Raw genomic sequence first — 56,498 nt, forward strand, 5'->3', positions numbered from 1 at the left:
ATGAGCGCGCGGTTCACCGTTCCGCTGGTCGGTGCCGAAGTTCAGACGTCGCGCATGGTGGTGAAGCTCGCCCAGACCCTGCTCCACTACGTTCCGGGGCTGCTCGTCGGCGCTTCGTCCGGTATCGCGCTCGGGACCGCCCTCGGCTGGAGCGGGCGGCTCGACGACGCGCTGACCCCGGTCGTGCGGCTCCTCCGACCGATCCCGCCGCTGGCGTGGGTCGTCTTCGCGATCGTGTGGTTCGGGATCGGGCACGCCGGGGCGGCGTTCATCGTCTTCATCGGCGCGTTCTGGCTCAACTTCTACGGGGCGTACAGCGGCGTCGAGGACACGCCGGGGCGGCTCACGGAGGTCGCGTCGAGCCTCGGGGTGCGGGCGGACCTCGAGATGATCCGTCACGTCGTTCTGCCGAGCGCCGCCCCGCAGATCCTGACGAGCTTCCGGACGAGCATCGGCCGGTGTCTGATGATCGTCGTCGGCGCGGAGCTCTTCGGGGCTCCCGGGGTCGGCTACGAGATACTCAACGCCTCGAACAATCTCGCGATGGACACCAGCGTCGCGTACATGCTGGTGATAAGCCTCGTCTATCTCGTGATGGACGGGGCGTTCCGCGGTTTCGAACGGCGGGTGCTCGCGTGGCGCGAGTGAGCGACGGCGAGCCATCCGAACGGACCGACGACCGCACGACCGCCGCCGAACGTGCCGACGACGGGGACGAGGCCGACGAAACGCCGGCGATCCTCGTCGACGGGGTGAGCAAGCGTTACGAGTCCGATCGTCAGTCGATTCAAGCCCTCGACGACGTCCGCTTCAGCGTCGGGACCGGCGAGTTCGTCTGTCTCGTCGGCCCCTCGGGGTGTGGAAAGACGACGCTCCTCCGGGCGATCGCGGGGCTCGAACCCTCGATAAACGGGGCGGTCGTGATCGACGGCGAGCGGATCGACGGCCCGGGAACCGACCGTGGGATGGTGTTTCAGGAGTACGGTCTGTTCCCGTGGCTCACCGTTCAGGAGAACGTCTGTTTCGGGCTCGAACGCCAGGGGATGGCGCGGGAGGCCTGTGACGACCGGTGTTACGAGATGCTCGACCTCGTCGGGCTCGACGGGTTCGCCGACGCCTACCCGAAGGAGCTGAGCGGCGGCATGAAACAGCGGGTCGCCGTCGCCCGCGCGCTCGCCGTCGACCCCGGAATCCTCCTGCTGGACGAACCGTTCGGGAGCGTCGACGCGCGGACCCGCGAGCGGCTCCAGAACGAACTCCTCGACATCTGGCGGGCGACCGAGAAGACGACGCTGTTCGTGACCCACGAGGTCGACGAGGCCGTCGTCCTCGGCGACCGGGTCCTCGTCATGGGTGCCGATCCCGGCCGGGTGGTGGAGGCGGTTGACATCGACCTCCCGCGGCCACGCTCCCGAACCGACGAGGCGTTCGTCGCGTACACCGAACGGGTCCGGTCGCTCATCGGTGACGGGGCGACCGGCCGACTTCGATGACCAAACGCCGAATATGCCGTGTAGAAGCCGCCAGCATCCTGACGACGTTCCTCTCGACCGGATCGACGGGTTCGGTCCCCATCCGGGTTCACCGATGAGCGGTCGGCCCACGCCGACCGAAGTCGTGAATCAACGATGATCGGCTTCAGACGGCCGCAGACACCCTTTTCCGACCGGCTCGACAAGAAAGCGCGATGGCACTCGATACCGACCAGATAGACGGTTCGACGGCGATCGTCACCGGTGCGTCCTCGGGGATCGGCGAAGCGACGGCCAGTGCGCTCGCCGACCACGGCGCGAACGTCGTGCTCGCCGCGCGCCGCGAGGACGAACTCGAATCGCTCGCCGAGGCGATCGAAGCCGACGGCGGCCGCGCGCTCGCCGTCCCCACCGACGTCACGAACGAGGCCGACCTCGACGCGCTCGTCGACACCACGCTCGACACCTTCGGGACGATCGACGTCCTCGTGAACAACGCCGGCGTGATGCTCCTCGAACCCGTCGAACGCGCCGACCGCGAGAACTTCCGGCAGATGGTCGAGGTCAACCTCCTCGGGTTGATGAACCTCACTCACGCCGTCCTGCCGGTGATGCAGGACCAGGGGAGCGGCCACATCGTCAACGTCTCCTCGACGGCCGGTCGACAGGCCAACGCGAACTCCTCGGGCTACAACGCGACGAAGTTCGGTGTCAACGGCTTCACCGAGGCACTCCGCCAGGAGGTCACGGGGGAGGGGATCCGCACCACGATAGTCGAACCCGGTGCGGTCGAGACCGAGCTTCCAGAGCACATCCCCGACGAGGAGGTCAAAGAGCAAATGGAGGAGGGCCTGTTCGATTCGATGACGCCGCTCCAGAGCGAGGACATCGCCCGAGCGGTCGCCTACGCCGTGACCCAGCCCCAGCACGTCAGCATCAACGAGATGCTGGTTCGACCGACCGACCAGGAGCGCTGACGGGAACCGTCCCAAATGGGTAGGAACGGCCGCGGATCGGGGCGCGGGCTTCCGCGAGACGCAACTACTTGTCCGCCGATCGCGAACGGCCCGGCATGGATTTCGAGGCGAGCGACGAGGGGAACGAGTCGTCGACCGGGAGGGGAACGTCATCGGCGAGATCACGGCCGTTCGGGACGGCAACGGCTACGTGAAGAAGACCGGTGAGGAGCGCGTCGTCGACGCGATCACGACGAGTCTCGGGTGGGACGACAGCGCAATTCAGGAGCTCGAAGGCGAACACGTGGACGCCATCGACGACACCGAAGTCCGACTCCGGGAGTTCTGAAGCGGTCCGAACGGCCGGCGAGGATTTATACCGACATCCATTATCCACCCACGATGGCCCGATCGTTCGAAACCGTTCGTCGGCGGGGCGGGATAGCGTGAACCTCGGTGTGAGCTCGGAGCACGTTCTGTCCGGTATGGAGCGTCTGGCGGCGCTCTGTATCGCCCTCGGGCTGATACTGGGGCTCATGCGGCGGTTGGTCTTCCAGCTCCCGTCCCGACTGGGGGTCTGGATGATGTTCTTCGGGTTGTTCCTGTTGATCCTCACCGTTGCGCTCGATCGAACGCTGTGAGACGCGTCTCCCCCGAACGACGTCACTGATGAGCGAGCTTTTACGGGACGGCGACGAACGACGGAGCGTCATGCGCCGACGAAAATATCTGATCACAGCCGGAGCGCTATCGGCCGGGCTCCTCGCGGGCTGTAGCAGCGGCGACGGCGGGAACAACAGTAGCGGCGGCGGAAGCGGCGGAAGCGGCGGTACCGAGGGCGACGACGGCGACAGCGACACGGCTGCCGGGTCGGGGAGCGAGAGCGATGCCGATTCGGGGACCGATTCCGACGACTCCGATTCGGACACCGATATGGGTTCGAACGGGAGCGACGAGGGTACTGACTCGGATTCCGACAACGAATCGGATAGCGACGACGACGCCGACAACGGGACGGATTCGAACGAGAGCGACGACACGGACACCGACGTCGACTCGGACGGCGGCAACGAGTCGGACGACGATTCGGACAGCGATACCGAGACGGCTTCGGATGGCGGCGACGGTTCGGACGAGAGCGACGACAGCGACACCGACGCCGATTCGAACGCCAGCGATTCGGACAACGACTCCGGCTGACGAAAGCGGGCGGAGGTCACACCGGCCGACGGCACGGACCGGCGCTCGAAAGCCGAATGGACAACCGGTGGACGGCGATACGACGACTCGGGGCGAAGGAGGATTCACCCCATTCCCCTTGCTGTCCTCCGATGGCCCCCTTCGCGCGCCAGTTCTCGACACCGAACGTCAGCGGCCAGGGAGCTGGACAGCCGGATCGACATGACCGTTTTTCACCCCGTCAATCGAGCGCCGCGAGGTCCGCTTCGAGCGCGTCGGCCGCGTCGAGTCGAAGCCGTTCGGCGGTCGTTTCGTCGAGACGGGCCGGTCCCGATATCGAGCCCGTGAGCGGTCGATAGTTCGCGGGATCGAAGCCCATCGTTTCGAGATAGTCACGGACGTCCGGCGCACCGATGCCGTCCTCGACGGCCGCGTCGGTCAGTTCGCGGAGTTCGGCGAAGGGCGGAACGCCGATCCGTTCGTCGCCGACCGCGGGGTCACCGACCTGCACTGGGGTGTCGTTCGTGCGCTCGACGAGGTCCGCGACCGTCCCGACGAGTTCGAGGACCTGACTCGGAAGCGCCGTGTCGGGTGCACGCCACTCGACCGTCGGCTGCGCCCCTCGAAGTCGGACCGGCGTCAGTACCGCGTTCTCGGGCTGGAAGTGTTCGTCGAACACCGCGTCGTCGATGCCCACCTCGTGTGCGATCGTTCGCAGCTCGCGGTAGCGGGCCTCGATGCGGCTCTCCCACTCCGCGACGTCGGTCGCGTACTCCCAGAGGTCACGATAGCGCTCGAATCGCGCGCCCGATTCGTGACGGTAGACGTGGGCCCGCGAGCAGTTCGCGACCCGCTCGCCACGGTAGTACGGCGACGAGCTCACCAGCGCGAGCGCGGGGTCGAGCGCGGTCAGGAGGTTGAGCTGTCGTGTCACGCGCTCGCGCTCGAAGTGGACGTGTGTGCCGGCACAGTTCTTCGCGGGCTCGATGCCGTCGCCGTAGATGCGTTCGAGGAGCTTCCCGCGGGCCGACCGGACCGCTCCGGTCTGTGACGAGAGCGGCGTTCCGAGCGGCACGAGCCGCCGTCCATCGGACGCGGCGGCCCCCATCACCGCTTCGAGCACCTCGACGAGCGTCTCGCGGAGCGCCGGGATCGAACCGACCGGCGGGGTCTCGACCTCGATCATCGCGTCGACGAACTCGGGCGAGACACGGTCGTGTGCCTCGACGAGGTCACGCCCGTCGCACAACCTCCCGTCCCCGTCGACCACCCAGTATTCGGCTTCCAGTCCTAATCGCATGACGTCCCTATCTGTATGGGGTATCTGTATCTGATGTTTTCCGTACTACCCGACGATGCGCGCCGTGGCGCGGAAATGAGCGATTCGAGCCGTTACGGGGCTGAAATCCCGGACGAACCGGTGGTCGCCCGTTCCGCTCCACGACGACGATCGTTCGGTCCACGACCGATTACGTGAGGGGTCGGGATGGGTCGATGGCTTGCGGGGGCCGGCACGTTATTCACGATAGAGAATAAAGAATACCCGTGCGCGGTCATCGAGACATCCTTGCCACTGGGCGAGTGCCCTCGCCGGCCGACCGAGACCTCGACCTCGAATAAAGAAGTCCGACTAGAGATCGGATCGAGATCCCCGTACAGAATCCGTGTTACGATGGTTTGTTGCAGCTCATCTCGAATCGGAACACGACACGTCAGTGATCCGGTGGGCATAGAGTAAAGTATTCGGAGCCGAATCGTCACCTAATGGATGGAACAGTGGCGGTGATCGGCGGTGGCTCCACGGGGACGGGTATCGCCCGGGACTTGGCGATGCGCGGGTTCGACGTGACGCTCGTCGAGAAGGGCAACCTCACCCACGGGACCACCGGCCGGATGCACGGCCTGCTTCACAGCGGGGGTCGCTATGCGGTCTCCGACCGGTCGAGCGCCCGTGAATGTATCGAGGAGAACCGGGTTCTCCGGGAGATCGCGACCCACTGTGTCGAGATGACCGGCGGGTTGTTCGTCCAGAAGGAGGGCGACGCCGACGAGTACTTCGAGGAGAAGCTCGAGGGCTGTCGGGAGTGTGACATCCCGGCCGAGGTGGTTTCGGGGAAGGAAGCCCGAGAGATCGAGCCCTACCTCGCGAAGGACGTCAAGCGCGCGATCCGGGTACCCGACGGCGCGATCGACCCCTTCCGGTTGTGTGTCGCGAACGCCGCGAGCGCGATCGAACACGGCGCACGTATCGAGACCCACGCCAAAGTCACCGACGTCCTCGTCGAGGACGGTGAAGTCGTGGGCGTCGAGGTCGAACACGAGAGCGGGCCGGGAAAGCGCGTTCACCGGAAACCTGGAACGACCGAGGAGATCCGCGCCGACTACGTCGTGAACGCCACGGGCGCGTGGGCGGGCCGCGTCGGCGCGATGGCGGGCGTCGACGTCGAAGTTCGGCCCTCGAAGGGTGTGATGGTCGTGATGAACACCCGACAGGTCGATACCGTCGTCAATCGGTGCCGACCGAAGGGCGACGCCGACATCATCGTGCCCCACGAGACCGCCGCGATCCTCGGCACGACGGACGAAGAGGTCGAGGACCCGGAGGACTACCCCGAGGAGGGCTGGGAGGTCGACCTGATGATCGACACGCTCTCCGAACTCGTGCCGATCCTGAAGGATGCGCGGACCATTCGCTCGTTCTGGGGCGTGCGGCCGCTCTACGAACCCCCAGGAACCGGGACGACCGATCCCACGGATATCACGCGGGACTTCTTCCTGCTCGACCACGAGGAGCGCGACGATTTGCCTGGGCTGACCAGCATCGTCGGCGGGAAGTTCACCACGTATCGATTGATGGCCGAGAAGATCTCGGACCACGTCTGCGAACAGTTCGGGGTCGAGGCCGAGTGTCGCACCGCCGACGAACCCCTGCCAGGCAGTGAGGACATCGGAAACCTCGAAGAGTACATGGACGAGTTCGGGCTTCGATCACCGATCGCGAAGCGGAGCACGAAACGTCTCGGAAGCTTCTCGCCGCAGGTGCTCGGCGGAAGCAACCCCAACCCCGTCGTGTGTACCTGCGAGGCCGTGACCAGCGCCGAGATCGACAAGGCGATCGACGAATCGGGGACCGACCTCAACGCGGTTCGGCTCCGCACCAGGGCGTCGATGGGGAACTGTCAGGGGGCGTTTTGCTGTCAGGGGATCGCGAGCCAGCTCCACCCGACCTACGACGAGCCGACGGTGCGCGACGCCTACGACGAACTCTACCAGGAACGCTGGAAAGGCGAGCGCCACGGGCTCTGGGGCGAACAGCTCTCACAGGCCGCGCTGAAGTACGCCCTCCACGCCACGACGCTGAACCGCGACCGCGACCCCGCCGCCCGCGAGTCCGACCTCGACTTCGCGGCGTTCGACGACGGTCGATCGACGGACGACGTCGAACCGGACACCTCGCGTGGCACGCGCGAGACCGCCGCCGACGGCGGCCGACTCCCACCGAACGAGGGGCCCGATGGCGATTCGTGAGGACGTCCTCGTCGTCGGCGGCGGTCTCGCCGGGATGAGCGCCGCGCTCTCGGCCGCCGAGACCGGAGCCACGGTCAGATTGCTCTCACACAAGAAGAGCACGCTCCGTCACGCCAGCGGCCTCGTGGACTGTCTGGGCTACACCGGCGACGACGGCCCGCTCGCGGACCCGTACACCGGGCTATCCGACCTCCCCAACGAGCATCCCTACCGGGTTGTCGGTGAATCGGCGATCCGCGAGGGATTCGACCGCTTCGATGGCGTGGTCGGCGACAGTTATCGGGGTGGTCACACCGACGCCAACGCGCTCGTCCCCACCCAGGCCGGCACGATCAAACCGACGGCGCGCTATCCGGCCTCGATGGCCGCGGGCCTCGCGAGCGACGCCCGCTCGACCTTGTTGGTTGGATTCGAGGGATTGAGCGACTTCGACGCGCCGCTCGCCGCCGACCGTCTCGCCGCGGCGGGCGTCCCGTTCGATGTCCGAGGTGTGACGCTCCGCTTCCCGAAGGAGTTCCGCGCCGACGCCAAACTCACGCGGTACGCGCGCGCGCTCGACCGCGACGAGGAACCCGACAGGGACCGCGCGCCGCGGTTCGACGGGGTTCGGCGGGCGCTGGCCGAACTCGTCAGACCGAAACTCGACGGGGCCGAGCGCGTCGGCTTTCCCTCGCTCGTCGGCGACGACGAGAACGACGTGGTGCGCGAGGACTTGGCGAATCGTCTCGACGTCCCCGTGTTCGAACTCGCCGCGTCGCCGCCGAGCCTTCCAGGGGTTCGCCTCGAATCCCTCTTCCTCGCGGCGCTCGACGAGGCGGGCGTCCGACGAACCACGGGCAACCCCGTCGTCGACTACGAATCGGAGGACGGGGCCCTCACGACGGTCTACACGGACAAGAACGGCCAGCGCGTGCCGTACGGTGCCGACCAGTTCGTGCTCGCGACGGGCGGGCTGGTAGGGAAGGGGATCGGGAGTTCGCGCGATGGCGTTCGCGAGCCGGTCTTCGACTGTCACATCCCCCACCCCGAGGACCGATACGACTGGTCCGCGACCGACGCCTTCGGCGACCAGCCGTTCGCCCGCTTCGGTGTCGTCCCCGACGACGACCTCCGGCCGCTCGACGCGGCCGGCGATGTCGAATTCTCGAACCTCCGTGCCGCCGGCAGCGTGCTCGGCGGTGCGGACTTCGCCGCCCAGAAGTGCGGGAGCGGCGTCTCGCTCGCGACCGGTCACGTGGCCGGCGAGCGTGCAGGAGCCCTGATCTGACTTTCCAATGAGCGACGCAGACACAACCCCGACCGACGCCAGCACCGACTCGTTCGAACCCGTCGACGTCTTCTCCGGGGAACCGATGGACCTCCGGCCCGGCGCGGACGACTGCTACAAGTGTACGACCTGCGATACGTCGTGCCCGGTGGCGGAGGTCGACGACGACTTCCCCGGCCCGAAGTTCCAGGGCCCCGAGCAGTGGCGGCTGAAACGCAAGGGCGACGACGACATCGACCCCTCGATCAACTCGTGTTCGAACTGCATGCGCTGTGACAACGCGTGTCCCTCGTCGGTGCCGCTCAGTCAGATGCACAACGAGGCACGCGGGGCGTTCGTCGAGCGCCAGATGGAGAAACTCTCGACCGAGTACGTCAGGAACCGTATCCTCGCCAACTACCGCACCTCGGCGTGGTTCGCCTCGAAAGTCCCACAGATCGCGAACTTCGCGATGAACTTCGGGCCGGCGCGGTGGGTGATGGAGAAGACCCTCGGCGTGACGGCCGAACGCGAGTTCCCCGCCTTCGCCCAGCAGACCTTCCGCGAGTGGTGGGCCGAGCGCGGCGGGGCCCACGTCGAGAACCCCGACAAACGGGTGGCCTACTTCCACGGCTGTTACTCGAATTATAACACTCCAGAGGTCGCGAAGGCGATGGTCCATGTCTACGAGCACTTCGACTACGAGATCCTGGTGCCGCCCCAGAAGTGCTCGGGCACCCCGATGTTCGCCAACGGGATGCTCACGGACGCCCGCCGGCACGCCCGGACCAACGTCGAGGAACTCGCGGCGGCGATCAACGACGGTGCCGACGTCATCGCCTCCTGCACCTCGTGTTCGATGGCGCTCCGCCAGGAGTACCCCGAACTCTTCGACATCACCGACATCGAGACGGTCGCACAACACACCTACGAGGGCCTCGAATACCTCCGGATCAACGAGGACCTCCGCGGGGCGGTCGAGGAGAGCGAGGTCGATATGCCCGATATGGCCTACCACGCGCCGTGTCACGCCCGGAATCAGGGGCTCGACCGACAGGCGGTCGAGCTCTTCCGCGACCTCGACGGGGTCGACGTCGAGGACGTCGGGCCGTCGTGTTCCGGGATCTCCGGGACCTACGGCTGGAAGGAGGAGAAGTACGACAAATCGATGCAGATCGGCGAGGAGATGTTCGAGCACATGGAGGCCGGCGCGGGCGAGGAGGGGATGACCGAGTGTCCGACGTGTGCGATGCAGATGGAACACGGCACCGGCTACGAGATCACCCATCCCCTCGAAGTGCTCCAAGAGGCCCTGACCGAGACCTCGGCAGCCTGAGACCGAGCGAACTCGTCGGGCCTTGACCCCAGCGATCGGGTGGATGTCGGGTGCGCAATCCGTAACTACCCGCGGTGACTATCGACGGGCATTGATCGAACCAACTGACCACGACGCCGTTCTCACCGGCGTCAGGGCGGCGCTCGAGGACAACGGGTTCGACGTCGAGTGGGTCGACTACGACGTCGACCACGAAGCGATAGTCGTCCAGTACGCGACCATCGTCGGCGGTGCCGACGAGATCAGGGACGTCCTCACGACGGACATCCCGAAGACGATGGGCGCGTTCCAGGGGCCCGTACTGGCGGCGACCGACCCGGACCCCTACACCGAACTGGTCGTGCTGGTCGTCAACTCACGAACGACCCCGGCCGAGCGGACCGGGAAACTCCGCTGGGAGATTGCCTGGGAGTGGGTCCCCGGCGAGGCGGGGGTCTCGCCCGAGGAGTACGAGGACCCCCTCCAACGGGTGCTCTCGACGGCCGTCGTGATAGACGACGAGGGGACCCACGACATCGACGCCGAGTTCGAGTTCACCGATACGGAGTGAGGCCAGGGGAACTCCGCGGCGTGACGCGCGGTCTCCGGCTCCGGTCTATCCGCTCTTCCCGTTCTTCCCATTTTTCCCGGTCTATCCGCTCTTCCCGTTCTTCCCATTTTTCCCGGTCTATCCGCTCTTCCCGTTCTTCCCATTTTTCCCGGTCTATCCGCTCTTCCCGTTCTTCCCATTTTTCCCATTCTTCCCGCTCTTCCCGTTCCTGTTGTTCCTGTTGTTCCTCCCGCTTTCGCCGGCCAGGTCGTCCGGTGCGGTCTTCGGCGCGTTCTTCGGGCGTTGCTTACGGTTGTCCCCGCGTCGTTCGCGCTGGAGCGGGATCGGGACGCCGCCGCCCGACTCGATCCAGTCGAAGAGCCGGTCGTGCATCGCCTTCCGGCGCTGTTCGTGGTTCCGGTCGTCGAACAGGTTGTTCGCCTCCGCGGGGTCGGCTTGGAGGTCGTAGAGCTCGTCCTGCATCGGCCCGTAGTACCAGATGTACTTGTACCGACCCCGCCGCGTGCTGAACATGGTCGGGTGCTTCGGGAAGCCGCCCCAGAACGATTCGTAGTACGGGTCCTGGCTTCGGGCGGTTCCCTCGCCGGCCAGCGCGGGGAGGAAGGACTCCCCGCTCATGTAGCCCGGTCGAGAAATGTCGGCGACCTCCAGAAACGTCGGTGCGAGGTCGACGTTCGAGACCGCCCGGTCGATGGTCGTGCCGGACTCGACGAGCCCCGGTGCCCACGCGAGCAACGGAACCCGCATCGAGGGTTCGTAGGCGGTCTGCTTGCCGATGAGACCGTGTTCGCCGAGCGAGAAGCCGTTGTCGGACATGTAGAGCGTCAACGTCGAGTCGGCGACGCCGGACGTATCGAGCTGGTCCATCACCGCGCCGATGCTCTCGTCGAGCGAGAGCAGCGTCTCACAGTACTTCCGGTAGAGGGTGTCGAACCCGGATGGGCCGCCGAACCCGAAGTTGCCGCCGAAGACGTAGTCCACCCCGCGGACGCTGTCGCGCTGTTCGCGCACCCAGTCCGGTTTGTCCCGGTAGTTCGCCGCGGAGTTGGCCATCGTCTCCGGGTACTCGATCGGCGCATCGGCGTATCGGCCCTGATGACGGGGCGCGGGGCGGAACCAGGCGTGTGGGGCCTTGTGGGAGAGATAGAGGAAGAACGGTTTGTCGCCGCTCCGGTTCCTGAGCCACCGGAGCGCGTACTTCGTCAGGATGTCGGTGATGTAGCCGTTGTGTTGTACCCAGTCGCCGTCGACGTTGAGCTGGGGGTCGATGTAGTTGCCCTGTTTCTCGAAGCTCACCCAGCGGTCGAACGCCGGCCGGGGTTCGGCGCTGTTGATCCGGAACGTGTCCCACTTCCCGATGAAGGCGGTCTCGTAGCCGGCGTCCTTGAGGTGGTCGACGAAGAACGGGTCGTGGTCGGACCGGGGATGCTGGTTGTCGATGACGCCGTGTTCGTGGGCGTACTGACCGGTGAGGATGGAGGCCCGGCTCGGCGCACACAGCGACGTGCTGACCGTCGTGTTCGGGAGGTGTGCGCCCCGGTTCGCCATCCGGTCCATGTTCGGCGTCTCCAGGAACTCGGGCGTTCCCGGTTCGTCCACGAAATCCATGAAATCGTACCGGTGGTCGTCGCTCAGAACGAAGACGATGTTGCGGGGCTGGGAGGTATCGGTGCTACCGAGAAGCGCAGCGTTGGACGAGCAGCCGCTGAGCAGCCCACCGACCCCGAGTCCACCGGCCGCCTTCATGGCCTTTCGCCGGTGAAGGTGACGGGGTCGCTCGGTGGTCCGGTCGGTCATTGGACCCCCTCGCCGCGTCGAACTGAAAGCCGTTTCTATCGGGTCATCGAGGGCGAGTGTAGCGTCCCGTCTCGCACCACCCCCTCGTGGAGCGTGAAGAGGAGCGCCGGGACGATGATCACCAGCCCGATCACGGAGACCGCACCGAGCAACAACAGTCCGGCGTAGACGAAGATCAGGGTCGTCGAGTGCGTCGGGTTGCCCACCACCCAGGTGTAGCTCGCCGAGAGCGAATCGACGAACGAGCGCTCCCGCGAGAGAACCGCGAACGTCGTCAGCACGACGAGTGCTAAGAAGATGAATAGATAGGTGCCGGCGATGGCGATGGCGAGGTACTGGAACGAGTCGGTCCGAACGTATGTCAGGAAGTAGGTAGCCGTGGCGAACCCTATGATGATTGGTACGTATATCAGGAGGGAGTCGTTCACGCCATGTCGCCGGATCGTCGCCGTTATTTCATCGAATCTCACCTCGTTGTTGGAACGAAGCGAACGGATCGCCGCGTACGCACCAAGAGTCGAAATTCCGCAAGTGACGACCGGGAGCGAACTAACAACCCAGCAGACACTTACGACGACGAGAACGAGGCTGTGTCGGTACGCGAAGCCGAGGGCGTCCCTGAGCGCCCCGCCGAACGATCCCTCGTCCCCGTCGTCCGCCCTCATCCGGTCGTACCCTGGAACTGCACCGCCTCGATGATCTGGTCCTGGAGGAGGAGGAACAGCACGAACAGCGGGAGGGACGCGATGATCCCGGAGGCCATGAAGAGACCCGGCCGGAACGTGAACGTATCACGGAGGATCACCAGCCCCAGCGGCAGGGTGAACGAGGCCTGGTTCTGGAGCACGACGACCGGCCAGACGAACTGGTTCCAGTTGTAGACGAACATGAAGATGGCGAGCGCCGAGAGGATCGGCCGCGAGATCGGCAGGATGATCCGGGAGTAGATCTGGAAGTTCGAGAAGCCGTCGAGCCGGGCGGCTTCACCGTACTCCTCCGGGATGTCCCGGAAGAACTGATAGAGCAGGAAGACCCCGAGCGGGTTCGCGACCGCAGGTAAGATCACGCCGAACAGGCTGCTGACGAGGCCCAGGTCAGAGACCGTGGTGAACAGCGGGACGAGGTTGACGTAGAAGGGGACCATAAAGCTCCCGATGATGATCGTGAGCAGTATCGACTGGCCGGGCCAGTTGAGCCGCGTGAGCGAGAACGCGATCATGGAGTCGACGATCAGAACGAGCACCGTCGCCGTCGTCGCGACGATGAACGTGTTGAGCACCCACTGGAGGATCAGGGTCCCCGAGAGCAGCTCGGTATAGTTCGCGAGCGTGAACTCCGGGGGGATGAGGTGCGGGACGGAGCTGATCGCGATCTCCTGGGGCTTTAGGGAGAGCGAGATCATGTAGAGGTAGGGGACCATGAAGAGTATCGCGACCGCGTACAGCCCGACGTGGACCGCGACCGTTCGTGTGGTGGCGTTGCTCAGGATACCTCGACGTCCGTTGGCGGTTGCTTCGCTCATGCTGAATCACTTCCGATGTACCGGTAGTTCACGTACGATACGACCACGAGGAGTCCGAAGAGGAGGTACCCCACCGCCGCGGCGTAGCCGAACCGCTGCTGGCTGAACGCCGCGTTGTAGAGGTAGTAGACGAGCGTCATCGTGGAGTTGTTCGGTCCGCCGTCGGTCATCACGTAGGGCTGGCCGAACACCTGGAACTGCTGGATGAACTGGACGATCACGACGAACGCGATCGCGTTCCGCATCTGCGGGAGGGTGATGTCCCGAAAGGCGCGCCAGGTGCCCGCCCCGTCGAGCCGTGCGGCCTCGTACAGCCGTTCCGGGACGTTCTGGCGGGCGGCTAGCAGGATGACGAAGTTGAACCCGAGCAGCCACCAGTTGGTGACGACGGCGAGCACGGGCATCGCGAGGGCCGACGAACCCAACCAGTTCGGCGGCGTGTCCATGATGAACCCCAGGTAGTAGTTGATCGGCCCGAACCCGGACGAGAGGAAGAGGCTCCAGACGATACCCACGATGGAGACCGTCAGGATGTACGGGCTGAAGTAGATCGTCCGCAGGTAGCGCCGGCCGATCACCTTCTTGTTGACACCCAGCGCGAGCGCCAACCCGAAGATCACCATCGCCGGCACGGTCAACACGACGAAGTAGACCGTGTTCACCAGTGCGTTCCAGAACGCGGGGTCCTGGAGCATCGAGGCGTAGTTCTGGATCCCGAGGAACTCCGACTGGGCGGGGAACAGCGGGTTCCACTCGAAGAGGCTCATGTAGAGCCCCTGCAACAGCGGATAGAGGAGGAACACACAGAAGAAGATCATGTAGGGGATCGCAAAGAGGACCCCGTCGACCGTCTCCCGCCGTTGGAGGCTCCCCTCGGTCGCTTCCGTGCGACTGAATCGGTCCCTAATTGACATCGTCGATCAACCCCTGGACGGTCTCCGCTCCCCGTCTGAGCCCGGCCTTTGGGGAGGTACTGTGCGAGTAGATGTCGAGCAGGAAGTCCCACGTCGACGCCTCGTTCACGTTGAACGGGGTCCGTGGGAGGTACGCGAACTGGTCCTTGCTCGCCATCTCCGAGAACTTCGAGAGCGACTTCGGCCAGAGGGGCGACTCACGAAGCGCCGGGGAGTTCTGGAGCTTCGAGGCGGCGGGCAGGTGGCCGGCCTGCGTCCCCCAGATCGGGTTCTCCTGGGTTATCCACTCGGCCACCTCCACGGCCGTTTGGGTCTGCTCTCTGTCCCTGGAGTTCTTGCGGGGGAGCACGATCGTGTGGCTCCCCGACTCGGTCCAGTTCTGTTGCTTTCCGGGGGCGACGAACGGCTTGAACATGTTCCAGTCGCGTTCGCGGTGAGCGGTCAGTCGGTGGCGCTTTCGCTCGCCACCACGTCGCCCTCGCCGACCCCACCGGCCCACACACCGGCCGTGAGGTCGACCGCGTCGTTCCACTTCCCGACGACGGTGCTCACCGCGAGGTCGCCGGCGACGTTGTTCATCGTGCGAAGGCGGTCGAGGAGGGGGTCGATACCGGCTATCATCGCGATGACTTCGAGCGGGAGGCCGACCTGGGTCAGCACGGCGGTCATCATCACGAGGCTCGCGCTCGGGACCCCGGCGGTGCCGATGCTGGCGAGCAGTGCGGTGACGAGGATGGAGAACTGCTGGGCGAGGGTCAGCGAGACGCCGGCGATGTTCGCGGCGAAGATCGCGACGATACCGAGGTACATCGCGGTTCCGTCCATGTTGATCGTGGCTCCGAGCGGCAGCGAGAAGCTGTAGACACCCTCGTCGATCTTGAGGTTGTCCTCGGCGTTCGACATCGAGACCGGGAGGGTCCCGCTGGACGAGCGAATGCTGAGCGCCGTCACCAGCGCCTCCCGCGTGCCGCGGAGGAAGGAGATCGGGGAGACACCGACCACCCCGCGGAGGAGAACGAGCAGGTAGACGACCGTTATCTGGATCGCGACCGCGACGAGGAGGGTCGCGGCCAGCATCGCGTAGGCCCTGATGGCCTCGACCCCGATCTCGCCGAAGAGCGCGGCCATCAGCGCGAAGACGCCGATCACGCCGTACTCCATGATCCCCCAGACGACCTTGAACATCACCTCCGCACCCGCCTCGGCCGTCTCGAATATCGTGTCGATGCCGTTCCGGATCGACGAGTCGGCGTCGGACTCCTCCCGTACCAACGTCATCCCGATACCGAACACCAGCACGAAGAAGATGATCGCGAGGATGTTGCCCTCCGCCATCGCGGAGATCGGGTTCGTCGGGACGATGTTGAGGAGCTGCTGGCCGAGCGACGGCGCTTGTTCCGTGTTGACGTTTCCGCCCGTGAGCGTCACGCCCGAGCCGGGGTTGACGAGGTTGCTGACACCCAAACCGAGCGCGATGGCGACGGTGGTCGTGAGCAAGTAGAGCAGGACCGTCTGCGCCCCGATCTTGCCGAGATTGGTTGGCGAGAGCCGCCGGGCCGCCATCAGGAGGGTGAAGACGATGATCGGGATGATGATCATCTCGAGCAGCCGGACGAACAGGTCGCCGAGCGGCTGGAGGCGTTGGGCGGGTGGCCCGACGGCGAGCCCGACTATCGACCCCAGAACGAACGCGGCCGCGATACGGTAGACGATCGGTATCGACCGATATCGCCGCCAGACGCTGAGGAACTGGTTTGCCATAGCACTCGAATGTTGGAACACACCAAAAGCGCTTCGGCGGGGAAACGAACGTTCGGATATCCCCCGATCGGCGTTGGATCCTTTTCATACCGGGTCGTGAGCCCAGCAATGAGCGTCGGTTCCATCGAGCGGAGCAGTCGTCCCGTGTGACCCCGAAGCCGTTCACCGGTCGACGAGCACGGCCGCGACGCCGCCGCCCACCATCGTCGGAAGTACGTAGGTCGCCCCCCGGTGGATGAGGACGGCGGCGGCGATCGTGGCGACCGAGATACCGACCGTGGTCCCGTCGACGAGCGCCCCCAGAACGGCGGCCACGCCACCGAGCCCACCCGGGAGCGGGGTGATGCTCGCCATCGCCCCCGCCGGGATCGCGACCAACACGACGGCCAGCGGAACGGTGTAACCCAGCGCGTAGAGCGAGAGCCACAGCGACGTCGCCAGCCCCACCCAGCCGACCGTCGAGAAGAGCAACGCCAGCGCCAGCTTCCGGGGACTCGTCGCGACCCGCTCGACGGCGGCGAAGAACGCCTCGATGCGAGCTTCGAGCGCGTCGGGCTCCGGCGGCGAGACGCGTGGGAGGGCGGCGGCGGCCCGTTGGATCAGCGGCGCGAGCGTCGCGACGACGCCGTGTTCGATCCGGTAGCGGTATCGCCACCCGAGAACGGCACCGACCACCAGCACCGCCGCGAACGCGACCACGGCACCGGCGGCGAGCGGGAGGTCCGCCCCGAACGTGAGCGTCGTGGCGAAGTAGCCCAGTCCGACCAGGGCGAGCCCGATCGAGGGGACGAAGTTGAGCGCGTCGACGCTCGCGATCGCGGCGAGACCCGTCTCGTACTCCCGGTCGGAGGCGCGCGAGATGAGCAGCGCGCTCACGGGTTCACCGCCGGCCTGGCCGAACGGGGTGACGTTGTTGGCGAACGTGGCGCTAGCGAAGACCAGCACGGCCGTCGAGGCGGGAACGGGGGCGTCGAGCGCGTCCAACACGGTTCGTAGCGAGAGCCCCCACGCCGTGAGCCAGCACGCCGCGACGCCGACGATCGCAACGAGGATCGCCGGCCGGCTCATGACGAGCGCACCGTAGATCTCGTGTGGGCCGATGACCCAGATCGCGACGGCGAACGCGGCCACGGCCCCGAGGAACCCGAGCGCCGTGGTCCGAAGCCGCCCACTCTCGACCATATACGTACCAACTACGCAACGGGAGTATGTACTTTGCGTATCGGTCGTGTGGCCCGCCGCCGGTCGTGTGGCCCTCTGCTGGTCCTATGCCCACTGAGTAGTGCTTGAACTGCGGAACTACCGTGCCTGGTCAGCGACGATCTGGTCGCTACTCCTCCCTTTCGTCGTCTCCGGGGGGATCCGGTTCGGTCCATCGATCCTCCGGATCGACCGGTGCGAGCGCGTGGTCGCGCTCCGCGTCGGTGTACTCACGGTCGTCGAGGTCGAGGCTCCGCCGTCGCCAGCGTTCGCCGAGCTCCGATTCGCCTTCCGGCCCGACGCGGGCACCATGGACGGTGAAGTAGCGGCCGTTGCGGTCCATCTTCGCCCCCTCGTAGGTGTGCTGGTCGAAGATCACGTCGAACTCGCCGCCGGGTTCGAGGTCGCCGACCGGGAAGTCCTCGGCGGGTTCGCGACCCGCACGCCGTGCCGCGGTGCGTTCCTGGGCGACCTTCTCGAAGTAGTCGTTCGCGTAGGTCGCCTCCCGCGTCGAGGTGGCGCGGGCGGCGGCGAGCGCGGCGTGGATCGCACAGAGGCGGCCCTCCCACTCCTCGGGGTTCCAGTGGTCGTTGGCGAGCCGCTCGTACCGATGGACGAGGAGTACGACCTCGTCGCCGGCACGGAGGTCCTCGACGACGTAGAGCGCGAGCCGGTCCCAGAGGTTCCAGGCGTAGCCCGAGCGCGCGAGCTCCCACGCGGCCCACGCCGCACACTCCTCGTCCGAACGCCGAACCGCCTTCTGGAGCAGGCTGGAGACGGTGTATCGACTGTACCCACCGCGGGTCTCGTGCTCCCCGAGCTCGTCGCCGAAGTCGTTCGTCCGGGGTTCGTCCTCGTCGTCTCCCTCGTCGATGGCCGCCTCCCCGCCGCCGAGCGTGGTCTGCGTGTCGTCGCTCATACACACGGAAGAGGAGCGCCATACATGTGCGTGACTATCCGAAATCGAGGGCAGGCTCGGGCTGTGCAGCTCCCACTAGCCGTCCTTCCTCTCCATCCGTCACCGCTGTAGGGTGTACCGTTCTACACGAATCGGAGCGACCGTGTCTCGGGGACGACCTCGATCTCGGCCCCGATCGGAAGCGGGCACGTCGGGTACGTGTGGCCGAACTCGCAGTCGAAGACGACCGGCGCGTTCGGGTTGTATTTTCGAAACACGTCCTCGATTGCGTTCCGCTGGCGCTCCCGGTAGTCAGCCCGCCACGCCGGCGGGTTGTCCACTGCGTGGGAGCGGGCGGCCGCCCGACCGACGAGCACCCCGTCGAACCGGTCGAGCAACCCGCGCTCGCCGAGCGCGCGGAGGTTGGCACCCACGACCGCCGGGTCCGGGATCAGTTCGCTGGTCTCGATCGCGAGGACACACCCGTCCAGCAGCTCCTCGTCCGGCAGGTAGCGGTCGGCGAGGAACTGTTCGACGAGCACCGAGTAGTTGCCACCCCAGATCCGCCCCGAGACGGGCTCCTCGCCGCCGCACCAGAGCCGACCGTCCGACTCCTCGATCTCGCGTTTCGTCTTGATCGAGCTCGGGTCGTCCCAGTCGCCGGCCTGGTCGGTGAACACGTCCGCCTCGCGCCACTCGCCGAGCGAGTCCTCGAAGAGCGCGCGACCGAGGTACTCCTCCGTGTAGGCGAACAGCTCGCCGTCCATCGCGTACTCGGTCAGTGTCGAGCCCCCGTAGAACGAGACGATGCCCTCGTTCCAGAGGAAGAGCGCCAGACTCGTGTTGTCCGACCAGCCGTAGAACCGCGTCGGGTTCGCCCGGAGCACGTCGCCGTCGAGGTGTGGGAGGACCGTGATCTGGTCGTGACCACCGATGTTCGCGACGACGGCCGATATCTCGGGGTCGCGGAAGGCGTCCATGACGTCCGCGGCGCGGGCTGCGGGGTTCTCCGCGAGCCACTCCGGGTCGGCGGTGGCGGTCGGGTACGCGACCGGTTCGAGGCCGAACACCTCGCGCATGCGTTCGAGCCCCAACTCGTAGACGAACCGGGCGCTCTCGGGCGCGTTGGATGCCGGCGAGAGGACGGCCACGCTGTCGCCGGGTTCGACCGGCGGCGGAACGACGAACTCGGGCATGGAAGCCCCTTTCACGGTTCGGGTGATAGTCCTTCCCCACGCGTATGGCGATAGACATAGCGCTCGTCCAGTTCGAAGCGGAGTCCAGCCCGGAGACGAATCTGGCCACGGCGACGCGGTACATCGAACGGGCAGCGAACCGCGGTGCGGACCTGGTGCTGTTGCCCGAGATCTGGAACGTCGGCTACTTCGCGTTCGACGACTATCGGGAGCACGCGGAACCAATCGACGGGCCGACGGCCACGCGCCTCGCCGACCTCGCCGACGAGCTGGGGATCCACCTCCACGCCGGCAGCATCGTCGAAGCCGATGGCGAGGATCGCTACAACACCAGTCTCCTCTTCGATCCGAGCGGCGAGCGGGTCGGGAGCTACCGCAAGATCCACCTCTTCGGGTACGAATCGGAGGAGAGTCGGCTCCTCACGCCGGGCGAACGGATCGAGGTCGTCGACACGTCGATAGGCACCCTCGGGCTCACGACGTGCTATGACCTCCGGTTCCCGGAGCTGTATCGGGCGCTGTGTGACGCGGGCGCGGAGCTCTTCCTCGTCACCTCGGCGTGGCCACACCGGCGGCTCGACCACTGGACCCTCTTCGCGCGAACGAGGGCCGTCGAGGAACAGGTCTTCCTCGCGGCGGCCAACCTCACCGGGCGGAATCGCGAGGTCGACCTCGCCGGCAACAGCCTCGTGGTCGACCCATGGGGCGTTCCGCGGGCGAACGCGGGTACCGACGCGGGCGTCACGCTCGCGAGGATCGACCTCGACGCCGTCGAGCGGACCCGAAACGAGTTTCCGGTTCTGGACGACCGGCGACTCGATACCGACGGCTAAGGGGGGTGACGTCGCCACGACCACGTCGTATTCAGAGGGGGTCGTCCTGCTCTCGGGCTCGAACGGGACACGAAGTATAGGTAGTTGGCTCCCGAACGGACACCGTATGGGCTGGTTTCGGGAGAACGCGTTCGCCATCGCCATCGGGACGCTGCTCGTCTCCGGGGGATTGCTGGTCGTCGTTCTCGGCTACGTGAGCCTGGTCGTCTACGCCGCGCTCACGGCGGGGGTGTCGCTCGTCGGGGTGGTCACCGACCTCGCGGTTCCATATCTCCCGATCGTCGCGGTGCTCGTCGTCCTCCTGACCGTCTCCACCGTCGGCGTCAGCTGGGGGCTACTGCGTCGACTCTCGCTCCCGAGGAGCGACCGTCTCGGCAGCGCGGCCGAACGCGCCGAAAAGCGCTATCCGGTCCTCGACGAACTCGGGATCGCGGACGCCCTCACGCCACCGGAGCCGACGACCGAGGAGAAACTCGAAGCCCTGAAACGACAATACGTTACGGGGGAGATAGACGAGACGACCTTCGAACGCGAGCTCGACCGGTTCGTCGCTGACGATTCGGTCGACGACGAACGTGTGAGAACCGAGCGGGAAGCCGCGCTGAATCGGCGCACGTCGTGAGTCGCTCGCGACCTCAGTAGTCGATCGTGGCGAACACGACCAGCACGACGACCAGCGCGAGCACGCCGGCACCCAGGAAAGCCTCGTCGAAGTAGCCCCGGTCGGCGACCGCTCCGAAGAGGATCGGGCTCAATCCCCCGAACCCGACGTAGACCGTTCGAAGCGTCCCCAAGTTGGTGCCCTGTGCACCGTCCGGGAGGCGCTGGGTGAGGTCTGAGATGACGATCGTCTCGAAGCCGAGCAGCCCGCTGGCGAGCACGGTGACGAGGACGAGCACCCAGAGATCCCCGACGAACGGGAGCAGGCAGAGGGCCATCCCGGCCCCGCCCATGAACACGAGGAGCGGCGCGCGAACGCCGACCCGGTCGAACGCCCGCCCGGCGACCGGTTTCAACACGATCCCGAGCGCGAAGAAGAACCCGAAGAGAACGGTCGCGGCCTGTACCGAGAGCCCCTTCTCGTCGGTGAGGTACGTCGGGTAGAACCCGATCACCGCCTGCATCACCACGCTCCAGAGGACGAGCAGGAGCGTTCCGAGCAGCACGCTCGGTCGCGTGAGGGTCGAGACGACCCCGTCGAGGCCGAAGGACCCGGTCGGTGACCCCGTCGAGGAGCGCTCCGGAAGCGTCACCCAGAGCCCGACGGCGGCGACCAGGAACAGCGGGATGGCGAACCCGAAGCCGAGCTGCCAGGCCGCGACGACCGCGATCGAACCCGCGAGGGGTGGCATCACCGAGTTCCCGAGGTCGCCGGCGGCCATCGTGATCCCGGTCGCCGTCCCGAGGCGCTCCGGGTAGATCTTCTCCAGGATCGTGAACCGCGAAACGCCGTACAGCGCCGTCCCGACGCCGAATAGGGCTGTGGCGACGAACAGAACGCTGGGCGAACCCGAGGTGACGACGAGCGTGAGCATCGTCGCCGCGAGAACGGAGCTGACGACCAACAACAGCCGTTCGCCGACCCGGTCGGCGAGGACCCCGCCGGGTAGCTGGCCGCACGCGTACGAGACCCAGAGCACCGACAGCAGGAGACCGGCCGTGGAGAGCGAGAGCCCGTAGTCGGTACGGAGGTAGGGCAACAGCGCCGGGTAGACCATCCGGAGACTGATCGAGAGAAACCAGCCGAAGGCGACCGAGAAGAGCATCTTCTCGCGGCTGCCGCCCCAGAGGTCGGCAACCGTCCGTCTCGGTATCGAGAGCAGGTTCACGAGCGAGTTGATTCTCCTGTGTCCCCTTCTCGTCGCGCGTTTTTTACCCTTGCTACATCACCAACGATGGTGGTCAACGCTGCCGAGCACCGAGGGTCACGGTGCCAGCCACTCGACCGAACTTCCGTACCGGTCGTTCCAGCGACCTCACGCCGATTCGATCGCGGTCCGCCACGCCGTCGGGATCGGCCGCGAGCGTTCCGCCTCGGCGTCGTAGACCACCTGGACCGTCTCCGCGGTGGCGGCCACCGTCCCGTCTTCGAGGCGGATCTCGTACTCCATCGGGACCGAGGACTCCCCGAGGTCGGGAACCGAGAGACCGACCGTGACCGTCTGGTCCGGGGAGATGGGCTGTCGGAAGTCGACGGTCAGCGACGCGAGAACGGTCTCGACCGCCGTGAGTCCCACACCGACGACCTCGCGGAAGTAGTCGGCGCGCGCCTGTTCGAGGTAGGTCGCGAAGACGGCGTTGTTCACGTGGCCCATCGCGTCGATATCGCGGAACCGAACCGGGATCGTGGTCTCGAAATCGTGTTGGGTTGTCATACCGATCGCTCGTCACGAGTCGTTTGTAACCCTGTCCATGTCCGCGAGCCCCGCATCGAGCTCGGCGACCGAAACAAGTGAACGAGTATCACCGAAAGGGAAATCGGGGCGCTCGCCCAACGGGGGACGATGATCATCACCGAGGTCGGTGACGGCTATCGGTTCGTGACCCAGCCGGACCACGCAGCGCTCTCCGGGCGGTTGGCGAGCCACTGGGGCAACGAGCGATTCGACGAGCCCGCCCCGCGTTCGGCGGTGTGTCTCGCGGCGACGCACCACGACCACGGCTGGCACGACTACGACCTGCGGCCGCACCGCGCCGACGACGGGACGCTCCGGGGCTTCACGAACGTTCCCGACGAGGAGTGGGTGTCGTTCTACACACGGGGGATCGAAGCCGTCGCGGCGGTCGACACGTACGCGGGTCTCCTGACGTCGATGCACGCGACCGGGCTCCATCGAGGTGGCTACGGCGTCCGCCCGTCGATCCCCGACCAGTCGGACGAACCACCCTACGAGTCGTTCATCGCGGAGCAGGAGCGCTTTCAGCGCGAGTGCCTCGCGGGGCTACAGGACGGCCGCTACGGCCAGTACGCCGGGGCGGACGAACGGGAGGTGCTCTCGAAGCTCCACGAGACCGGTACTATCGAGGAACTGGATGCGTCCGCGGCGGGGAGCCGACTCTGGCGGAACTACCTCCTGTTGCAGACCGTCGACGTGCTCTCGCTCTACCTCTGTGGCTCGGCCTCGCTCGAACGAACGGCGGTCGGTCCCGCGCCGACGGTCGACTCCGAGACGGCTTCGCTCACGATCGAACCGCTCGGTCCGTCGACCGTTGGGGTGGAGCCATCGCCGTTCGATACCGCCCCGTTCACGGTGTCCGTGCCGACGCGAACCGTTCCCGAGTTGGACGGAGACTCGGCGGACGAGAACGAGTTGGTCGCGGCGTTCTACGGTGCGGAACAGCGATCGGTCGAGTTCACGCTTCGCTGACCGCGGGAAAGACGGTCTTCGCGACGACAGCCGTCGATGTCGAACGACCCACGAACGACGGATTTCAGCGAAGCGGCGGAGACGAGGTGACCATCGAGTTCGAAGCGGTAGTCACTCCACCCCGGAGTCCCTCTCGCGACCGATGAACACCGCATGGCTGTACCTCGTCGTCGCCGGGGTGTTCGAGACCGGCTGGGCGATCGGCCTCGAACTCTCCGACGGGTTCACCGAACCGCTGCCGAGCGTCGCCACGGTCGTCTCGATGGCGATCAGCGTCGTCCTCCTCGCGAAGGCGGTCCAGTCGCTCCCGATCGGGACGGCGTACGCGGTCTGGACCGGCATCGGCGCGAGCGCGACGGCCCTCCTCGGGATCGTGCTCTTCGGCGAGTCGTCGAGCGTCGCCCGGCTCGGCTTCATCGCGCTGATCGTCGTCGGGGTGATCGGTTTGGAGATCACCGGGAGCGGAAACGGCGTCTGAAGAACGGTTCGGTCTCCACGATCGCACGACCGTCGGCGGACGGCCGCTTACCAGTCCAGGCTGCCGCCGCTCTGGTACTCCGTGACCTGAGTCTCGAAGAAGTTCTTCTCCTTGTTGAGGTCGACCTGCTCGGACATCCAGGGGAACGGGTTCTCGGTGCCGTACCGTTCGGGGAGGTTCAGCTGTTCGAGCCGCCGGTCGGCGATGTGCTCGACGTACTCGGCGAACTGGTCGGGGCTCATGCCCAGTATCTCGTCGGGACAGGCCTCGTAGGCGTAGATCTTTTCGAGGTCGACGGCGTCGGCGATGAGGTCTGCGACTTCCTCGCCGAACGCCTCGGTCCAGACGCCGGGATGCTCCGTCCGGATCTGGTTGATGAGGTCGACGCCGAACCCCACGTGGAGCGACTCGTCGCGCATGATGTACTCGAACTGCTGGCCGATGCCGACCATCTTGTTCTGGCGTTTCAACCCCAGCATCATGGCGAAGCCGGCGTAGAAGAAGACGCCCTCCATGATGACGTAGAATCCAACCAGGTCCCGGAGGAAGTTCCGGAGGTCCTCGTCGGTCTCGATGGTGAAGTCGTCCTGATCTATCACCTGCGTGAGGTCGACGACGGATGGGACGCGGTCGTACATCCCGTAGAGGTACTCGGGGTCGAAGCCAAGCGAGTCACAGCAGTAGATGAACGTGTCCGTGTGGATGGCCTCCTCGTAGGCCTGTCGGAGCAGGTACTGGCGGCACTCCGGGGCGGTCACGTAGTCGTAGACCGCGAGCACGATGTTGTTGGCGGTGAGGGACTCGGCGGTCGAGAAGAACCCGAGGTTCCACTCGATGAGCTGGCGCTCCGCGTCCGAGAGCTCGCCGCCGTTCCACTGGGTGACGTCGTCCTGCATCGGGATCTCCTCGGGCACCCAGTTGTTGTTGACCCCGGCCTCGTAGTACTCGCGCGCCCAGTCGTAGTCGATCGGCAGGATCTTGTTCGGGTCGTGTTCGGCGTCGGTGTTGAGGATCGGCATTGGTGGAAGGAGGAAGTGATAGTTGTTACTGACAGGCTTCGCAGGTCGGGTCCTCGACGCGACAGAGGTCGTCACCCTCGTCTTCGGGCCGGCCACCGTCGGAGGCCATCCCCTCGGAGCCACCTCTGTGCTGGGTCTTACCGTACTCGGACATGTCCAGCGTGGACTTCTCGATCTGTGAGGCCCCGAGCGTGCGGAGGTAGTAGGTGGTCTTCAGCCCCAGCCGCCACGCCGTCTCGTAGACGTCCGTGAGGAGCGAGCCGTCGGTCGAGGGGAAGAAGACGTTGTGCGAGACCGACTGGTCGATCCACGTCTGGCGGTGGGCCGTCAGGTCGAGCTGGTGGCGCGGGTCGATCTCGAACGCCCCACGGTAGAGCTCCTTCAAGTCGTCGGGAACGGCGTCGATCTCCTGGATGGAGCCGTCGTGGTACTTGATCCGGTCGACCATCTCCTGGTCCCAGAGGTCGCGCTCTTTCAGGTCCGAGACCAGTTGGTCGTTGACGATGGTGAAGTCCCCCGACATGTTCGACTTGACGTAGAGGTTCGAGTAGAGGGGCTCGATCGAGGGTGTCGTGCCGTTGATGGTCGAGACGGTCGCGGTGGGCGCGATCGCCATCGTGTTCGAGTTCCGCATCCCGTGGTCGTCGATCTGCTCGCGCACGACGTACCAGTCCAGCGTCTCCTCGCGTTCGGTCGGTATCGTCCGGCCGCGTTCGTCCTCGAGGAGGTCGACGGTGTCCTGCGGGAGGAGTCCACGGTCCCACTTCGAGCCCTCGTAACTCTCGTAGGCCCCGCGCTCCTCGGCGAGCTTCGAGGAGTTGTAGATCGCGTGATAGGAGACGAACTCCTGCCAGCGGTTGGCCTTCTCGATGGCCGCTTCCGAGTCCATCGGGACTTCGAGTTCCATCAGCGCGTCGTGAAAGCCCATCGTCCCGAGACCGACCGGCCGGTGTTTCATGTTGGAGTTCTCGGCCCGGTCAGTTGGGTAGAAACAGAGATCCACGACGTTGTCGAGCATCCGCATCGCGGTCTCGATCGTCTCGGCGAGGTACTCGCGGTCGAGTTCGCCGTCTTCGATGTGAGTGGCGTAATTGATGCTGCCGAGGTTGCAGACGGCGGTCTCGTCCTGGCTCGTGTTGAGCGTGATCTCCGTACAGAGGTTCGAGGAGTGGACGGTTCCGACGTGGTCCTGCGGCGAACGGATGTTACAGGGGTCCTTGAAGGTGAGCCACGGGTGACCGGTCTCGAACAGCCGGGTGAGCATCTGCCGCCAGAGCTCCTCAGCATCTAACCGTTCGTACTGGCGAAGTTCGCCGTCCTCGGCCATTCGCTCGTACTCCTCGTAGCGCTGCTCGAACGCGGACCCGGTGAGATCGTGGAGGTCGTCGACCTCGTCCGGCGAGAACAGGGTCCACTGTTCGCCGTCCTCGACGCGTTTCATGAACAGGTCGGGGATCCAGGTCGCGGTGTTCATGTCCGGCGTCCGGCGGCGCTCGTCGCCCGTGTTCCGCCGGAGGTCGGTGAACGCGGGGTAGTCGAGGTGCCAGCAGGCGAGATACGCACACGCCGCGCCGCGTCGCTTGCCCGAGCGATTGATCGCGGAGGTCACGTCGTTGCTGATCCGGAGGAAGGGGATCACGCCCGTGCTCTCGACACCGGTGGACTCGATGAGCGCGCCGCCCGCCCGGAGGTTGGTCCAGTCGTTGCCGAGGCCGCCCGACCACTTCGAGAGCTGTGCGTGGTGTTTGTAGGCGTCGAAGATACCCTCCAAATCGTCCTCGACGGTCGTCAAATAACACGACGAGAGCTGCGGGTGGGTCGACCCGCTGTGGAATAGGGTTGGAGTAGAGGGCGTGAACTCCAGCTTCGAGAGCACGTCGTAGAACTCCTTCGCCCGTGCCTGTGGGTCGTCCTCTTCTATCGCCAGTCCCATCGCGATCCGCATCCAGAAGGCCTGCGGGAGTTCGAGTTGTTCGCCGTTCTGCTCGGTCTTGAGGAAGTAGCGCTGGTAGAGCGTCGACATCGCCATGTACTCGAATTTGCCATCTCTATCGATCTCGAGGTAGTCGGCGAGGTCTTCGAGGTCGAAGCGCTCGACGAGCCGCTCGTCGAGGAGGTCGAGGTCGATGGCACGTTCGAGGTTCGCCGCGAACGTGTCGCGGTAGGCACGGTCGAGGTCGAAGCCGGTGAGGTCCTCGCCCAGGATCTCCCGATAGTATCGCTGGCGGAACACCTCGCCGGCGATACGTTTGAACGCCGGCTCGCGCTCGACGCGTCCGGAGAGGGCCTGGAGCGTCGCCTGGTAGACTTCGTCGGGGCTCGCCCCCTCGTAGATGCTGTGTTCGACCTCCGTGATGAGGTCGTCGCGTGCCGCTTCGGGGAGGGCTCCCTCGTACTCGCTTCGTGCTCTGTCGAGGATCGATGCAACGTCGACGGCGTTCGTGGTTTGCTGGCTCATGTGTTTGGTCGGTCGGCTGGTTCGAAATCATCGACTTCCGCATCGAGAACGGCGTCGAGCTCCTGGAGGAACTCCTCGGGTTCGGAGAAGGCCTTGTAGACCGAGACGAATCGGATGTAGGCGACCTTGTCGACGTCGCGGAGGTGCTCCGAGACGAGTTCGCCGACCAGCCCCGACGAGACGATCCGCGTCTCGCGGTTCTGGAGGCCCGTCTCGACCGTGTCGACGAGGTCCGTCACGGTCTCGTCGGTGACACGGCGCTTCTCCACCGCCCGTTCGATGCCCGAACGGAGTTTGGAGCGGTCGAACGGCTCGATGGCCCCGTCGCGCTTTTTGACCTGGAGGGAATCCCACTCGGGCCGTTCGTAGGTCGTGAAGCGAAACGAACAGCGCTGACACTCCCGCCGACGGCGCACGGCCATCCGGTCGGCGCTCGTCTCGGTGTCGATGACGCGCGTTCGGTCGTCGCCGCAGTCCGGGCATTGCATTGTTGTCACTCATTCCACAGGTCGTCGCCCCACATACCGGGTGTGGGCCCGCTCGACCCCAACATCTGGTGTCCACCACGTACACATAAAACTTCCCCAACTAGCTTGAAGAAAATCAATTTAATTTGTTCTCATCGGCTTCTGGACACGGTCCCACGACGATGGAACGGCATCGCCGATGGGTGGATTCCGCTCGCCTGGACTACTGTTCGACCGTGCTGGCGAGCGCCCGCCGTCGGTCCCGGCGTTCGGTCAACGCGGCGTCACGGAGCCGTTCCTGCGCGGTCGTCGGACAGCGGAGTTCGGGAACCGGGTCCGGGCTCTCGTCCGCGTCGAGCGCGATGAAGGTGAAGAACGAACTCGCCGTCTCGTTGCGCTCGTCCTTGCTGGGTCGTTCCGCCCGGACGTCGATCTTGACGTCCATGCTCGTCCTCCCGGTGTCGTAGACGTAGCCCTCGACCGTCACCACGTCACCCAGCTCTATCGGTGCGAGGAAGTCGACGTGGTCCATCGAGGCCGTGACCACCTGGCGATGGGAGAACCGCCGTGCCGCGATCGCCCCGCAGATGTCCATCCAGTGGAGTATCGAGCCGCCGAGCGCTCGACCGAGGTTGTTGGTGTCGTTCGGCATCAGGATCTCGCTCATCTCCGTATAGGATTCCTGCAAGGTCGTCGCGTCCGCCGAGTGAGATTCCGGCATGAGCCGCGTTGTCGGAAGGGGTACAAAACACTGTTCAATTTGTCTTAGAACAACCAAAATTGTGTTTCGTTGCACCGATCACTCCGACTTCGCGAACCGGTGGCCCCTCAGCGCGGGTCGACGTGCCGGTGTTCGGGGATCGGTATCGTGCGACCGCTCGACGGCGAAACGACCACCGGCAACCCCTCGAATCCCGCCGACGACGAGAAGCCCACGATGGCCGCGTCGGTGACCTCGCCGCCGCGGAGGTAGGGCACGAACCCCTCGGGGGCCTCGAAGGCGATCCGGTCACCGACCGCGTAGCGCCGAGCCCACGGCGGGATCGATTCCCGCATGTCGACGTACCCCATCACGCCCGCGAGCGTCCGATACGTTTCCATGAGGACGAGTACTCCGGTCAAACCGAGGGACGGGAGACACTTAGCGCGTTCGCCGGAGAGAACCGTGCCGTCTGACGGGCCGGGGACGGGCATGCCCGACCGCTGAGCGGTGACGACCATAGTTGTCCTCGAATTGGAGGAGGTCACAGAGCCTGACCAAACGTTATAGTGGATCGGGACTCAGCTGGGGTATGACGATCCTCGTCGCCTACGACGGGTCGGGTCCGGCACAGCAGGCCGTCGAGTACGCGGTTCGAAACGGCAGCACTGAGGAGATCGTTCTCCTGCACGTCGTCGAAGTCCCCACGGGACTGATAGACGCAGGCATCGACTTCGTTCAAGAACAGCTCAAGGAGGAACGGGGCGAGACGACGGGAGCCGTCTCCGACGAACTCAAGGAGTTCCTCAGGGCCGAAGACGTCGAGTTCCGTTTCGAGACCGCTTTCGGGAAGCCGTCGCGGGAGATCGTCTCGTTCGCCGAGGAGCACGACATCGAGACGATCGTCGTCGGCAGTCACGGACGGGAGAGCGTCTCCCGGGTGCTGTTGGGAAGCGTCGCCGAGAACGTCGTTCGTCGGTCGCCGACGACGGTGACCGTCGTTCGGTGAGCTTCGGGACCTCCCCCCGTGTCGTCGACCCCGTTTCGCCCCCGGAATCGAGGGCATGGTCCGCGATAGTCCCCCACCTGATTCCGACTTCGAACCGGGGCGACCTACGTCCCCGCGACACTCCGGTCGGAGTCCACCGCGGACGAACCGAACTACTCGAACGCTGATCGTGGACACAATATCTTGATCGTAGCACGATTCACCGGATGGAATATTCGAGAGTACGATTGTTGGATTTCTTTCCTCAATAAGGATTCGAGACGAGGGACCTCCCTTCGAGAACGTTTCCGATGGACGGAAGAAGCTTACTTTGTTTTGTTTCGGCACTCTCCCCAAACTCCCGCGGGGATCTCGACTGAGGCACACACCGGACGAGAGGTCGAAGACGACGACTGCGGATACCGGAAAGCGACGGGTAGCAGGAGACCACTGTGTTTCCGTTTTCTACACCGCTCGAAACGACCGGTTGCTGTCGATCGAGTTCACGACCTGCCCTCCGCTGTCGTCCATCGTCGGTGTGTGAAATCCAGCGCCGATTCGGTGGCTGTGAGACGGGGGTTCGAGAGCCTCGATTAATTATTTGTGTCCGTGAATGGGTCGTGTATCGACGTCTTCGGCGGTCGATCTCGACTCAGCTATCAGTCGACGTACGGGATACCGACGCCGTACCAGTCCGGTCCCTCGCCGACCCACTGGTGGCTGGTCGCCGGGCCGAGTTCGTCCTCCTGCCACTCGATCGTCTCCCTGTCGAGTGTCATCGACTCTCGGCATCGGTCCCTTGATGAAATACGTTCGTATTCCACACGGTTTTCTCTGGGGACACCCGCTCCGTCGTCGAATGGCGTAGTGGGTTCGGGCTGAGTGCTCGTCACGAATTTCGTTTTCAAAAGTAAAACTCGGCCGGTCTATCGTCGATGGTTCCGGATACCTCGGATGGATGTACTCGTTCGTTCCCGGCGAATCGTCGCGGTTCGGAACGGAGCGAACGACGAGTGGCTTCCGGTGATTTCCGGGATCGAAAAGCGTGCGCCCGTCAGATGGTCGTGATGCGCTCGTGGCGCTCGTCGAGGCCGGCGGCGTCCTCGGGGAGGAGGGCGACGACGAGGTACTCGGCGTAGTCGCTGAAGTACTCGACGAGTGCGGCGATCCGGTCCGAGTCCAGCGCTTCGAGCGAATCGAGTACGATAAACGGGAGGTTCTCGTGGAGTTCGTGAACCAGATAGCCCGCGAGCGCGAACACGAGCCCTGTGACCTCGCGTTCGCTCTCGGAGAGGTGGTCGATCGTGTCCTCGTAAGTCCGGCCGTCGTCGGTGCTCCGGACCACGTGGAGGTCGAAGACGCTTCGCTGGACCTTGCGCCGGCCCTCTCGCACGGTCCGCTCGGTTCGTTCGATCCAGATCCGGTCGATGTTCGCGTACTCGAGGATCCCGAGGATCGTCTCCATGTGGTCGTTGAACTCCTCGACCGCTTCGGATTCGAGCTGCTCGATCCGGGTTCGGAGGTCGGCGAGCTCGTCCTGGAGGTCGGCGCGCTCCCGTTTGAGCTCCTCGCGCTCGTCGAGCTGCTCCTCGACCGATTCGACCTCCTCGTCGACGTCCTCCAGGTCGTTTTCGAGCCGCCCGAGTTCGAACTCGAGCTGGTTCGCCTCCTTGTGGAGGTCGAGCAGTTCGCTGTGGTCCTGGTCTTCGAGTTCGTCGACGTCGGCTTCGAGCTCACCGATCTCGTCTTCGAGCCGGTCGCGTTCGCTCGTCAGGTCGTCGATCGTGTCCTCGCGCTCGTCGACCTCGCGGTCGATGTCGTCGAGTTTGCGCTGGAGGCGCTCGTGCTGGTCGCGCTCGTTGCGGAGCGCATCGCGCTGCGAGGTCAACTCGTTGAGTTCGGTGTTGAGTTCGTTGCGCTCGTGGGCCTTCTCCTCGCGGAGCGAACGGAGGCTTTCGAGGGTCTCGTCGATCGCCTCCCGGTCGACCTCGCTCCCACAGGTCCAACAGACGGTCGTCTCCTCCTCGTCGGCGAGCAGCTGGTCGGTGAGTGCACCGTCCTCGTCCCCGCCCCCGTTCGCGGCGGTTCGCGGGGCGGTCTCCTGCAGCGCGGTCTGGAGCTCGGGGTTGTCGCCGTCGAGCATCTGCTCGTTGAACTGGAGCACCCGCTGGAGCTGGGAGATCGTGGATTCGAGCGACTGCTTGTGGTTCCGGAGTCGCTCGATCTCCGAATCGAGTTCGGAGATGTCCCCGGCGGGTGTCCCCGAGAGGTCCGCTATCTCGGTTTCGAGGTCGTCGCGCTCGTCTTCGAGCGCCTGGATGCTCTCGCGCTGTGTGTCGATTCGATAGCGGACGTTGTCGAGCTCCGACCGGGTCGACTGGAGGTCGTCGAGCGCGTTCTCGAAGGCGGACTTCTGCTCGCGCGTGTCGTCGACGGTGCTGTCGGCGTTCTCGATCTCTGTGTTCTTCGCTTCGAGGTCGGCACGTTTGTCCTCGATCCGGTCTTCGAGCCGTGTGCGCCGTTGTTCGAGCTCCGGGAGTCGGTCGTCGAGCGAATCCAGCCTGTCGAGCCGGTCGTCGAGGTCGCGTTTGCGGGTTTCGAGCCGCGTGATCTCGGCCTGGATGGCGTCGGTGTCGACCGGACGCATGATCACTTCACGGAGGTCGTCGCCACGTGCGACCGCCTGGCGCGCCTCGTTGTTCTCGAGGAGGAAGGCGAAGAGGTCGGCCCCTTCGGGGTCGTCGAGATACGGCTCCCCACCCATCACGACCGTCCCCCGTTCGCGTTCGAGCGCCCGTCGATACACGTTCTCCCCGAGCGTGAGTTCGACGTATCCTTCGTCCGAGTCCCCCTTCAGCGAAGCGTGTTCGCTCCCGAGAGCAGCCATGATAGCCTGGAGGAACGAGGTTCGATTGGTCGCGTTCCGCCCCGTGAGGATAGTCACACCTGGGGAGAACGAGATCTCCGTCTCGGAGATCCCCCCGATATTGCTTGCCTCTATCTCGGCGGGGTGTTCTGCAACACTTGTCTGGCTCATGTTATAGCACCCAACGCAACCCCGTTACTAAAGCATTGTCATCCGGAATGACCGAGAGACACATCGACACCGTACTGAAATCCGAAGTTCCGACAATACTTCGCACAATATTCCAAAAATGCGGACGATCTGGCGATGGTATCCGAAATACTGCTTCACTGCCCCGATCATCGGGCAGAACGACATTTTTGAGTGTCCTGAATCGATGCACGGAAGGCGGGCAGCGGACCTTCAGAGCTCGGACTGGCTAGCGAATATCGGTAGGTCCTGTAACAAGCATAGACCTGTTATGGTATCGCTGGAAAACGGTCGCGTGAGTGCTCACGTTGCCCTTCTCGCTCAGGAGTGACTATCCGACTCATCGAGGGACGAACCCCAAGGGATTCGATCGTTTTCGTTCAAGAAAATCCAGTCACTTCGGAGTCCTTTCGATGGACTGATAGCCCCCGAGGACGAGATCGACGGCGTCTCGTTCCCCACCTATCCCGAGGGCTACCCGAGCGAAAAACGCGACGACTTGACCGCCGAGGAGACACTCAAACCGCGCCGGAGAAAGCGACCGTCGTGGAGCGAGAGCTGATTCGTGCCGTCGGACCCGATAAGCCCCGCGACGGTGTGGAGGGACCACTCCTCATTCGAAGAAGCGCTCGATCGCCGCTGTGCGCTGGAGCGTTCCGGTATCGGTCCGTGGGAGGAGCTCCGTAGTGAGCGCGTACCGTCGAGGTCGCTTGAAATCCGCGAGGTCGTCGTGGTCGAGACAGAACCCATCGAGTTCGGCTTCGGTGACCGCTTCGGTCGTCGAAATCACCGCGCACAGGGCCTCGCCCCACTCCTCGTCCGGTCGGCCGAAGACGACGGACTCGCGCACGGCGTCGTGGCCCTCAAAGATCCGCTCGATCTCCTGTGGGTAGACGTTCTCGCCGCCGGTGATCACCATGTTGTCTACCCGGTCGACGACGTGGAGATAGCCCCCCTCGTCGACGTGAACGACGTCGTTGGTGCGGAGCCATCCATCGACGAACAGCGTCTCCGCGGCCGGTGGATCCCCGAGATAGCCATCGGTCATCGCGGGGCCGCGTGCGAGGAGTTCGCCGGTTTCACCGGGATCGACCACCGATTCGGCGTCGGGAAGTTCGCCGGGCGAGGCCGCCTCCACGACTCTGAGTTCCCACATGAACGATTCCGTCCCGATGGTACCGGTGTGGTCGGTCTGTCGCGATGGATGGGCGAACGCGAGGTTCGGCCCACCTTCAGTGAGGCCGTAGGTGTTGTAGACGCCCTCGGTGAGGTGTTCCGACGCGCGCCGGATCAGCCGTGGCGTTACGACCGAACCGCCAGTACGGATATACGACAGTGTGTCGACGTCGTATTCCGCTTCGACCTGGGCGTCGATCATCGCGGTCAGCTGCGTTGGCACCGCGAGCAGTCCCGTGAGGTCGTGGTCGGCGATGTGTTCGAGCGCGGTCTCGGGGTCGAACGTGGGCTGGAGCACGAGCGTCGCGCCGGCCTGGAGGTGCGGAAGTATCCACGCGTCGGTCGTCACCATGTGGAACCACGGCGTCGTGACCAGCGCACGGTCGGTCTCCTCGATGCTCATCTCCATGATGACCTGGGTGCTGCCGTGCCACAGCTGCTCTTGGTCGAACAACAACGCCTTCGGGTCGCTGGTGGTCCCACTGGTGAAGAACACACCGTACTCGTTTCCCGTTCGGTCCGGCTTTTCCTCAGGTGCCGTATCGAGAGCGGTTCCGTAGTCCTCGACCAGCGGGCGCTCGATAGAGCCGTCGCCCGTCCGGAGCGCACAGTCGAGGTCGGTCCGGTCGAGGACGGTCCGTGCGAGGTCGGCGTTTGCATCGTCGAAGACGAGCCCTGACGCGTCCGCCGTGTCGAGCATGGCTTCGATCTCCGCCGGGGTGCTCATTGCGTCTTGGTCTTGCCGCCACACGACAAAAGCCCATCGCAACACGCACCTTTCGGGGACGTTCTCGTCGTGAAACGCGGTGGCCCGTTTCGCGAGGATGGGGAGGGTGGGAAGGGAAAAATAGCGCTGCTTTTGAACCGAAATCCTATTGGTCGCATTCCTGGTACCATGTAGCATGCACGAAACGGACGTCGTCACGACCGAAGGCGGGTTCGAGGCGGTCGCCCACGGGGTGGCCGACGGAACCCGGGTTCCGGTCGAGGTTCGGGTCGCCGTCGACGACCCGTTCGACGCCTACCGCCGCGCTCGACGGGGCGGTGGGCAGTGGGACTTCTACCTCGAAACGACCGGCGGGCAGCCCGGCTGGGGCTACTTCGGGGTCGACCCGGTCGACCGGCTCGAAGTCACGACCGACGAGACGCCGACGCTCGCGGCGCTCGCGAACCGACTCGGCGAGGAGGAGCTCGCGCGTGGCTCCTGTGACGTCCCGTATCCCTGCGGCGCGGTCGGCTGGCTCTCCTACGACGTCGCCCGCGAGCTCGAAAGCCTCCCGACGAGCGCGACCGACGACCGCGAGCTGCCAACGCTTCAGCTCGGGGTCTACGACCGGGTCGCCGCCTGGGAACACGGCGGCGACCCGGACGACCGAACCACGCTCCGGGTCACTGCCTGCCCGCGGGTCGGTGGAGCCACGGCGACCGAGAGCGGCTCCGGGACGAACGGAGCCGATCGGGCTGCGACGGCGTACGAGCGCGGGCGTGAGCGAGCGCTCGACCTGGTTCGGCGGCTGGTCGACGGCGACCCCGCCGTCGGGGAACCGCCGGTCGCCACCCGAACGGCGCGGTTCGAGAGCGACTGCGGTCGAGCCGCGTTCGCCGACCGGGTTCGACGCGTCAAGGAACACGTTCGGGACGGGGACACGTTCCAAGCGAACATCTCCCAGCGGCTCGTCGCCCCGGCCGCAGTCCACCCCGTCGAGGCGTTCGCCGCCCTCCGGGACGTCAACCCGGCACCCTACTCCGCCCTGCTCGAATTCCCCGGCGTCGACCTGGTCAGCGCGAGCCCCGAACTCCTGTTCGCCCGGGACGGCGACCGCCTCTCGACCGAACCGATCGCGGGGACGCGACCACGCGGTGCGTCCCCCGAGGCCGACGCGGCGTACGAACGCGACCTCCTGACCGACGAGAAGGAACGCGCCGAGCACGCCATGCTCGTCGACCTCGAACGGAACGACCTCGGGAAGGTCTCCGAATACGGCTCGGTCGACGTCACCGAGTACCGCCGCGTCGACCGCTACTCCGAGGTCATGCACCTCGTCTCTCAGGTCGACGGGACGCTTCGAGAGGATGCGGGCCTCGCCGAGGCGGTCGCCGCCCTCTTTCCCGGCGGCACGATCACCGGCGCGCCCAAACCCCGGACCATGGAGATCATCGAGGACGTCGAAGCCACCCGTCGCGGCCCGTACACGGGCTCGATCGGTATCTTCGGCTTCGACGACCGCGTGACCATGAACATCATCATCCGGACGCTGGTCCGCCACGGCGACGAGTACCACCTCCGTGCGGGAGCCGGGATCGTCCACGATTCGGTTCCCGAGCGGGAGTACGAGGAGACGCTCTCGAAAGCCCGTGCGCTCGTCTCGGCCGTCGACGAAGCGCTCGGTCGGACGGCGGACCTCTCGATCGAGCAGACGGACCCCGGAACCGAGCACGACGAAGCGGCGGGAGCGGAGAGCGAACGAGGGGGGCCGGCGGCGCGATGACGATACTGGTCATCGACAACTACGACTCGTTCGCCTACAACCTCGTCCAGTACGTCGGCGTCCACACCGACGTCGTGGTCCGGCGGAACGATGCGATCGACCTCGCCGGGATCGACGCGCTCGACCCCGACGGGATCGTCGTCTCCCCCGGTCCGGGGAGCCCGGAGTCGGCCGGCGTCTCCGTCCCGATCTTCAGGGACCTCGACTATCCGACGCTCGGGGTCTGCCTCGGTCACCAGGCACTCTGTGTCGCCAACGGCGCTCCCGTCGGCCACGCCGAGTCGGTCGTGCACGGGAAGTCCTCGACCATCTCGCACGACGGAAGCGGGGTGTTCGAGGGTCTCCTGGACCGGTTCGACTGTGGTCGATACCACTCGCTCGCCGTGCGACGGGCGAACCTCCCGGACTCGCTGGTCGAGACGGCGACGACCCTCGACGAGGAGGCGGTCGTCATGGGCGTTCGCCACGTCGACCGCCCGCACGAGGGCATCCAGTTCCATCCCGAGAGCGTGCTCACGGACGTCGGGGAGCAGATGATGGCCACGTTCTGTGACCGATGCGAGGGAAGTGACTCGTAGTATGGAGCGATACTACCACGTCGACGGGGAACTCCGGCCGGCCGACGAGGCGACGGTGAACGTCCGTGACCGGGGATTCCTCTACGGCGACGCGGCCTTCGAGACCCTGCGGGCCTACGGCGGGACCGTCTTCGAGTGGTCGAGGCACCTGGAGCGGCTTCACTCGACCGCGGAAACGCTTGGAATGGGCGATTCGGTGCCGGACGAGGAGGACCTGCGGGCGCGCGTCCGTGAGACGCTCAGCGCGAACGAACTGACGGACGCCTACGTTCGTCTCTCGGTCACCCGAGGCGTGCAGCCGGGGAAGCTCACCCCGGACCCCGACGTCGACCCGACGGTCGTCGTCATCGTCGACGGACTCCCCCGAGGGGGCACGGCGGGGACGTCCGTCTGGGACGACCGGGCCGTCGTTCGCACGGTCGAGACCCGCCGTGTGCCGGACGAAGCCGTCCCGGCGACCACGAAGACGCACAACTACCTCAACGGGATCCTCGCCCGGCTCGAACTGCGCCGGGCCGGAGCCGACCCGGCCGAACCATCGGACTCGACCGCCGACGAGGCGCTGCTCCGCGACGGGGAGGGATATCTCGCCGAGGGCACGACGAGCAACGTCTTCTTCGTCGCCGACGGCGTGCTTCGGACGCCGAGTACGGACGGGTCGCTCCTCCCCGGCGTGACCCGGTCGGTCGTGCTCGACCTCGCCCGCGATTCGGCCGTCCCCGTCGAGACGGGACGGTACACGATTCGGGATCTCCAGTCGGCCGACGAGGCGTTCCTGACGAACACGACGTGGGAGATCCGGCCGATCGCCGCCGTCGACGGCGTCGAGTTCTCGGAGGATCCGATAACCCGCCGTCTGCAGGACCGGTTCGACGAGCTGGTCGAGGATCGGCACTACTGACCCCGCGGGATCCGGACCAACGAGGGAAACCGGCGAAACGTATAAGCCACCTGGAGAAGCGATCGTAGTCGTCATGGACCAGCGCAACGCTTTCAAACGAACCGTCGAGAGCGGCGAGGTCGCCTTCGGCGCACGGGCATCGACGTTCTCGCCGACGGTCATCGAGGTGTTCGGCGAGCTGGGGTTCGACTTCGTCTGGCTCGACTTCGAACACATGGGGCCGAGCCCCTACGACAGCCGCGTCTTCGAGGACCTCACCCGGGCGGCCGAGGCCGGCGGGACCGAACTCTTCGTCCGACTTCCGTCGGGCGACCCGTCCCTCATCCGGAAGGTGCTCGATGCGGGCGTCCGGACGCTTCTCATCCCCCGGGTGGACACCGCCGAGGAGGTCCGGGCGGCCGTGGAAGCCACCCGGTTCGTCTACGAGGGCGAACCCGGCGAACGGGGCATGGCGAGCGGTCGCGCCCGTAACTGGGGCAGCAGCAACGCGTACGTTCAGACCGAGGACGAAGAGGTGTGCATCGGGGTGATGGTCGAGAAGACCGGTGCCGTGGAGGCGATCGACGAGATCCTGTCGGTGCCGGAGCTCGGCTTCGTCTTCGTCGGTCCCTCCGACCTCTCGGTGCAGCTGGGCCATCCCACGGACAAGACCCATCCGGAGGTGCTCGATACGATCGAGGGAATCGAGGCGGCCTGTCGGTCGGCGGGGGTCCCGATGGGGAAGATAGCCAACGAACCAGCGGCCATCGAGGACGCCATACAAGCCGGCTATCGGATCGTTCGGATGGGCGGGGACCTCGCCTCGATCCGAACGACGCTCCGGGAACGGCTGGCGGCGGTCGAACGGGAGTGATCGACCCTGTTTCGGGCCGTGGCGCTCTACGACACGCGTGGCGGCCGCGGGGGGAGCGCCATCGACACCGGACCTGTTCGTGTCGGTGCGACGGTTGATTTTTACGTGATTGGCCCGTTCCCTCACGTGGCCATGCAAAACGACTTGGCGACCGACGCGGGCTGGAACGCCCTCTACGTCGACGGTGAGTGGACGAGCGGCGAGAGCGGGGAGACGATCTCGGTCGAGGACCCATCAACCCGTGAGACCGTCGCCGAGGTCCCCGCCGCGACCGAGGCGGACGTCGATGCCGCCTACGAAGCGGCGGCGGCAGCACAGCACGAGTGGGGGGCACAGCCGCCGGCACGACGACAGGAGGTCGTCCAGCAGCTCATTGGGGTCATGCAGGACAACAGTGACGAGATCGTCGAACTCCTGCGGGACGAGGTGGGCGGGGCGTCGATTATGGGTGAGACGTCGATCCAGATCGCGGCCGACCACGCGAGCGAGGCCGCGACCCTCCCGCGGCGGATGAAGGGCGAGTACGCCGATTCGAACATCCCCGGAAAGGAGAACATCCTTCGGCGTGGTCCGAAGGGTGTCGTGACGGTCATCTCGCCGTGGAACTTCCCGCTCAACCTCTCGATGCGCGCCGTCGCACCCGCCATCGCGGCCGGCAACAGCGTCGTGTTGAAACCCTCGACGGAAGCGCCGATAACGGGCGGGCTGCTCTTCGGCGCGCTCTTCGAGATGACCGACCTCCCGCCCGGCGTGCTGAACGTCGTGACGGGCCGTGGTTCCGAGATCGGCGACCGCGTCGCGGGCCACCCCGAGAGCGACGTCGTCGCGTTCACCGGTTCGACCGAGGTCGGCCAGCACGTCTCCGGGATCGCGGGCGAGAACCTCGCGGTGCCAGCGATGGAGCTCGGCGGCAACAACGCCCACGTCGTGACCGCGGACGCCGACCTCGACCGGGCGCTCGACGGGGCCACGTTCGGGTCGTTCGTCCACCAGGGGCAGGTCTGCATCTCGATCAACCGCCACATCGTCCACGAGGACGTCTACGACGAGTACGTCGACCGACTCGTCGACCGTGCGGAATCCCTCGCCACCGGAAGCGCCCACGAGGCGGAGACGATAGTGGGGCCGATCATCAACGAATCCCAGCGCGACGAGATGCTCGACTACGTCGAGGAGACGGTCGATGCGGGTGCCACGCTCGAAACCGGTGGTGGGACCGTCGACCTCGACGGGGTCGACGACTCGCTGGTGGTCGAACCAACGGTACTGTCGGGCGTGACCAACGAGATGGCCGCCGCCTGCAACGAACACTTCGGCCCGGTAGCGCCGGTGATCCCGTTCTCGACGGTGGACGAGGCCATCGCGATCGCCAACGACACCGAGTACGGGCTCTCGGGCTCCGTTCACGCCGGCGACCTCGACGTCGGCATCGACATCGCCGAGCGGATGGAGACCGGCAACGTCCACATCAACGACCAACCGATCAACGACGAGGCGCACGTCCCGTTCAGCGGTATCGGCGCGTCCGGCGTCGGAACGTACAACAGCGACGCGTTCCTCCACGAGGTCACCGAGACGAAGTGGATCTCGATCCAGCACGAGGAACGCGAGTACCCGTTCTAGCGCCCCCGGTCCCCGACCGGGGCCCGTCGTGCGGTGACGACCGGGTATCGAGTCGTCGTTCGGTGACGGAGTCCCTCCCTCGCGAGTAGCATCCATCCGCTGATATCGGATAAATGTCGAGAAAGAGTCAGAAGTCGAGATCGTTGGTGATCGCTGGCTGCTGATGGGTGCCGGTCGTCGTTTACGCGACCTCACGGTTCGGTCCCGTTCGGTGGACGTAATGCCAGTAGCGTTGTTACGACCTCGTTGCAGCCGGGGAGATGCAACGTCGACGGAGGACTCTTGCATACGAGATTATCGGACCGACTCCCTATCGAAGGAACCGACCGCTGCTATCGGAAGACGAGGGAAACCCCTTCGAGACGAACGTTTATTGTCCCATCGAGCTAGGTATCACGGAATGACACCGGAAATCCACTCCCTGGGCCACGTCGCGCTCGAAACCCCCGACCTGGATGCATCGTTGTACTTCTTTCGCGACTCGGTGGGGTTGGAGGAGGTCGCACGGGTCGACGACACCGTCTATCTCAGGGGTGTCGACGAGTTCGACCACCACTCGCTCAGCCTGACCGCCGCCGAGGAACCGGGTGTCGACCACATCGGCTGGCAAACGGTCGACCACATCGAGATCGAGGCGAGCGACGCGGACGAGATGGCCGATTTCCTGAAGACGCTCGGCTACGAGGAGGTGCGCACCACCGAACACCACGGGACTTCGTACGAACTCCAACCCGCCGACTGGGAGGGCCCGATCATCGAACTCCACACCGTCGAGGGCGAGGAGACGCCGGGCATCAACCACATCGCCTTCGCGACCGACGACATCGAGGACGTCACGCAGACCCTAAAGAACGAGGACGTCGATCAGGTCTCCGATCCCTACTACGTCGAGAAGACGGGTCGGACGATCACCAACTTCCGGGACCCCGACGGCCGCCGGTTTCAGGCGGTCTCGTCCGAGGAGTAGCCAACTACACGACCGGTTCTTCGTTCATCGTGAGTTCGCCGATAGGTGGGAGCGAAGCCACGAGCATCGCTGGAAACCCGACCAGTATCGCCCGCTCTGCTCGCTGGGGGAACGTTTCCCGACGGGGACGAGTTCCTGGCAGTGTCTCTGTACGATGGTGGTGCTCGTATCAGACAAGAATATCTGAGGCCACCATGCCGACGACATCGCGTGCAGCAAGAGGTTGGCGTCGATCTCGATGAACGTCACGGGACAGTGATAACAGCCGCTCGTGAAACGATACCAACGGATAACCAGGGTATTCGTTTCGGTGAACGGCTCGTGGTAGTACGTCAAATAAGTCGGATCCATCGCCAGAAGTCTTCGACGACCGACCCGATCCGGTGTCGGTGTTCTCGTTCTCGGAAGGCTCAGTTCGATCTGTTCGATCGAACGAGCCGAGGAGTATCGCTCTTCCAGCGGTTCTGTATCGCTTGTGGTCTCATTCTCAATGCGGCCTCCCTCCCCGTGAGGACTGACGACAACTATGAGATACTGTGCAAGTACTTTCGACTCGTCTTTGAACAGCTATCCGGAATCAATCTCAAAATTTTCTGTCTGTGATCGTCCGCAGGTCGGTCGTCACTCCGGAGATACAGCGAGGTTGTTGTCGATGAGCAGGTCGTCAACGTTGTGGCTACTGCTGTGACTTTGAGTGCTGTCACCGATTTCAGGTGCGCTCGCTTCACTCCGTACGAACGGTATCGCTCTATTCCTCGGGTCGACTCGATCCAGTCGGGAGGAGTTCTCGTCGGAGGGTGCTCGTTACTCTTCGGCCGGGCGCTGGATATCCTGGAGACCGTGGGACAGCAATCGGTGGGCGATCATCACCAACCCGTTCGAAAAGCCGCGGCCGTACACCGCCCGGTCGGTCGGTCCGTCGTACTCGTCGGGGACTCGCGAGCTCACGAGGAGTGCGGTCCGGTCGACCATCAACAGTACTCCGACCGAGACGTCTTCCCGTTCCGCGGTGGGCTTTTCGAGCCACGTGAGTCCGCTTTCGAACACCGTCGCCCCTGGGACACGACGCTGAATCGCTTCGCGTGCTTCCGACCGCATCGCGCCGATGACGACGTCGACCCCAGCATCGGCGGTCTCTCGGAGGGTTTCGTAGAGCTCGTTGGTGAGCACGGCTCTCGACCCGACGACTATGACTACCTCCCCGTTTCCGGCGCGTATCATCTCGTTCGCACGCGCCGCGATCGAGGACGCACCGGTGAGGGACCAGACCTCGTGTGCATCTCGGTCGTCGCTTCCCGCTCGACTTCCGATACCGTGAAGCGCCTGGTCCAGCTCGTCGATGCGGGACGAGTAGCGGTTCGCGAGAACGGTGACTGCCTCGTCGACCCCGACGGCGCGGAAGTACTGTGGATTTCCCTGGTGGACCTCCACCAACCCCTGGGATTCGAGCACGCGAACGGCCTCGTAGACGCGGGTACGAGGGACGTCCGACGTCTCACTGATCTCCCTCGCCGTCCCGGACGGGAGCCTCGTCAGTGCCGTGAAACACCTCGCTTCGTACTCCTTGAGACCGAGGTTCTGCAACAGTTCGATCGCCTTCTCTTCGACGGCGCTTGTCATGATCCAACCACCGTCTGACCAGTTTCCCGCAGACGTGTATATATTTTCACTCCGAGACGTCTGCTTTTTCTGAGAAGGTACATACAGGATGGACGCCCCCATCGAAAGCCGATCCCGACTGTGACCCGGATCCTCACATAAGTACTTAGTAGGCGAACAAGAAGGAACGGGCGGCACCCGATCGGCACTTCCAACCACCGTGCCGGCCGGCGTGCCACCTATCGTACTTTCGGGGTGCCTCTCGAAGCGGGAGCCCACAGCGTATCGAACACACCGCTTTCGAGGAGGTTCGAGAGGCCACGACGGAGGCGTTCGGAGGCTGCCTGGTCGGAGATGCCACACTCGGCGGCGAGCTCGACCATGCTGGTTCGGCGTGGAACCTCGAAGTAGCCACGTTCGACGGCCAACGCAACGATCTCGCGTTGCGACGGGGTCAGCGGCTGGGAGCGACGGTCCGAACCCGTGCCGGCATCGGTCAGGCTGCTCAACGAGAACCCCATCCCCCGTTCGGAGCACCGTTCCCGATACGTCCGCAAGGCCTCCTGGTCCGGGAACTCCATCCGGGTCGTCGCACCGTGACGCGTGACGGTCGAGGCGAGGAGCACACCACCGACGGCGGTCCAGTCCCAGTACGTGGTCGTCGAGGCGGGCAGACGGAGCTGGCAGCGTTCCTGGCCGTCCTCCGAACGGAGGTGCCGGATCACCGTCGCGGTATCCGACCGTTCGAGCGCGGCTTCGAACGTCGGCCAGTGGTCCGTCTCGGCCCAGAACGTCACCAGGAGAGTGTCGGGAGCGCACGCCACGACGTGTTCGATCTCGAGTCGGAGGTCGGACACCCGTTCGAAGAGCGGGTCGTACACTGGGGTATCGAGGTGGTAGGTCGCGACGAGACTCATCCCCCCGTCGCTCCCCCCATCCCGCTCGATGCCGATGGCGAGTCTGTTCGGAGCGCACGAGTCACGGGTTTCAGTGTGGAGATCGCCGTCCACTGCGTTGCATACACCATTCCAACCACCCCTTGAGCCCGCTCGGGACAGATGCCTTCCACCCTCCAGTTACATTGTATGTGGGTTTTGTCATGCAGTTCCGGAATCCACGAAATAGTGCGCCGTCTGGCGGTTTTCTTTCACATCTGTTCCGCTCGTGAAACCATTGTCTGATAAAATCGCTTGAACACACAATTTCAACGTCCGGATTCCGGAAACTATCGTTGGTGGTTTTGGGTTCGTCTCGATATTTAGTGCTCGGTCGCGAAACGTACGGCTATCACGGGACGGACGGTACGGAACACCCGCCGCTGACGAAACGATTATGCTACCGCTCGCGTGTACCTCCGTGTGCATCACGATGAACGGCGATGAATTCAAACGGCAGCTTCGGCAGCTCGTTGAGACGGCGGAGGAGGACGACGTCCCGCTTCCCGGCTGTTACGACATCCGGCGTTCCGGGACGCACGACGGACGTCTCCAGATCGAGATCACGGAAGTCGCCGATTACAGCCGGTCTCGGGCGCTGTCGGACGACTAGCTCGCAGTCCGGTATCGGACGGGGAGTACGCCATCGCTCGAAGGCCGTGCGGTCTCCATTGTCACCCATGTCGTCCCTTTTTTACCCTGCCGCAACAGGGAAGACTAGGCGCGAAGACGGCGGAAACAGACCTGTAGCGTGGTTCGCCGTTCGAACCGCTCTGGCATCACCCAGGCATCGCCCTTCGCGCCCACGAGCACATGACCGATACCGGACCACACGAACGTGAGCTCTTGATGTGCGAGAGCTGTGGCGTCGTTCGTTCCGTCTCCGGCGCGGAGGACGAGCCGGTATCCCACAGCAGGGACCAAGGCGGAGGATGTGACGAGTGCGGGTGCGACGAACTGTCCGCCGTGCTTCTGTGACTACCGTTCACGGGGATGGGGGACTTCACTTCTCCAAACGAGACGTGCTGACGGGCGATATCCGGCCTCGTCCGTGACTCCGACGAGGCTCGGTGACCACCGAAACCCCGGTGTAGGTCGGTCGACACTTCGGCTTGGATAGTCATGTTTCGGGACTATGGAACGTCGGGGTTCGGTCCCGGTGGGAGGAGACCAGATGCCACGATGTCAAAACTGCAGTGGGTTCGTCACCAAGCAGTACGTCCGTGTCTTCGCACCGACGGGCGCGGACACCGTTCGGGTTTGTCCGCAGTGTGAGAGCAAACTCCGGGATGGGGCTGACGTCCGTGAGGCTCGTTCGTAGTCGACGACCGGAACGGCGAACCGAACCGGTGGTTCCGAGCCGCCTAAATAGGGCATTGCGATCCAGCAGTCACAGTCAATACGGGCTCGTACGGTATTGAACAGTAGCTCACGAGGGGAGCACCGTCGCGCGCACACTTCGACCGGTATCCATCGGCGAGGGTTCTAGAGGTGGCCGACGGACCTGCCGCTGACGCCGCGCTTCGTGCGCCCGTTCCGGCGGGAGCGAACTGGAGGAAAACGTGATGGGGGAAAACCACGAGGACCGACCGTCGACGGGGAGGGAACTCATACTGGAACGGTACGAGTGGGAGATCGCCCCGAGCGAGGACGGCTGGAAGGTCGTTCCGAACGGAAGCGACCGAAGCCGTGTCAGGGACGAAGCCGTAGAGCTATCCGAACTCGAACGACTGGTCGCGCCCATACTCGGGTTCGTGGTCGCAACGTTGCTCCTGATCACGTTGGGGTACTTCCTGCTCTCCACGGTCGGGTAGTCGGGCGGTCCTCGACGAACGGGGCTCATAACCGTCCGGGAAGGTCAAGCAAGCGCTTACCACCGGGGAACGCGATTCCCGTGTATGGTCGGGTCGAACACACCCACTCGTTTCGAGGTCGCCAGGGGTGCCGACGGACACTGGCGGTGGCGATTCGTCGACGAGAACGACACGCTCGTCGCCAAGTCCTGTCGAGGCTACACCTCCAAACAGGAGACGGTCCGGGACCTGCGGAGCCTCCAGGCCAACGCGTCGAGCGCACCGGTAGTCCTCCCGGAGGACTCCACCCCGTGAGCGCGGTCCGTTCAATCTGATAGCTCTTCGTCCCGAAGGGGAACTCGGACCGTCGTCCCCCGACGTTCTCGGGCTCGCTAATACTACCTCCCGATACCGGGGCCGTGTGTGGAACTGAACCGGTGAATGAACCGGAACGAACGATCCGTTTGGATCGGGAACCGTCTTGTCTCCGGCCCGTCCCCGACTACCGATAAGAAGCGAACAACGTCATTTAAGGAAACGACAACCGACCGCGATGGATCAACTAGTCTCGTTTTTATCCAATACGTGTGACGTTATCGGTACACATAGTTAAGTGCAAACTTCCCGTACGGACGGGTAGCGTTACCACAGGCGATAGCATGGATCCAAACGAACGAAACCGGGACCGCGACGCCATCGGCTCGGTCTCGGCAGGTGTATTCGAGGCGAGCATGGGGAGAGCAGTGAGAACCCTCCAGTACGTGTTCTGGGCGATCCCGGGGATGCGTCCCCGAGCAACGAAACGGAACGTCCTGGTGGTGCTGGTCGGACTGCTCGCGCTCGGGATCGTTCTCTCCATCGCCCTCGGTCTCGATGTGCAGCAGTGGATACCGCTCGCCAGGTAGGACGACAATGCATTGTGCTCGGCCCCAGCGTCCTCAGCGAGGCCGACCGAGACGGAGTTTCTGCTGACTGTGGAAGTAAATGAGGCCCGAGATCAGGAACAACACGACGAACCCGCCGGCCCACACCGAGACCGGCAGGGCGGCGAACAGAGGCATCCCGAGGCTCGACAGCGAGACGACGACCAACGAGACCAGCCCTATCACGAAGTAGTAGGTGGCGTAGGGCACCCCCTCGTTCGGGACGACCTCCATGTAGACTTCGACCTGGTGAGCGTCGTTGAGGAGGTGGACGACCTTCCGGTTCTGTTCGTACTGGATGATCCCCAAGTCGTCGAGCTTCGGGAGGTGGGTCTGGTGCAACGAGTTGTAGACGCTCTCACGCGTGCTGCGTGGCGGCGGTGACTCCCCCGTTTCGATGCTCGCCAGCTCTTCGGACAGCTCCCGCAGCGTGACGGTCTCGTCCCGATCTCTGAGGTACTTCAGCGTTCGCGCCCGTCTCTTGTTTCGCAGCACGTCGTGTATCTCGTGTTCGGAGAGTTGGTGTTTCGTTGACTCTAGCATGGTTTTCGGTGGGGTGTCGTCCAGGTCGCTCGATCGAGCTGTCGCCAACGGACGGTGGCGCTCCACCGAACCGGTTCGGCCGGAAGCGCCCGTTCGTTGGTTAAGCCAGCCATACCCCCATACATAGATAACATAAATGCTTAGCTGTCAAGGGTATTTATGTATGCGTAGGTGAATATCACGAGATCTGAGAGGTATTCCATCCACGAAATCCGAAAAAAGTATGCGCATATCGCTCTATTTGTAAGAACTATCGTTCTATAACAACTGATCGATCGATATGGATTATCGGGTCGCCATCGGGAATCGACGGTAGGGAATCGGGATCGCGTTCGAGGGGGTCACGACCGACTTCCTCGATGGAACCCGGTCCGGCGGCCGTGTCCGTGCCACGGAACCGACGGTTACGCCGACACAACGGCTCAATGAACGGCCGGGAGCTGGGTTGAGTGGCTGCATAGGTAAGTCGTTCCCGGGCGGAACGAGAGTCGATGATCGGCCCGTACCCGAACACCAGTCGTCGGTCCACGAGACGATGAAGGTCCTCTACGTCCTCTCCCAGGACAGCGGCGGCCTGCCGCACTACGCCGCGGAGCTCGCGAACGCGATGTCCCGCCACGCCGAGGTGGTCGTGTTCAAACCGTTCGAGACGACCGCCGACGACCTCTTCGACGACGCCGTCGAGTGTGTCGAGGCGTTCGAGAACATCGACATCGCGGCGACGGACCTCTACGCCGGTGACTGGAGCCCGGTGGCGGCGTTCCGGGCGGCGCTCTCCTACCGGAACCTCGCCCGCATCGAAGCGTTCGATCCCGACATCGTACACTTCACCTCGCCGGCCAGCATGTTCCCGCAGGTCCAGCTGTTCACCGCGCACTACGGCATCGACGACGACTATCCCGTGATCGAGACCTATCACGACGTCCTCCCCAACAAGCTCCTTCGCCGTGGGAAGGAGCTGGCGGCGAGCGAACCGCTCTCGAACGTGATCCTCGACAACGTGATGAAGCTCGGACACCGCGCGCTCCCGGCGCTCGACCGGGCACACACCGTCGTTCACACCGAGACGAACCGCGACACCCTCGTCTCCAACGGTTTCGACCAGTCGAAGATCTCCGTCGTTCCACACGGGATGTACGAGATATTCTCGCAGTACGACCACGCCGACGTCTCGGTCGAACCGCGAACGATCCTCTGTTTCGGACAGATCCTCCCGACGAAAGCACACGACGTCGTCGCGAAGGCCATCCCGTTGGTGGCCGACCGCGTCGGCGACGTCACCTGCGTCATCGCCGGCTCCGGCGACCTCCCGGCGGACGCGAAACGGGTGATCGACGCCCATCCTGATCTGTTCGAGGTCGAGAACCGCTTCGTCCCGAACGATGAGGTCGGCGCGTACTTCCGCCGAGCACGGGTCTCGGTCCTCCCCCACCAGCGCCAGAACGGCCACAGCGGCGTGATGACCATCTCGTACGCCTACGGCACGCCCGTGGTCGCGGCCGACATCGCGGACTTCCCCCGACTGGTCGAGGAGAGCGGTTGCGGGCTCGTCGTCCCGATGGACGACCCCGAACCGCTGGCCGACGCACTCGCGACCATTCTGACCGACGACGACCGCTGGGCGGCGATGCGACGGAACACACAGCGCCTCCGCGAGCAGTTCTCCTGGGAGAACGTCGCGCGCGAGCACGTCGCGATCTACCGGGACGTGCTCGACGAGCAGCCGGAACGCCCCCTCGCCGCACAGCAACGCTCCTAACATGCGCCCCTGGCATCGCCACATCGTCGCCGACCAACGACCCTATGAAAGATAGCATGAACGTCGTCCAGATCCCCCACGTCTACCGCCCGTCGCTCGGCGGCGTCGAGAACTACGTCTACCGGTTGAACCGCTCGCTCGAAACGCGCGGCCACGAGACGACGACGATCACAACCGACGTCAGCCTCGCGAACACGAACTCGCCGCTCGACCCGCAGGCCGACGTCGCCTACTGCGAGACCGACTTCACGGTGTTTCGGAATCCGTTCTCGATCGACCTCCACCGGCGCGTCGCGCGGAGCACGGCGGACCTCTATCACCTCCACAACCTCGAGTTCTTCTCGACGGTCGAGGCCGTCCACGCGCTCCCGGCGGACGCCCCCTCCGTGCTGACGGTCCACGGCTTCCGTCCGTCACCGGACAGCTTCCTGCAGCGCGCGCTCACGGGGCTCTACCATCCGGTCGCGGCGTACGTCCTGAACCGCGTCGACAGAACGGTCGTGCTCGGCGCGACCGAGAAGGAGGCGCTCGTCGACGCGTTCGACGTCGATCCCTCGACCGTCGACGTGGTTCCGAACGGTATCCATCCCGCGGAGTTCGAGGTGAGCCACGACCGCGTCACGGCGTTCAACCGCCGGTACGGCCTCGACCCGGAGACGCCCACCATCCTGTTCGTCGGCCGGATGGTGCCCCTGAAACGCCCGCACCTCCTCGTCGACGCGCTCTTCGAGTACCTCCCCGACCGCGACCTCGATGCGGTGGTCGTCGGCACCGGCAGCGGCGAGTACGAACGGGCGGTCCGCGAGCGGGCGGACGACCGAGTTCACTTCCTCGCCAACTTGCCCTTCGACGAGCTGAAGGCGGCGTACCACGCCTCGGACCTGTTCACACAGCTCTCCGGGGCTGAGGGACTGCCGACGGTCGTGCTCGAAGCGATGCACGCGGAGCTCCCCGTGGTCGCGACGTCCGTCGGCGCGCTCCCGAACGTCCTGAACCACCACGAGAACGGCTGGCTCCTCGACGCCGCACCCGCGGTCGGCGACGTCGCCGAGGCGATCCGGTTCTACCTCGACCATCCGGACGAACGGCGACGGGTCGGTGCGCGGAACCGCGAGCTGGTCTACGACCGGTACGACTGGTCGCACGTCGCCGACGGTATCGTCTCGACGTACGAGCGCGCGCTGGATTGAAATTTTACAACCCGTGCCGACCCGCTACTGGCCGGCCATCTCGGTCCCCGAACGGCCGCCGACCGGGAGCTGATTGAGAACTCCACGGACGAACGGGGCGGGGTCGTCGAGGTGGAGGTAGTCGAAGTGTGGCTGGTCGTAACACGACGAGAGCACGTCCCACACCGCGGCTCGGAAGCTGGGCGGTTCGATCGCGGGGTAGCGCTTCCGGAGGATGCTCCAGAGGTACTGGAATTCGCCGAAGAGGAGGTGATTGCCGGCCCCCACCTCGTACTCCGTTTCGATACGGTCCGGCTCGCCCGTCGCCAGCAACCAGTGTGCCGAGGGGAAGTCGGCCCCCGCGATGACGTCCATCTCGATCGACGCCCAGACGCGGGGGTTGATCTCGGTGAATTTGTACTCGCCAGTGTCGGGCTCTTTGAGGAACTGGACCGAGGCGAGCCCGTGCCAGTCGAGGTGGTCGAGCATGGTTCGTCCCAGCTCCTCGATCGCCGGGTCGTACATGGTCTCCCGGTAGACGCTCGCCCCGCCGGCGTAGGACTTCCCGCGGACCTGGCGCTTCTGACACGTCAGCACCGACTCCCCGTCGTCGTAGAGCCCTCTGAAACCGTACTCGGTGCGGGTGTCCCGGACGAGCTCCTGGACGATCGGGACGTGGTCGGGGACGTGACGGCCGCTCTTGTGCATCGTCTCCTGTATCGCCTCCAGGTCGGGTTCGGTGCCGGCGGCGGTGTATATCACCTCCATCTTCCCCTCACACTCGTTCTCCGAGAGCGAGTCCACGTAGTCGTGCGTGAGGATCGAGTACCGGGGTTTGACGATCAGCTCGCGGCTCCAGTCGTCGACCTCGTCGAACGAGTAGGTCTCCGGAATGGCGACCCCGGCCTCACGTGCGGCTTCGGCCTGTCGAAGCCGGTCGTGGACCGTCCGGACCTGCTCGAAGGAGGGCCAGAGCGCGACGACGTGCTCCTCGAACTGGTCGCGATATTTCCCGAGGACGTAGCTGTCGACCTCCCGGTGGGGAACGATCGTGTAGACGTCCGGCCGTTCGGCGAGCGAGAGCAGGGCGTCCCTGTAGGCAAGGAGGTCGTCGTATGGGGAGGGAACGATAACCGTCTCATCACAGTACCGGGACGCGAGCGCCGGCCGGTCCCGGCGCTCCGAGACCGCGATGGTGTGGACGCCGCGTTTCCCGAGCGAGCGGAGACACGAGATGCTGCTGCCGGAGTCGTTGATCGGGAGCAGTACCGAACGACCATCGGTTTGTGATTTCATTCGTGGATCCCAGGGACAGCGACCTCATAGCTATGCGGTCGTTTGAGCTATCGCCCGAACGGATCGCCCGAAGGACACCGAACCGAACCCGGAATCATCCGCACGTTCGAGTCGTCCCAACGACTGAATCGAACCGGCTGCCGGGGTCGAGTACGTCGGAAGGTGTCAACGATGCGCGTGAACGAAGTAGACGCCGGAGCGTCGGTCCGCCGGCCCGCCGAGGTGGGTGAGCGTGTAGCCCGCCGCCCGGAGGAACGCCTCGACCTCCTCGGCGGTCGTTCCGTACCGACGGCACTTCTCCGAGTGGACTTCGAGGGAGATCGATTCGACGGTGTCGAGCAGTTCCCCCAACCCCTGAAGGACGAAGAGCTCCGCGCCCTGCACGTCGATCTTGACCACGTCGGGCGGCGCGAATCCGTCGTCAAGGAGGTCTTCTCCCCGACGTGTCTCGACCGTTCGACCGACACCGTCGGGCGCGAGATAGTGATGGCCGCCACCGGCCTCGACGGTCTCGGACGCGAGGATCGTCGTTCCGTTCTCGTCCGCGAGCGCTATCGGCGACACCGTCCAGCGTTCGGCGGGGGCGGTGGTTTCGAGGTTGCTTCGGAGCCGTGACCGATTCACCGCCTCGGGTTCGAACCCGACGACCTGGCCGGAGGTCAGCGCGTTCGCGACGAAGCAGGTGTACGTCCCCACGCACGCCCCGACGTCCCAGACCGTCTCGGTGCCGTCGAGGGTCGAAAGCAGCGTCGCGATCAGGTCGCGCTCGCCACCGAACGTCGTCGCTCGGCGGTACTCCGCCACCGTCGAGACCCCGAACCGAACCGTCTCGCCGGCGACCGTCGTCTCGACGGCATCGCCGGCCATCGCCGCCCGAGCCCTCCAGTAGGCCGTCTCGGCACGCCAGTAGACCGACGAGACGAACGGCGGAACTCCGTACCTGGCGGCCAGCCGATACGGCACGTTGAGCGATCTCTCCTTCGTGGTTCTCCAAGCGTCTTGGGCGTTTCTGGATGTCATCGTGGCGGTCGTTCGTCGTCTCGGCAGTGAACTCGTCGGCGATGCTGAGCGGGTCTCGGCCGGTCACGCGGGCGTGGTCGGCCCCGTTCGGAGGAGTCGCCGTCTGACGCGTTCGGCGGTCTCGCCGAGCGCGTCCGTCGCGCCGCCGCCGGCGGCCAGCCGGTCGTTACCGCCCGCCCCGCCGCCCGCCTCGTCGGCGATCTCGCGACCGATAGCCGTCGCGCTGAACTCGTCCGCGAGGGCTTCGTCGACGGCGACGGCGAAGGAGCCATCGCCGTGGGCGACGACGAGGGTGATCCCCTCGCCGTCCATCGCGCGCTTCGCGAGCGCCCGTGCGTCGGGGAGCTCCCCGTCCGCGAACTCGACCACGCGAACGGTCGGGTCGTCACCGTTCGATTCCCCGCCGACCGAGCGGTCGTCCGAGAGCGACCCCCACCACGAATCGGCCCACCGCGCGCGGACGGCGTCGAGCTCGCGCCGCAGGTCGCGGCGTTCGTCGTCGAGCGCGGTGACCCGGTCGGGGAGGTCCTCGACCCTCGCGTCGAGCCGTTCGGCCGCCTTCCGTGCCGCGCGTTGGGTCTCGCGGTCGACGTCGTTCGTGTTCGACTCCCAGTCCCTGCTCACGGTCAAGCTCTCGCGGACCGTTCGTTCCCTGCGCCGCCAGTAGAGTGTCGTTCCGACCAGTGCGATGCTCGACGCCAAGCCGACGAGTGTGGTGTTATTCATGGATGAATCCCTTGAGTTTCGGCCCCACGGTGGGGTGCGTTATCAGCGGTGCCAACCGGGGCGTGATCGTCGCGAGCCGTCCGTAGCTTTCGAGCGAGGCTCGCCCAGCCCGTTCGGGTGGACTGACGAAGCTCACGAGCGGGTAGTCGAAGCCGCCGAACTGTGCTTTGAAGCTGTGAACGCTGGAGCCGCGCCGCGACCGCCCGAAGTCCACGACCGAGCGACCGGCGCGACAGGCCCGTTTGATCGACTCGACGTAGAGCAGGTGGTTCGGTCGGTGGTCCCAGTGGGCGCGCTTCGAGGCCGGGGTCCACACCATCGTGGTGTCACCCCACTCGAAGAGGAACACGCCGGCGATCGGTTCGCCCGCGCGCTCGGCGAGCAGAACCGTTGCGGCGTCCCCGAGACCGTCGACGAGCGACGCGAAGAACGCCTCGGGGAACTGCGGGCTCCCGAGACGACGCATGGTTTCGAGGTAGAGCGGGTAGAACTCGGCGACCGTGGCCTCGGTCACGGTGACACCGTGGTCGCGGGCGGTTCGCACGCACCGGCGGATGTCCTTCTCGAACGTCGACTCCCAGAGGGTCTCGAACGACCGATCGAGCGACAGCCGGATCGACGACCCGGTCGGAACCCCGCCGTAGCCCGCCTCGTTGTACCCGCTTACGCCGCTCCAGCCGGCATCCTTGACGATGCGGGTGTCGCCGTCGAGCCCGGACAGAACCGACGTCGCCGAGATGTCCTCGTCGACCAGCGGAAAGCCGTACTCACAGAACGGGTTGACCACGCTGTGGCCGACCCCCTCGCGGACGCTGAACCCCGGGATCATCCCCCGGGTCGCGCCGGAATCGGGGTCCGTCAGGAGGCGGTGTCGGGGCTCGTACCCGAACGCCGTCGAGACGGCGTCCGCCCACGCCGGGGTGTGAAACACCGTCGCGTCGGGGTGGTCATCGACGACGGACCGCCACTCCGGCGACCGGGTGGACACCGGCTCGATCCCGACGTCGCTCCCGTCGGTCGTCGCCCGGCTCATCGCTCACCCCCGACCCTGATAGGCGCGGTGCCGTCGATAGCCACCCCGCCGGGGTCGGCGTACTCGTCCGCGACGGCACCGGCCGTCCCGAAGGTAAACTCGTCGAGCAGCGCTTCGAGCTTCGCCGCCAATCGCTCGATCCCGTGGAAACTGATGAAACGCGCGTGTGCCGGTATCGGGGCGTTTGCGGCTGCGGACCGAACGGCCGGGTTGAACTCCCACGGGTGGAAGTAGATCGTCGCCGGATGCCCGCGTGCGTTGAGGTTCCGTATCCCGCGTTTCACGGGCCAAGTCGGGAGCACTCGCGCGTAGAACCCGCCGGCGACCGGCAGTCGGAGACGGGGATGGAACACCGCGAGCGGCAGCTCGACGAGCCGACCGTCGGCACTGTCATCCGGATCAGTGAACGGTGCCCGCGGGTCGAGGCGGTAGGGCCGAACGGGTGCGTCGGCCACCCCGTACATCGGCGTCTTGACGGGGAAGACGCTGGAATCGTACCGATAGCCGGCGGTTTCGAGCGCCTCGATGGCCCACGCCGTCCGGGGGGTCACCGAGAAGTTCGGCGCACGGAACCCCGTCGGCCACGTTCCGGTCGCGTCGTGGATGGCGACGGCGCTCGCTTCGAGCTCCGCGGCGAATGCATCCCTGTCGAGTTCGAACAGCGGCCGGTGGGTGTGGCCGTGTGAGCCGACCTCGTGACCCGCATCCGCGATCCGTGCCACGAGGTCCGGTCGTTCGCGGGCCAGTTCCCCGACGACGAAGAACGTCGCCCGGACGTCGAATCGGTCGAGGACGGCGAGGACGCGTTCGATCGACGCCTCGATGTGTGTCGCCGGGTCCGTCACTCGCTCCCGGAGCAGCGTCGCCGAGTACCAGTGTTCGACGTCGAACGAGAGGACGTTCGTCACCGCGTCGCTCATCGAATCCTCCCGTCGATCCCGGCGTTCTCGAAGTAGGTGCTGAGCGAGTGGAGGACGATCGCGGTGAAGCACGCGAAGATACCGACCAGCACGAGGAACACCGCGCTGAGCGAGAGCCCGACCGGGAACGTCCCCGACTGGACGTAGCTGATGACCGCCCAGTAGCCGACGCCCAGCCCGCCGAAGGTGAGCGAGAAGCCCGGCAGCGCGAGCGCCGTGAGCGGGCGCTCGCGTTCGATGGTCTTCAGGATGTTCTGGAGGAGGATCATCCCGTGGGAGAGCGGGTCCTGGCTGCTCGCGTTCGCCACGTCGTAGGTGACCGTGATCGGGACCTCCTCGACCGGGTAGTCGTGGTGGTGGATGTGATAGAGGATGTCCGTGCTGGCGTCCATCCAGTCGCCGATGGTCATGTCCTCGGCGAGGGTCTCGATCGCCTCCCGGTCGTACGCCCGAAAGCCGCTCTGGGTGTCGCTCATCCGCGAGTCGGCCCGCACGATACCCATGCTCAAGTTCGTGAGCACGTTGATGACGCGGAGCCCCACGCGGCGGTAGAACGGCGCGTTCGACACGGCACCCTCCACGAACCGACTGCCGATGACGAGCGGGGCGTGCGTGGTGGCTTGCGCCCTGACGAGCCGGGGAACGTCCGCGGGGTCGTGCTGGCCGTCGGCGTCGAGGACGACGAGATGGTTCACGTCGTACTCCTTCGCGGTCTCGAAGGCGGTCTTGAGGGCCGCGCCGTAGCCACGGTTTCGGTGGTGGGTGCTGACGACCGCGCCCGCCTCCGCGGCCTTGGCTCCGGTGCCGTCGTCGCTTCCATCGTTCACGACGAGCACCAGATCGGCGTGGTCGGCCACCCGCCGCACCACGTCGGCGATCGTCGCTTCCTCGTTGTACGCCGGGATCGCTACCATCACGTCGCAGTCCGCGCCCGCCCACGCCGAGCCCGACGTCCGTTCGGTCGGCTGCCGGCCGTTCTCGGCGCGCTCGTTTTCGAGGGGACGAACCCGGCCCGGGCGGTGGTCGTCGTCGATGATGTCGACGGTCGAACCCACCCCCTCGCTCGCGGAAACGCCGTCAGCTGTGTGTTCGCTCATTCTCCTCCGGGCCGTCGTTGATCGTATCGGACGATAGATATTCTCCAATTGTGTGTTTCTGAACGGGATATTTGAGGACGAACGCACATCCAAACGCGAAATTATTCCACAAGTCGGGTAGATAGTTGCGAATAGAACGTACGAACTGAAAGGATAGAACAACGGATAGATCTCGAT

The 56,498-nt window shown here is 65.3% G+C and carries 56 protein-coding genes (1 of these 56 only partly in view); 28 read left to right on the top strand and 28 right to left on the bottom strand.

Annotation, left to right across the window (positions count from 1 at the left end):
- The 6 genes from GT355_RS06200 to GT355_RS06225 form a co-directional block, all read left to right on the top strand.
- Positions 1-648 carry the 3' portion of an ABC transporter permease gene (locus GT355_RS06200; RefSeq protein ID WP_160133800.1) on the top strand. The gene continues 201 nt to the left of window position 1, outside the view, so 648 of the gene's 849 nt are visible here — the last part of the coding sequence; its start codon lies off the left edge, out of view; its stop codon occupies positions 646-648.
- Positions 636-1,493 carry an ABC transporter ATP-binding protein gene (locus GT355_RS06205; RefSeq protein ID WP_160133801.1) on the top strand — a complete coding sequence of 286 codons (858 nt, stop codon included), beginning with the start codon at positions 636-638 and terminating at the stop codon, positions 1,491-1,493. Before GT355_RS06200 ends, GT355_RS06205 begins: the two co-directional genes overlap by 13 nt.
- Positions 1,494-1,687: 194 nt before the next feature.
- On the top strand, positions 1,688-2,449 hold the full coding sequence (locus GT355_RS06210; RefSeq protein WP_160133802.1) for an SDR family oxidoreductase: 762 nt from the start codon (positions 1,688-1,690) through the stop codon (positions 2,447-2,449).
- A 190-nt stretch (positions 2,450-2,639) separates the two neighbouring features.
- Positions 2,640-2,777, top strand: a complete 138-nt coding sequence (locus GT355_RS18210; protein WP_240145730.1) for a hypothetical protein — start codon at positions 2,640-2,642, stop codon at positions 2,775-2,777.
- Between the two features lie 136 nt (positions 2,778-2,913).
- Complete coding sequence (locus GT355_RS06220; RefSeq protein ID WP_160133803.1) at positions 2,914-3,069, top strand: hypothetical protein; 156 nt, start codon at positions 2,914-2,916, stop codon at positions 3,067-3,069.
- Between the two features lie 28 nt (positions 3,070-3,097).
- A complete protein-coding gene (locus tag GT355_RS06225) occupies positions 3,098-3,628 on the top strand; it encodes a hypothetical protein (protein ID WP_240145731.1) in 531 nt (176 codons plus the stop codon).
- Positions 3,629-3,848: 220 nt separating this feature from the next.
- On the opposite strand, the gene GT355_RS06230 is transcribed toward GT355_RS06225, so the two are convergent.
- Entirely contained in the window at positions 3,849-4,907 is a 1,059-nt protein-coding gene (locus GT355_RS06230; protein ID WP_160133804.1) for a glutamate-cysteine ligase family protein, read from the bottom strand.
- A 464-nt stretch (positions 4,908-5,371) separates the two neighbouring features.
- Here GT355_RS06230 and glpA point away from each other — a divergent pair, with 464 nt between their 5' ends.
- The 4 genes from glpA to GT355_RS06250 all read left to right on the top strand — a co-directional run bounded on the left by glpA (position 5,372) and on the right by GT355_RS06250 (position 10,267).
- Positions 5,372-7,135: an anaerobic glycerol-3-phosphate dehydrogenase subunit GlpA gene (glpA, locus tag GT355_RS06235; RefSeq protein WP_160133805.1), complete on the top strand. Its 1,764-nt coding sequence runs from the start codon at positions 5,372-5,374 to the stop codon at positions 7,133-7,135.
- Positions 7,122-8,402, top strand: coding sequence for a glycerol-3-phosphate dehydrogenase subunit GlpB (glpB, locus tag GT355_RS06240; protein WP_160133806.1), 1,281 nt, complete (start codon positions 7,122-7,124; stop codon positions 8,400-8,402). Before glpA ends, glpB begins: the two co-directional genes overlap by 14 nt.
- Positions 8,403-8,409: 7 nt before the next feature.
- Complete coding sequence (locus tag GT355_RS06245; RefSeq protein WP_160133807.1) at positions 8,410-9,717, top strand: anaerobic glycerol-3-phosphate dehydrogenase subunit C; 1,308 nt, start codon at positions 8,410-8,412, stop codon at positions 9,715-9,717.
- 91 nt (positions 9,718-9,808) lie between these two features.
- Positions 9,809-10,267, top strand: coding sequence for a hypothetical protein (locus tag GT355_RS06250; RefSeq protein WP_160133808.1), 459 nt, complete (start codon positions 9,809-9,811; stop codon positions 10,265-10,267).
- Between the two features lie 153 nt (positions 10,268-10,420).
- Here GT355_RS06250 and GT355_RS06255 read toward each other — a convergent pair whose 3' ends face one another.
- From GT355_RS06255 to GT355_RS06295, 9 genes are all read right to left on the bottom strand, one after another.
- Positions 10,421-12,064, bottom strand: a complete 1,644-nt coding sequence (locus GT355_RS06255; protein ID WP_160133809.1) for a sulfatase family protein — start codon at positions 12,062-12,064, stop codon at positions 10,421-10,423.
- Between the two features lie 35 nt (positions 12,065-12,099).
- On the bottom strand, positions 12,100-12,492 hold the full coding sequence (locus GT355_RS18215) for a hypothetical protein (protein WP_240145732.1): 393 nt from the start codon (positions 12,490-12,492) through the stop codon (positions 12,100-12,102).
- A 233-nt stretch (positions 12,493-12,725) separates the two neighbouring features.
- The gene (locus GT355_RS06265; protein ID WP_160133811.1) at positions 12,726-13,586 is read right to left on the bottom strand and encodes a carbohydrate ABC transporter permease; all 861 of its coding nucleotides are present in this window, start codon (positions 13,584-13,586) and stop codon (positions 12,726-12,728) included.
- On the bottom strand, positions 13,583-14,500 hold the full coding sequence (locus GT355_RS06270) for a carbohydrate ABC transporter permease (RefSeq protein WP_160133812.1): 918 nt from the start codon (positions 14,498-14,500) through the stop codon (positions 13,583-13,585). The genes GT355_RS06265 and GT355_RS06270 overlap by 4 nt, the downstream gene beginning before the upstream one ends.
- The gene (locus tag GT355_RS06275; RefSeq protein WP_240145733.1) at positions 14,490-14,915 is read right to left on the bottom strand and encodes a type 2 periplasmic-binding domain-containing protein; all 426 of its coding nucleotides are present in this window, start codon (positions 14,913-14,915) and stop codon (positions 14,490-14,492) included. Before GT355_RS06275 ends, GT355_RS06270 begins: the two co-directional genes overlap by 11 nt.
- Positions 14,916-14,941: 26 nt before the next feature.
- Positions 14,942-16,261 carry a dicarboxylate/amino acid:cation symporter gene (locus tag GT355_RS06280; RefSeq protein ID WP_160133813.1) on the bottom strand — a complete coding sequence of 440 codons (1,320 nt, stop codon included), beginning with the start codon at positions 16,259-16,261 and terminating at the stop codon, positions 14,942-14,944.
- Positions 16,262-16,423: 162 nt separating this feature from the next.
- Complete coding sequence (locus tag GT355_RS06285) at positions 16,424-17,443, bottom strand: lysylphosphatidylglycerol synthase transmembrane domain-containing protein (RefSeq protein WP_160133814.1); 1,020 nt, start codon at positions 17,441-17,443, stop codon at positions 16,424-16,426.
- Positions 17,444-17,591: 148 nt separating this feature from the next.
- Positions 17,592-18,380, bottom strand: a complete 789-nt coding sequence (locus GT355_RS06290; RefSeq protein ID WP_160133815.1) for a hypothetical protein — start codon at positions 18,378-18,380, stop codon at positions 17,592-17,594.
- Between the two features lie 122 nt (positions 18,381-18,502).
- Positions 18,503-19,555: a S66 family peptidase gene (locus GT355_RS06295; protein WP_160133816.1), complete on the bottom strand. Its 1,053-nt coding sequence runs from the start codon at positions 19,553-19,555 to the stop codon at positions 18,503-18,505.
- Between the two features lie 44 nt (positions 19,556-19,599).
- Here GT355_RS06295 and GT355_RS06300 point away from each other — a divergent pair, with 44 nt between their 5' ends.
- Positions 19,600-20,388, top strand: a complete 789-nt coding sequence (locus GT355_RS06300; protein ID WP_160133817.1) for a carbon-nitrogen family hydrolase — start codon at positions 19,600-19,602, stop codon at positions 20,386-20,388.
- Positions 20,389-20,494: 106 nt separating this feature from the next.
- Entirely contained in the window at positions 20,495-21,010 is a 516-nt protein-coding gene (locus GT355_RS06305) for an SHOCT domain-containing protein (protein ID WP_160133818.1), read from the top strand.
- Between the two features lie 13 nt (positions 21,011-21,023).
- Here GT355_RS06305 and GT355_RS06310 read toward each other — a convergent pair whose 3' ends face one another.
- Positions 21,024-22,217 carry an MFS transporter gene (locus GT355_RS06310; protein ID WP_160133819.1) on the bottom strand — a complete coding sequence of 398 codons (1,194 nt, stop codon included), beginning with the start codon at positions 22,215-22,217 and terminating at the stop codon, positions 21,024-21,026.
- A gap of 147 nt (positions 22,218-22,364) precedes the next feature.
- Positions 22,365-22,763 (bottom strand): acyl-CoA thioesterase, encoded by a 399-nt coding sequence (locus GT355_RS06315; protein WP_160133820.1) that lies wholly within the window; start codon positions 22,761-22,763, stop codon positions 22,365-22,367.
- A gap of 129 nt (positions 22,764-22,892) precedes the next feature.
- On the opposite strand from GT355_RS06315, the gene GT355_RS06320 reads away from it, so the two are divergent.
- Both GT355_RS06320 and GT355_RS06325 read left to right on the top strand, forming a co-directional pair.
- The gene (locus tag GT355_RS06320) at positions 22,893-23,756 is read left to right on the top strand and encodes a DUF3891 family protein (protein ID WP_240145734.1); all 864 of its coding nucleotides are present in this window, start codon (positions 22,893-22,895) and stop codon (positions 23,754-23,756) included.
- A gap of 142 nt (positions 23,757-23,898) precedes the next feature.
- Complete coding sequence (locus tag GT355_RS06325) at positions 23,899-24,234, top strand: DMT family transporter (RefSeq protein ID WP_160133821.1); 336 nt, start codon at positions 23,899-23,901, stop codon at positions 24,232-24,234.
- Positions 24,235-24,281: 47 nt separating this feature from the next.
- Here the strand turns inward: GT355_RS06325 and GT355_RS06330 are convergent, their stop codons facing one another.
- The 5 genes from GT355_RS06330 to GT355_RS06350 all read right to left on the bottom strand — a co-directional run bounded on the left by GT355_RS06330 (position 24,282) and on the right by GT355_RS06350 (position 29,399).
- Positions 24,282-25,253 carry a ribonucleotide-diphosphate reductase subunit beta gene (locus GT355_RS06330; protein WP_160133822.1) on the bottom strand — a complete coding sequence of 324 codons (972 nt, stop codon included), beginning with the start codon at positions 25,251-25,253 and terminating at the stop codon, positions 24,282-24,284.
- A 25-nt stretch (positions 25,254-25,278) separates the two neighbouring features.
- On the bottom strand, positions 25,279-27,711 hold the full coding sequence (locus GT355_RS06335) for a ribonucleoside-diphosphate reductase subunit alpha (RefSeq protein ID WP_160133823.1): 2,433 nt from the start codon (positions 27,709-27,711) through the stop codon (positions 25,279-25,281).
- The gene (gene nrdR / locus GT355_RS06340) at positions 27,708-28,199 is read right to left on the bottom strand and encodes a transcriptional regulator NrdR (RefSeq protein WP_160134016.1); all 492 of its coding nucleotides are present in this window, start codon (positions 28,197-28,199) and stop codon (positions 27,708-27,710) included. The genes GT355_RS06335 and nrdR overlap by 4 nt, the downstream gene beginning before the upstream one ends.
- Before the next feature lie 202 nt (positions 28,200-28,401).
- Entirely contained in the window at positions 28,402-28,899 is a 498-nt protein-coding gene (locus GT355_RS06345) for an acyl-CoA thioesterase (protein WP_160133824.1), read from the bottom strand.
- A gap of 107 nt (positions 28,900-29,006) precedes the next feature.
- On the bottom strand, positions 29,007-29,399 hold the full coding sequence (locus GT355_RS06350; RefSeq protein ID WP_240145735.1) for a hypothetical protein: 393 nt from the start codon (positions 29,397-29,399) through the stop codon (positions 29,007-29,009).
- A 71-nt stretch (positions 29,400-29,470) separates the two neighbouring features.
- Here GT355_RS06350 and GT355_RS06355 point away from each other — a divergent pair, with 71 nt between their 5' ends.
- Complete coding sequence (locus GT355_RS06355; RefSeq protein WP_160133825.1) at positions 29,471-29,887, top strand: universal stress protein; 417 nt, start codon at positions 29,471-29,473, stop codon at positions 29,885-29,887.
- Between the two features lie 1,033 nt (positions 29,888-30,920).
- On the opposite strand, the gene GT355_RS06365 is transcribed toward GT355_RS06355, so the two are convergent.
- Both GT355_RS06365 and GT355_RS06370 read right to left on the bottom strand, forming a co-directional pair.
- Positions 30,921-32,903, bottom strand: coding sequence for an archaea-specific SMC-related protein (locus tag GT355_RS06365; RefSeq protein WP_160133826.1), 1,983 nt, complete (start codon positions 32,901-32,903; stop codon positions 30,921-30,923).
- Positions 32,904-33,534: 631 nt separating this feature from the next.
- Positions 33,535-34,824 carry a class I adenylate-forming enzyme family protein gene (locus GT355_RS06370; protein WP_240145736.1) on the bottom strand — a complete coding sequence of 430 codons (1,290 nt, stop codon included), beginning with the start codon at positions 34,822-34,824 and terminating at the stop codon, positions 33,535-33,537.
- A 175-nt stretch (positions 34,825-34,999) separates the two neighbouring features.
- On the opposite strand from GT355_RS06370, the gene GT355_RS06375 reads away from it, so the two are divergent.
- The 6 genes from GT355_RS06375 (at position 35,000) to GT355_RS06400 (ending at position 41,508) form a co-directional block, all read left to right on the top strand.
- A complete protein-coding gene (locus GT355_RS06375; protein WP_160133827.1) occupies positions 35,000-36,586 on the top strand; it encodes an anthranilate synthase component I family protein in 1,587 nt (528 codons plus the stop codon).
- Positions 36,583-37,164, top strand: coding sequence for an anthranilate synthase component II (locus GT355_RS06380; protein ID WP_160133828.1), 582 nt, complete (start codon positions 36,583-36,585; stop codon positions 37,162-37,164). The genes GT355_RS06375 and GT355_RS06380 overlap by 4 nt, the downstream gene beginning before the upstream one ends.
- Position 37,165: 1 nt before the next feature.
- The gene (locus tag GT355_RS06385; protein ID WP_160133829.1) at positions 37,166-38,065 is read left to right on the top strand and encodes an aminotransferase class IV; all 900 of its coding nucleotides are present in this window, start codon (positions 37,166-37,168) and stop codon (positions 38,063-38,065) included.
- 73 nt (positions 38,066-38,138) lie between these two features.
- Positions 38,139-38,918: an HpcH/HpaI aldolase family protein gene (locus GT355_RS06390; protein WP_160133830.1), complete on the top strand. Its 780-nt coding sequence runs from the start codon at positions 38,139-38,141 to the stop codon at positions 38,916-38,918.
- A 132-nt stretch (positions 38,919-39,050) separates the two neighbouring features.
- On the top strand, positions 39,051-40,541 hold the full coding sequence (locus tag GT355_RS06395) for an aldehyde dehydrogenase family protein (protein WP_160133831.1): 1,491 nt from the start codon (positions 39,051-39,053) through the stop codon (positions 40,539-40,541).
- Between the two features lie 400 nt (positions 40,542-40,941).
- On the top strand, positions 40,942-41,508 hold the full coding sequence (locus GT355_RS06400; protein WP_160133832.1) for a VOC family protein: 567 nt from the start codon (positions 40,942-40,944) through the stop codon (positions 41,506-41,508).
- An 804-nt stretch (positions 41,509-42,312) separates the two neighbouring features.
- Here the strand turns inward: GT355_RS06400 and GT355_RS06405 are convergent.
- Positions 42,313-43,128, bottom strand: a complete 816-nt coding sequence (locus GT355_RS06405) for a TrmB family transcriptional regulator (RefSeq protein WP_160133833.1) — start codon at positions 43,126-43,128, stop codon at positions 42,313-42,315.
- A 218-nt stretch (positions 43,129-43,346) separates the two neighbouring features.
- Positions 43,347-44,024, bottom strand: coding sequence for a helix-turn-helix domain-containing protein (locus tag GT355_RS06410; RefSeq protein ID WP_160133834.1), 678 nt, complete (start codon positions 44,022-44,024; stop codon positions 43,347-43,349).
- Between the two features lie 451 nt (positions 44,025-44,475).
- Between GT355_RS06410 and GT355_RS06415 the strand changes: the two genes are divergently transcribed.
- From GT355_RS06415 to GT355_RS06430, 5 genes are all read left to right on the top strand, one after another.
- Positions 44,476-44,655 (top strand): hypothetical protein, encoded by a 180-nt coding sequence (locus GT355_RS06415; protein ID WP_160133835.1) that lies wholly within the window; start codon positions 44,476-44,478, stop codon positions 44,653-44,655.
- A 561-nt stretch (positions 44,656-45,216) separates the two neighbouring features.
- Positions 45,217-45,363, top strand: a complete 147-nt coding sequence (locus tag GT355_RS17985; RefSeq protein ID WP_192927972.1) for a DUF7563 family protein — start codon at positions 45,217-45,219, stop codon at positions 45,361-45,363.
- 244 nt (positions 45,364-45,607) lie between these two features.
- The gene (locus GT355_RS06420; protein ID WP_160133836.1) at positions 45,608-45,856 is read left to right on the top strand and encodes a hypothetical protein; all 249 of its coding nucleotides are present in this window, start codon (positions 45,608-45,610) and stop codon (positions 45,854-45,856) included.
- Between the two features lie 84 nt (positions 45,857-45,940).
- Positions 45,941-46,150 (top strand): YegP family protein, encoded by a 210-nt coding sequence (locus GT355_RS06425; protein ID WP_120072420.1) that lies wholly within the window; start codon positions 45,941-45,943, stop codon positions 46,148-46,150.
- A gap of 344 nt (positions 46,151-46,494) precedes the next feature.
- Entirely contained in the window at positions 46,495-46,740 is a 246-nt protein-coding gene (locus GT355_RS06430) for a hypothetical protein (RefSeq protein WP_160133837.1), read from the top strand.
- A 33-nt stretch (positions 46,741-46,773) separates the two neighbouring features.
- On the opposite strand, the gene GT355_RS06435 is transcribed toward GT355_RS06430, so the two are convergent.
- Complete coding sequence (locus GT355_RS06435) at positions 46,774-47,253, bottom strand: DUF7344 domain-containing protein (RefSeq protein ID WP_240145737.1); 480 nt, start codon at positions 47,251-47,253, stop codon at positions 46,774-46,776.
- A gap of 583 nt (positions 47,254-47,836) precedes the next feature.
- On the opposite strand from GT355_RS06435, the gene GT355_RS06440 reads away from it, so the two are divergent.
- Complete coding sequence (locus tag GT355_RS06440; RefSeq protein ID WP_160133839.1) at positions 47,837-49,060, top strand: glycosyltransferase family 4 protein; 1,224 nt, start codon at positions 47,837-47,839, stop codon at positions 49,058-49,060.
- A gap of 44 nt (positions 49,061-49,104) precedes the next feature.
- The gene (locus GT355_RS06445) at positions 49,105-50,250 is read left to right on the top strand and encodes a glycosyltransferase family 4 protein (RefSeq protein WP_240145738.1); all 1,146 of its coding nucleotides are present in this window, start codon (positions 49,105-49,107) and stop codon (positions 50,248-50,250) included.
- Positions 50,251-50,274: 24 nt separating this feature from the next.
- Here GT355_RS06445 and GT355_RS06450 read toward each other — a convergent pair whose 3' ends face one another.
- The 6 genes from GT355_RS06450 to GT355_RS06475 form a co-directional block, all read right to left on the bottom strand.
- Complete coding sequence (locus GT355_RS06450) at positions 50,275-51,525, bottom strand: carboxylate--amine ligase (RefSeq protein WP_160133841.1); 1,251 nt, start codon at positions 51,523-51,525, stop codon at positions 50,275-50,277.
- 165 nt (positions 51,526-51,690) lie between these two features.
- Positions 51,691-52,545, bottom strand: a complete 855-nt coding sequence (locus tag GT355_RS06455) for an FkbM family methyltransferase (protein ID WP_160133842.1) — start codon at positions 52,543-52,545, stop codon at positions 51,691-51,693.
- Positions 52,546-52,608: 63 nt separating this feature from the next.
- On the bottom strand, positions 52,609-53,271 hold the full coding sequence (locus tag GT355_RS06460; protein ID WP_160133843.1) for an alanyl-tRNA synthetase: 663 nt from the start codon (positions 53,269-53,271) through the stop codon (positions 52,609-52,611).
- On the bottom strand, positions 53,264-54,304 hold the full coding sequence (locus GT355_RS06465; RefSeq protein WP_160133844.1) for a lipid II:glycine glycyltransferase FemX: 1,041 nt from the start codon (positions 54,302-54,304) through the stop codon (positions 53,264-53,266). Before GT355_RS06465 ends, GT355_RS06460 begins: the two co-directional genes overlap by 8 nt.
- Positions 54,301-55,224, bottom strand: coding sequence for a polysaccharide deacetylase family protein (locus GT355_RS06470; RefSeq protein ID WP_160133845.1), 924 nt, complete (start codon positions 55,222-55,224; stop codon positions 54,301-54,303). Before GT355_RS06470 ends, GT355_RS06465 begins: the two co-directional genes overlap by 4 nt.
- Positions 55,221-56,321, bottom strand: a complete 1,101-nt coding sequence (locus tag GT355_RS06475; protein ID WP_160133846.1) for a glycosyltransferase family 2 protein — start codon at positions 56,319-56,321, stop codon at positions 55,221-55,223. The genes GT355_RS06470 and GT355_RS06475 overlap by 4 nt, the downstream gene beginning before the upstream one ends.
- Positions 56,322-56,498 lie beyond the last annotated feature (177 nt).

The organism is Halococcus salsus, assembly GCF_009900715.1.
Lineage (GTDB): Archaea > Halobacteriota > Halobacteria > Halobacteriales > Halococcaceae > Halococcus > Halococcus salsus.

Bases quoted from the DNA above. Each gene is read 5' to 3' on its own strand.
- GT355_RS17985 (WP_192927972.1), top strand. From the start codon at position 45,217: ATGCCACGATGTCAAAACTGCAGTGGGTTCGTCACCAAGCAGTACGTC.
- GT355_RS06410 (WP_160133834.1), bottom strand. From the start codon at position 44,024: ATGAGTCTCGTCGCGACCTACCACCTCGATACCCCAGTGTACGACCCG.
- GT355_RS06455 (WP_160133842.1), bottom strand. From the start codon at position 52,545: ATGACATCCAGAAACGCCCAAGACGCTTGGAGAACCACGAAGGAGAGA.
- GT355_RS06345 (WP_160133824.1), bottom strand. From the start codon at position 28,899: ATGCCGGAATCTCACTCGGCGGACGCGACGACCTTGCAGGAATCCTAT.
- GT355_RS06350 (WP_240145735.1), bottom strand. From the start codon at position 29,399: ATGGTCGTCACCGCTCAGCGGTCGGGCATGCCCGTCCCCGGCCCGTCA.
- GT355_RS06365 (WP_160133826.1), bottom strand. From the start codon at position 32,903: ATGAGCCAGACAAGTGTTGCAGAACACCCCGCCGAGATAGAGGCAAGC.
- GT355_RS06265 (WP_160133811.1), bottom strand. From the start codon at position 13,586: ATGAGCGAAGCAACCGCCAACGGACGTCGAGGTATCCTGAGCAACGCC.
- GT355_RS06330 (WP_160133822.1), bottom strand. From the start codon at position 25,253: ATGCCGATCCTCAACACCGACGCCGAACACGACCCGAACAAGATCCTG.
- GT355_RS06335 (WP_160133823.1), bottom strand. From the start codon at position 27,711: ATGAGCCAGCAAACCACGAACGCCGTCGACGTTGCATCGATCCTCGAC.
- GT355_RS06245 (WP_160133807.1), top strand. From the start codon at position 8,410: ATGAGCGACGCAGACACAACCCCGACCGACGCCAGCACCGACTCGTTC.
- GT355_RS06445 (WP_240145738.1), top strand. From the start codon at position 49,105: ATGAAAGATAGCATGAACGTCGTCCAGATCCCCCACGTCTACCGCCCG.
- GT355_RS06390 (WP_160133830.1), top strand. From the start codon at position 38,139: ATGGACCAGCGCAACGCTTTCAAACGAACCGTCGAGAGCGGCGAGGTC.
- GT355_RS06405 (WP_160133833.1), bottom strand. From the start codon at position 43,128: ATGACAAGCGCCGTCGAAGAGAAGGCGATCGAACTGTTGCAGAACCTC.
- GT355_RS06370 (WP_240145736.1), bottom strand. From the start codon at position 34,824: ATGAGCACCCCGGCGGAGATCGAAGCCATGCTCGACACGGCGGACGCG.
- GT355_RS06315 (WP_160133820.1), bottom strand. From the start codon at position 22,763: ATGACAACCCAACACGATTTCGAGACCACGATCCCGGTTCGGTTCCGC.
- nrdR (WP_160134016.1), bottom strand. From the start codon at position 28,199: ATGCAATGCCCGGACTGCGGCGACGACCGAACGCGCGTCATCGACACC.
- glpB (WP_160133806.1), top strand. From the start codon at position 7,122: ATGGCGATTCGTGAGGACGTCCTCGTCGTCGGCGGCGGTCTCGCCGGG.
- GT355_RS06270 (WP_160133812.1), bottom strand. From the start codon at position 14,500: ATGTCAATTAGGGACCGATTCAGTCGCACGGAAGCGACCGAGGGGAGC.
- GT355_RS06470 (WP_160133845.1), bottom strand. From the start codon at position 55,224: ATGAGCGACGCGGTGACGAACGTCCTCTCGTTCGACGTCGAACACTGG.
- GT355_RS06225 (WP_240145731.1), top strand. From the start codon at position 3,098: ATGAGCGAGCTTTTACGGGACGGCGACGAACGACGGAGCGTCATGCGC.
- GT355_RS06305 (WP_160133818.1), top strand. From the start codon at position 20,495: ATGGGCTGGTTTCGGGAGAACGCGTTCGCCATCGCCATCGGGACGCTG.
- GT355_RS06220 (WP_160133803.1), top strand. From the start codon at position 2,914: ATGGAGCGTCTGGCGGCGCTCTGTATCGCCCTCGGGCTGATACTGGGG.
- GT355_RS06440 (WP_160133839.1), top strand. From the start codon at position 47,837: ATGAAGGTCCTCTACGTCCTCTCCCAGGACAGCGGCGGCCTGCCGCAC.
- GT355_RS06285 (WP_160133814.1), bottom strand. From the start codon at position 17,443: ATGGTCGAGAGTGGGCGGCTTCGGACCACGGCGCTCGGGTTCCTCGGG.
- GT355_RS06400 (WP_160133832.1), top strand. From the start codon at position 40,942: ATGACACCGGAAATCCACTCCCTGGGCCACGTCGCGCTCGAAACCCCC.
- GT355_RS06355 (WP_160133825.1), top strand. From the start codon at position 29,471: ATGACGATCCTCGTCGCCTACGACGGGTCGGGTCCGGCACAGCAGGCC.
- GT355_RS06420 (WP_160133836.1), top strand. From the start codon at position 45,608: ATGGGGGAAAACCACGAGGACCGACCGTCGACGGGGAGGGAACTCATA.
- GT355_RS06415 (WP_160133835.1), top strand. From the start codon at position 44,476: ATGAACGGCGATGAATTCAAACGGCAGCTTCGGCAGCTCGTTGAGACG.
- GT355_RS06290 (WP_160133815.1), bottom strand. From the start codon at position 18,380: ATGAGCGACGACACGCAGACCACGCTCGGCGGCGGGGAGGCGGCCATC.
- GT355_RS06385 (WP_160133829.1), top strand. From the start codon at position 37,166: ATGGAGCGATACTACCACGTCGACGGGGAACTCCGGCCGGCCGACGAG.
- GT355_RS06295 (WP_160133816.1), bottom strand. From the start codon at position 19,555: ATGCCCGAGTTCGTCGTTCCGCCGCCGGTCGAACCCGGCGACAGCGTG.
- GT355_RS06395 (WP_160133831.1), top strand. From the start codon at position 39,051: ATGCAAAACGACTTGGCGACCGACGCGGGCTGGAACGCCCTCTACGTC.
- GT355_RS06460 (WP_160133843.1), bottom strand. From the start codon at position 53,271: ATGAATAACACCACACTCGTCGGCTTGGCGTCGAGCATCGCACTGGTC.
- GT355_RS06425 (WP_120072420.1), top strand. From the start codon at position 45,941: ATGGTCGGGTCGAACACACCCACTCGTTTCGAGGTCGCCAGGGGTGCC.
- GT355_RS06475 (WP_160133846.1), bottom strand. From the start codon at position 56,321: ATGAGCGAACACACAGCTGACGGCGTTTCCGCGAGCGAGGGGGTGGGT.
- GT355_RS06320 (WP_240145734.1), top strand. From the start codon at position 22,893: ATGATCATCACCGAGGTCGGTGACGGCTATCGGTTCGTGACCCAGCCG.
- GT355_RS06465 (WP_160133844.1), bottom strand. From the start codon at position 54,304: ATGAGCCGGGCGACGACCGACGGGAGCGACGTCGGGATCGAGCCGGTG.
- GT355_RS06375 (WP_160133827.1), top strand. From the start codon at position 35,000: ATGCACGAAACGGACGTCGTCACGACCGAAGGCGGGTTCGAGGCGGTC.
- GT355_RS06280 (WP_160133813.1), bottom strand. From the start codon at position 16,261: ATGGCAAACCAGTTCCTCAGCGTCTGGCGGCGATATCGGTCGATACCG.
- GT355_RS06210 (WP_160133802.1), top strand. From the start codon at position 1,688: ATGGCACTCGATACCGACCAGATAGACGGTTCGACGGCGATCGTCACC.
- GT355_RS06380 (WP_160133828.1), top strand. From the start codon at position 36,583: ATGACGATACTGGTCATCGACAACTACGACTCGTTCGCCTACAACCTC.
- GT355_RS06230 (WP_160133804.1), bottom strand. From the start codon at position 4,907: ATGCGATTAGGACTGGAAGCCGAATACTGGGTGGTCGACGGGGACGGG.
- glpA (WP_160133805.1), top strand. From the start codon at position 5,372: ATGGATGGAACAGTGGCGGTGATCGGCGGTGGCTCCACGGGGACGGGT.
- GT355_RS06325 (WP_160133821.1), top strand. From the start codon at position 23,899: ATGAACACCGCATGGCTGTACCTCGTCGTCGCCGGGGTGTTCGAGACC.
- GT355_RS06450 (WP_160133841.1), bottom strand. From the start codon at position 51,525: ATGAAATCACAAACCGATGGTCGTTCGGTACTGCTCCCGATCAACGAC.
- GT355_RS06255 (WP_160133809.1), bottom strand. From the start codon at position 12,064: ATGACCGACCGGACCACCGAGCGACCCCGTCACCTTCACCGGCGAAAG.
- GT355_RS06430 (WP_160133837.1), top strand. From the start codon at position 46,495: ATGGATCCAAACGAACGAAACCGGGACCGCGACGCCATCGGCTCGGTC.
- GT355_RS06300 (WP_160133817.1), top strand. From the start codon at position 19,600: ATGGCGATAGACATAGCGCTCGTCCAGTTCGAAGCGGAGTCCAGCCCG.
- GT355_RS06275 (WP_240145733.1), bottom strand. From the start codon at position 14,915: ATGTTCAAGCCGTTCGTCGCCCCCGGAAAGCAACAGAACTGGACCGAG.